Origin of the sequence: Macrococcus bovicus (assembly GCF_030376725.1) — a bacterium.
Taxonomy (GTDB): domain Bacteria; phylum Bacillota; class Bacilli; order Staphylococcales; family Staphylococcaceae; genus Macrococcus; species Macrococcus bovicus.
Genome location: NZ_CP128470.1, coordinates 1150506 through 1206115 on the forward strand (window position 1 = coordinate 1150506; position 55610 = coordinate 1206115).

General features: G+C 44.3%; 68 protein-coding genes (2 of these 68 cut by a window edge). 12 read left to right on the plus strand and 56 right to left on the minus strand.

Annotated features, from left to right (window positions below; translation table 11 throughout):
- The 3 genes in view from zwf to QSV55_RS06255 are tightly spaced (at most 46 nt apart) and all read left to right on the plus strand, a layout consistent with a single transcriptional unit that may run on beyond the window.
- Positions 1-1381, plus strand: the 3' portion of a protein-coding gene (gene zwf, locus QSV55_RS06245) for a glucose-6-phosphate dehydrogenase (protein ID WP_133450706.1). The gene continues 98 nt to the left of window position 1, outside the view; 1381 of the gene's 1479 nt are visible here — the last part of the coding sequence; its start codon lies beyond the left edge, outside the window; the stop codon is at positions 1379-1381.
- A gap of 46 nt (positions 1382-1427) precedes the next feature.
- Positions 1428-2030: a hypothetical protein gene (locus QSV55_RS06250; RefSeq protein WP_289649536.1), complete on the plus strand. Its 603-nt coding sequence runs from the start codon at positions 1428-1430 to the stop codon at positions 2028-2030.
- A gap of 18 nt (positions 2031-2048) precedes the next feature.
- On the plus strand, positions 2049-2882 hold the full coding sequence (locus QSV55_RS06255; protein WP_289649537.1) for a helix-turn-helix domain-containing protein: 834 nt from the start codon (positions 2049-2051) through the stop codon (positions 2880-2882).
- 41 nt (positions 2883-2923) lie between these two features.
- Here QSV55_RS06255 and gndA read toward each other — a convergent pair whose 3' ends face one another.
- Positions 2924-4327, minus strand: a complete 1404-nt coding sequence (gene gndA / locus QSV55_RS06260) for an NADP-dependent phosphogluconate dehydrogenase (RefSeq protein ID WP_289649538.1) — start codon at positions 4325-4327, stop codon at positions 2924-2926.
- Between the two features lie 149 nt (positions 4328-4476).
- On the opposite strand from gndA, the gene QSV55_RS06265 reads away from it, so the two are divergent.
- Complete coding sequence (locus QSV55_RS06265; RefSeq protein WP_133450710.1) at positions 4477-4671, plus strand: hypothetical protein; 195 nt, start codon at positions 4477-4479, stop codon at positions 4669-4671.
- Positions 4672-4689: 18 nt separating this feature from the next.
- Here the strand turns inward: QSV55_RS06265 and QSV55_RS06270 are convergent, their stop codons facing one another.
- From QSV55_RS06270 to QSV55_RS06285, 4 genes are all read right to left on the minus strand, one after another.
- Positions 4690-5799, minus strand: coding sequence for a M20/M25/M40 family metallo-hydrolase (locus QSV55_RS06270; RefSeq protein WP_133450711.1), 1110 nt, complete (start codon positions 5797-5799; stop codon positions 4690-4692).
- Positions 5800-5985: 186 nt separating this feature from the next.
- Complete coding sequence (locus QSV55_RS06275) at positions 5986-6951, minus strand: aromatic acid exporter family protein (protein ID WP_289651060.1); 966 nt, start codon at positions 6949-6951, stop codon at positions 5986-5988.
- A gap of 35 nt (positions 6952-6986) precedes the next feature.
- Positions 6987-7424: a BrxA/BrxB family bacilliredoxin gene (locus tag QSV55_RS06280; RefSeq protein WP_289649539.1), complete on the minus strand. Its 438-nt coding sequence runs from the start codon at positions 7422-7424 to the stop codon at positions 6987-6989.
- A gap of 70 nt (positions 7425-7494) precedes the next feature.
- Entirely contained in the window at positions 7495-8589 is a 1095-nt protein-coding gene (locus tag QSV55_RS06285) for a Glu/Leu/Phe/Val dehydrogenase dimerization domain-containing protein (RefSeq protein WP_133450713.1), read from the minus strand.
- 265 nt (positions 8590-8854) lie between these two features.
- On the opposite strand from QSV55_RS06285, the gene QSV55_RS06290 reads away from it, so the two are divergent.
- Positions 8855-9085, plus strand: a complete 231-nt coding sequence (locus tag QSV55_RS06290) for a DUF2627 domain-containing protein (protein ID WP_133429027.1) — start codon at positions 8855-8857, stop codon at positions 9083-9085.
- A 6-nt stretch (positions 9086-9091) separates the two neighbouring features.
- Here the strand turns inward: QSV55_RS06290 and QSV55_RS06295 are convergent, their stop codons facing one another.
- The 16 genes from QSV55_RS06295 to QSV55_RS06370 all read right to left on the minus strand — a co-directional run bounded on the left by QSV55_RS06295 (position 9092) and on the right by QSV55_RS06370 (position 23088).
- A complete protein-coding gene (locus tag QSV55_RS06295; protein ID WP_289649540.1) occupies positions 9092-9796 on the minus strand; it encodes a glycerophosphodiester phosphodiesterase family protein in 705 nt (234 codons plus the stop codon).
- 3 nt (positions 9797-9799) lie between these two features.
- Entirely contained in the window at positions 9800-10453 is a 654-nt protein-coding gene (locus tag QSV55_RS06300; protein ID WP_133450715.1) for a response regulator, read from the minus strand.
- A 17-nt stretch (positions 10454-10470) separates the two neighbouring features.
- Positions 10471-12138, minus strand: coding sequence for a DNA repair protein RecN (recN, locus tag QSV55_RS06305; protein ID WP_289649541.1), 1668 nt, complete (start codon positions 12136-12138; stop codon positions 10471-10473).
- Positions 12139-12153: 15 nt separating this feature from the next.
- Entirely contained in the window at positions 12154-12606 is a 453-nt protein-coding gene (gene ahrC, locus QSV55_RS06310) for a transcriptional regulator AhrC/ArgR (RefSeq protein ID WP_133450717.1), read from the minus strand.
- Between the two features lie 80 nt (positions 12607-12686).
- Complete coding sequence (locus QSV55_RS06315) at positions 12687-13484, minus strand: TlyA family RNA methyltransferase (protein WP_289649542.1); 798 nt, start codon at positions 13482-13484, stop codon at positions 12687-12689.
- Positions 13465-15351 carry a 1-deoxy-D-xylulose-5-phosphate synthase gene (gene dxs, locus QSV55_RS06320; protein ID WP_289649543.1) on the minus strand — a complete coding sequence of 629 codons (1887 nt, stop codon included), beginning with the start codon at positions 15349-15351 and terminating at the stop codon, positions 13465-13467. Before dxs ends, QSV55_RS06315 begins: the two co-directional genes overlap by 20 nt.
- Before the next feature lie 87 nt (positions 15352-15438).
- Entirely contained in the window at positions 15439-16293 is an 855-nt protein-coding gene (locus QSV55_RS06325; protein ID WP_289649544.1) for a polyprenyl synthetase family protein, read from the minus strand.
- Positions 16290-16484 carry an exodeoxyribonuclease VII small subunit gene (gene xseB / locus QSV55_RS06330; protein WP_133450721.1) on the minus strand — a complete coding sequence of 65 codons (195 nt, stop codon included), beginning with the start codon at positions 16482-16484 and terminating at the stop codon, positions 16290-16292. Before xseB ends, QSV55_RS06325 begins: the two co-directional genes overlap by 4 nt.
- Complete coding sequence (gene xseA / locus QSV55_RS06335) at positions 16477-17817, minus strand: exodeoxyribonuclease VII large subunit (protein ID WP_289649545.1); 1341 nt, start codon at positions 17815-17817, stop codon at positions 16477-16479. The genes xseB and xseA overlap by 8 nt, the downstream gene beginning before the upstream one ends.
- The gene (gene nusB, locus QSV55_RS06340) at positions 17814-18203 is read right to left on the minus strand and encodes a transcription antitermination factor NusB (RefSeq protein ID WP_289649546.1); all 390 of its coding nucleotides are present in this window, start codon (positions 18201-18203) and stop codon (positions 17814-17816) included. The genes xseA and nusB overlap by 4 nt, the downstream gene beginning before the upstream one ends.
- A gap of 41 nt (positions 18204-18244) precedes the next feature.
- Positions 18245-18577: an Asp23/Gls24 family envelope stress response protein gene (locus tag QSV55_RS06345; RefSeq protein ID WP_133450724.1), complete on the minus strand. Its 333-nt coding sequence runs from the start codon at positions 18575-18577 to the stop codon at positions 18245-18247.
- A gap of 97 nt (positions 18578-18674) precedes the next feature.
- Positions 18675-20024: an acetyl-CoA carboxylase biotin carboxylase subunit gene (gene accC, locus QSV55_RS06350; protein WP_133450725.1), complete on the minus strand. Its 1350-nt coding sequence runs from the start codon at positions 20022-20024 to the stop codon at positions 18675-18677.
- Positions 20024-20458, minus strand: a complete 435-nt coding sequence (gene accB / locus QSV55_RS06355; protein ID WP_289649547.1) for an acetyl-CoA carboxylase biotin carboxyl carrier protein — start codon at positions 20456-20458, stop codon at positions 20024-20026. Before accB ends, accC begins: the two co-directional genes overlap by 1 nt.
- Positions 20459-20567: 109 nt before the next feature.
- Complete coding sequence (gene efp / locus QSV55_RS06360; protein WP_133450727.1) at positions 20568-21125, minus strand: elongation factor P; 558 nt, start codon at positions 21123-21125, stop codon at positions 20568-20570.
- 24 nt (positions 21126-21149) lie between these two features.
- Positions 21150-22202 (minus strand): M24 family metallopeptidase, encoded by a 1053-nt coding sequence (locus QSV55_RS06365; RefSeq protein WP_289649548.1) that lies wholly within the window; start codon positions 22200-22202, stop codon positions 21150-21152.
- 55 nt (positions 22203-22257) lie between these two features.
- Positions 22258-23088 carry a lipoate--protein ligase family protein gene (locus tag QSV55_RS06370; RefSeq protein WP_133450729.1) on the minus strand — a complete coding sequence of 277 codons (831 nt, stop codon included), beginning with the start codon at positions 23086-23088 and terminating at the stop codon, positions 22258-22260.
- Positions 23089-23182: 94 nt separating this feature from the next.
- Between QSV55_RS06370 and QSV55_RS06375 the strand changes: the two genes are divergently transcribed.
- Positions 23183-23566, plus strand: a complete 384-nt coding sequence (locus QSV55_RS06375) for a rhodanese-like domain-containing protein (RefSeq protein WP_133450730.1) — start codon at positions 23183-23185, stop codon at positions 23564-23566.
- A 40-nt stretch (positions 23567-23606) separates the two neighbouring features.
- On the opposite strand, the gene gcvPB is transcribed toward QSV55_RS06375, so the two are convergent.
- From gcvPB to comGA, 11 genes are all read right to left on the minus strand, one after another.
- The gene (gcvPB, locus tag QSV55_RS06380) at positions 23607-25076 is read right to left on the minus strand and encodes an aminomethyl-transferring glycine dehydrogenase subunit GcvPB (protein ID WP_289649549.1); all 1470 of its coding nucleotides are present in this window, start codon (positions 25074-25076) and stop codon (positions 23607-23609) included.
- Positions 25069-26412 carry an aminomethyl-transferring glycine dehydrogenase subunit GcvPA gene (gcvPA, locus tag QSV55_RS06385; RefSeq protein WP_289649550.1) on the minus strand — a complete coding sequence of 448 codons (1344 nt, stop codon included), beginning with the start codon at positions 26410-26412 and terminating at the stop codon, positions 25069-25071. The genes gcvPB and gcvPA overlap by 8 nt, the downstream gene beginning before the upstream one ends.
- Positions 26413-26423: 11 nt before the next feature.
- The gene (gene gcvT / locus QSV55_RS06390) at positions 26424-27506 is read right to left on the minus strand and encodes a glycine cleavage system aminomethyltransferase GcvT (RefSeq protein WP_133450733.1); all 1083 of its coding nucleotides are present in this window, start codon (positions 27504-27506) and stop codon (positions 26424-26426) included.
- 72 nt (positions 27507-27578) lie between these two features.
- Positions 27579-28076, minus strand: a complete 498-nt coding sequence (locus QSV55_RS06395) for a shikimate kinase (RefSeq protein ID WP_289649551.1) — start codon at positions 28074-28076, stop codon at positions 27579-27581.
- Positions 28077-28253, minus strand: coding sequence for a hypothetical protein (locus QSV55_RS06400; protein ID WP_165983670.1), 177 nt, complete (start codon positions 28251-28253; stop codon positions 28077-28079).
- Entirely contained in the window at positions 28231-28689 is a 459-nt protein-coding gene (locus QSV55_RS06405; protein WP_289649552.1) for a competence type IV pilus minor pilin ComGF, read from the minus strand. The genes QSV55_RS06400 and QSV55_RS06405 overlap by 23 nt, the downstream gene beginning before the upstream one ends.
- Positions 28637-28870, minus strand: a complete 234-nt coding sequence (locus QSV55_RS06410; protein ID WP_133450736.1) for a type II secretion system protein — start codon at positions 28868-28870, stop codon at positions 28637-28639. The genes QSV55_RS06405 and QSV55_RS06410 overlap by 53 nt, the downstream gene beginning before the upstream one ends.
- Positions 28857-29282 carry a hypothetical protein gene (locus QSV55_RS06415; RefSeq protein ID WP_165983671.1) on the minus strand — a complete coding sequence of 142 codons (426 nt, stop codon included), beginning with the start codon at positions 29280-29282 and terminating at the stop codon, positions 28857-28859. The genes QSV55_RS06410 and QSV55_RS06415 overlap by 14 nt, the downstream gene beginning before the upstream one ends.
- Positions 29269-29583 (minus strand): competence type IV pilus major pilin ComGC, encoded by a 315-nt coding sequence (gene comGC, locus QSV55_RS06420; protein ID WP_424960674.1) that lies wholly within the window; start codon positions 29581-29583, stop codon positions 29269-29271. The genes QSV55_RS06415 and comGC overlap by 14 nt, the downstream gene beginning before the upstream one ends.
- A 43-nt stretch (positions 29584-29626) precedes the next feature.
- The gene (comGB, locus tag QSV55_RS06425) at positions 29627-30661 is read right to left on the minus strand and encodes a competence type IV pilus assembly protein ComGB (protein ID WP_289649553.1); all 1035 of its coding nucleotides are present in this window, start codon (positions 30659-30661) and stop codon (positions 29627-29629) included.
- Complete coding sequence (comGA, locus tag QSV55_RS06430) at positions 30630-31622, minus strand: competence type IV pilus ATPase ComGA (protein WP_133450740.1); 993 nt, start codon at positions 31620-31622, stop codon at positions 30630-30632. Before comGA ends, comGB begins: the two co-directional genes overlap by 32 nt.
- A gap of 200 nt (positions 31623-31822) precedes the next feature.
- On the opposite strand from comGA, the gene QSV55_RS06435 reads away from it, so the two are divergent.
- Positions 31823-32071: a DUF2626 domain-containing protein gene (locus tag QSV55_RS06435; protein WP_133432009.1), complete on the plus strand. Its 249-nt coding sequence runs from the start codon at positions 31823-31825 to the stop codon at positions 32069-32071.
- 33 nt (positions 32072-32104) lie between these two features.
- Here QSV55_RS06435 and QSV55_RS06440 read toward each other — a convergent pair whose 3' ends face one another.
- Positions 32105-32722, minus strand: a complete 618-nt coding sequence (locus QSV55_RS06440) for an MBL fold metallo-hydrolase (RefSeq protein WP_289649554.1) — start codon at positions 32720-32722, stop codon at positions 32105-32107.
- Between the two features lie 93 nt (positions 32723-32815).
- On the opposite strand from QSV55_RS06440, the gene QSV55_RS06445 reads away from it, so the two are divergent.
- Entirely contained in the window at positions 32816-33055 is a 240-nt protein-coding gene (locus tag QSV55_RS06445) for a DUF2759 domain-containing protein (protein WP_133450742.1), read from the plus strand.
- 25 nt (positions 33056-33080) lie between these two features.
- Here the strand turns inward: QSV55_RS06445 and QSV55_RS06450 are convergent, their stop codons facing one another.
- From QSV55_RS06450 to QSV55_RS06510, 13 genes are all read right to left on the minus strand, one after another.
- Positions 33081-33392 carry an MTH1187 family thiamine-binding protein gene (locus QSV55_RS06450; protein WP_289649555.1) on the minus strand — a complete coding sequence of 104 codons (312 nt, stop codon included), beginning with the start codon at positions 33390-33392 and terminating at the stop codon, positions 33081-33083.
- Positions 33393-33402: 10 nt separating this feature from the next.
- On the minus strand, positions 33403-34362 hold the full coding sequence (locus QSV55_RS06455) for an ROK family glucokinase (protein ID WP_289649556.1): 960 nt from the start codon (positions 34360-34362) through the stop codon (positions 33403-33405).
- A complete protein-coding gene (locus tag QSV55_RS06460; protein WP_133432014.1) occupies positions 34359-34550 on the minus strand; it encodes a YqgQ family protein in 192 nt (63 codons plus the stop codon). Before QSV55_RS06460 ends, QSV55_RS06455 begins: the two co-directional genes overlap by 4 nt.
- A 2-nt stretch (positions 34551-34552) precedes the next feature.
- On the minus strand, positions 34553-35953 hold the full coding sequence (locus QSV55_RS06465) for a rhomboid family intramembrane serine protease (RefSeq protein WP_289649557.1): 1401 nt from the start codon (positions 35951-35953) through the stop codon (positions 34553-34555).
- Entirely contained in the window at positions 35950-36510 is a 561-nt protein-coding gene (locus tag QSV55_RS06470) for a 5-formyltetrahydrofolate cyclo-ligase (protein ID WP_289649558.1), read from the minus strand. The genes QSV55_RS06465 and QSV55_RS06470 overlap by 4 nt, the downstream gene beginning before the upstream one ends.
- Positions 36511-36583: 73 nt before the next feature.
- Positions 36584-36733 (minus strand): 50S ribosomal protein L33, encoded by a 150-nt coding sequence (rpmG, locus tag QSV55_RS06475; protein WP_133428994.1) that lies wholly within the window; start codon positions 36731-36733, stop codon positions 36584-36586.
- 71 nt (positions 36734-36804) lie between these two features.
- The gene (gene phoU / locus QSV55_RS06480) at positions 36805-37446 is read right to left on the minus strand and encodes a phosphate signaling complex protein PhoU (protein ID WP_243721420.1); all 642 of its coding nucleotides are present in this window, start codon (positions 37444-37446) and stop codon (positions 36805-36807) included.
- Position 37447: 1 nt separating this feature from the next.
- Positions 37448-38305, minus strand: a complete 858-nt coding sequence (gene pstB, locus QSV55_RS06485) for a phosphate ABC transporter ATP-binding protein PstB (RefSeq protein ID WP_243721421.1) — start codon at positions 38303-38305, stop codon at positions 37448-37450.
- 21 nt (positions 38306-38326) lie between these two features.
- Positions 38327-39220, minus strand: coding sequence for a phosphate ABC transporter permease PstA (gene pstA / locus QSV55_RS06490; RefSeq protein WP_133450748.1), 894 nt, complete (start codon positions 39218-39220; stop codon positions 38327-38329).
- Position 39221: 1 nt separating this feature from the next.
- Positions 39222-40151, minus strand: coding sequence for a phosphate ABC transporter permease subunit PstC (gene pstC, locus QSV55_RS06495; RefSeq protein WP_133450749.1), 930 nt, complete (start codon positions 40149-40151; stop codon positions 39222-39224).
- A gap of 66 nt (positions 40152-40217) precedes the next feature.
- Positions 40218-41204, minus strand: coding sequence for a phosphate ABC transporter substrate-binding protein PstS family protein (locus QSV55_RS06500; protein WP_289649559.1), 987 nt, complete (start codon positions 41202-41204; stop codon positions 40218-40220).
- Between the two features lie 162 nt (positions 41205-41366).
- Positions 41367-43406 carry a peptidoglycan D,D-transpeptidase FtsI family protein gene (locus QSV55_RS06505; RefSeq protein WP_289651061.1) on the minus strand — a complete coding sequence of 680 codons (2040 nt, stop codon included), beginning with the start codon at positions 43404-43406 and terminating at the stop codon, positions 41367-41369.
- A 97-nt stretch (positions 43407-43503) separates the two neighbouring features.
- Positions 43504-44106, minus strand: a complete 603-nt coding sequence (locus QSV55_RS06510; RefSeq protein WP_133450752.1) for a superoxide dismutase — start codon at positions 44104-44106, stop codon at positions 43504-43506.
- Positions 44107-44240: 134 nt separating this feature from the next.
- On the opposite strand from QSV55_RS06510, the gene QSV55_RS06515 reads away from it, so the two are divergent.
- The 3 genes from QSV55_RS06515 to QSV55_RS06525 are packed head-to-tail and all read left to right on the plus strand — an operon-like array spanning position 44241 to position 46652.
- Positions 44241-44981, plus strand: coding sequence for a DUF1189 family protein (locus QSV55_RS06515; protein WP_289649560.1), 741 nt, complete (start codon positions 44241-44243; stop codon positions 44979-44981).
- Positions 44982-45004: 23 nt separating this feature from the next.
- Positions 45005-46102 carry a flavodoxin-dependent (E)-4-hydroxy-3-methylbut-2-enyl-diphosphate synthase gene (gene ispG, locus QSV55_RS06520; RefSeq protein WP_208001497.1) on the plus strand — a complete coding sequence of 366 codons (1098 nt, stop codon included), beginning with the start codon at positions 45005-45007 and terminating at the stop codon, positions 46100-46102.
- Positions 46089-46652, plus strand: a complete 564-nt coding sequence (locus tag QSV55_RS06525; protein WP_289649561.1) for a hypothetical protein — start codon at positions 46089-46091, stop codon at positions 46650-46652. The genes ispG and QSV55_RS06525 overlap by 14 nt, the downstream gene beginning before the upstream one ends.
- A 31-nt stretch (positions 46653-46683) precedes the next feature.
- Here QSV55_RS06525 and QSV55_RS06530 read toward each other — a convergent pair whose 3' ends face one another.
- The 5 genes from QSV55_RS06530 to QSV55_RS06550 form a co-directional block, all read right to left on the minus strand.
- Positions 46684-47091 (minus strand): Fur family transcriptional regulator, encoded by a 408-nt coding sequence (locus QSV55_RS06530; protein WP_289649562.1) that lies wholly within the window; start codon positions 47089-47091, stop codon positions 46684-46686.
- The gene (locus QSV55_RS06535) at positions 47081-47929 is read right to left on the minus strand and encodes a metal ABC transporter permease (protein WP_289649563.1); all 849 of its coding nucleotides are present in this window, start codon (positions 47927-47929) and stop codon (positions 47081-47083) included. Before QSV55_RS06535 ends, QSV55_RS06530 begins: the two co-directional genes overlap by 11 nt.
- Positions 47926-48690, minus strand: coding sequence for a metal ABC transporter ATP-binding protein (locus QSV55_RS06540; protein WP_133450758.1), 765 nt, complete (start codon positions 48688-48690; stop codon positions 47926-47928). Before QSV55_RS06540 ends, QSV55_RS06535 begins: the two co-directional genes overlap by 4 nt.
- Positions 48691-48778: 88 nt before the next feature.
- Complete coding sequence (locus QSV55_RS06545; RefSeq protein WP_289649564.1) at positions 48779-49669, minus strand: deoxyribonuclease IV; 891 nt, start codon at positions 49667-49669, stop codon at positions 48779-48781.
- Positions 49670-49680: 11 nt separating this feature from the next.
- Positions 49681-51009, minus strand: a complete 1329-nt coding sequence (locus QSV55_RS06550; protein ID WP_133450760.1) for a DEAD/DEAH box helicase — start codon at positions 51007-51009, stop codon at positions 49681-49683.
- 113 nt (positions 51010-51122) lie between these two features.
- Here QSV55_RS06550 and QSV55_RS06555 point away from each other — a divergent pair, with 113 nt between their 5' ends.
- Positions 51123-52088, plus strand: coding sequence for a 4-hydroxy-3-methylbut-2-enyl diphosphate reductase (locus QSV55_RS06555; RefSeq protein ID WP_133450761.1), 966 nt, complete (start codon positions 51123-51125; stop codon positions 52086-52088).
- Between the two features lie 28 nt (positions 52089-52116).
- Here QSV55_RS06555 and QSV55_RS06560 read toward each other — a convergent pair whose 3' ends face one another.
- The 5 genes from QSV55_RS06560 to dnaG all read right to left on the minus strand — a co-directional run.
- A complete protein-coding gene (locus QSV55_RS06560) occupies positions 52117-53202 on the minus strand; it encodes a Nif3-like dinuclear metal center hexameric protein (protein ID WP_289649565.1) in 1086 nt (361 codons plus the stop codon).
- Positions 53192-53869 carry a tRNA (adenine(22)-N(1))-methyltransferase gene (locus tag QSV55_RS06565; protein WP_289649566.1) on the minus strand — a complete coding sequence of 226 codons (678 nt, stop codon included), beginning with the start codon at positions 53867-53869 and terminating at the stop codon, positions 53192-53194. Before QSV55_RS06565 ends, QSV55_RS06560 begins: the two co-directional genes overlap by 11 nt.
- A 55-nt stretch (positions 53870-53924) precedes the next feature.
- Positions 53925-54284: a c-type cytochrome gene (locus QSV55_RS06570; RefSeq protein ID WP_289649567.1), complete on the minus strand. Its 360-nt coding sequence runs from the start codon at positions 54282-54284 to the stop codon at positions 53925-53927.
- An 82-nt stretch (positions 54285-54366) separates the two neighbouring features.
- Positions 54367-55458 (minus strand): RNA polymerase sigma factor RpoD, encoded by a 1092-nt coding sequence (gene rpoD / locus QSV55_RS06575; RefSeq protein WP_289649568.1) that lies wholly within the window; start codon positions 55456-55458, stop codon positions 54367-54369.
- A gap of 18 nt (positions 55459-55476) precedes the next feature.
- Positions 55477-55610, minus strand: partial view of a DNA primase gene (gene dnaG, locus QSV55_RS06580; protein WP_289649569.1) — the end only. Its footprint extends 1624 nt past the window's final position; only the last 134 of its 1758 coding nucleotides appear in the window; the start codon falls outside the window, past its right edge; the stop codon is at positions 55477-55479.

Sequence of the window (55610 nt, forward strand, 5' to 3'; positions counted from 1 at the left end):
CTTTCAGCAGGGGAATCTGAATGAGCATATTGCGGTCATCGGTATTGGCCGCAGAGACTGGGATAATACGAAGTTCAGAGAGGAAATCCGAGCCTCTATTAGAGAACACGTCAAAGATACGGAGCGGCTTGATGATTTTATGACACATGTGTACTATCAGTCTCACGATGTCAAGGATCCTGAAAGCTACAAGCAGCTGTTATCCCTCTCCCAAGAGCTTGATACGAAGTATGGCCTTGAAGGCAACAGATTATTCTACCTGGCGATGGCACCTGAATTCTTCGGTACTGTCACTGATGCCCTGAAAGAAAGTGGTCTGACAGATACAGAAGGCTTCACGCGTCTGATCATCGAGAAACCGTTCGGCACTGACCTGAAATCAGCTGAAGCACTGAATGCTCAGATCACACGTTCCTTCAAAGAAGAAGAGATCTATCGTATCGACCATTATCTCGGCAAGGATATGGTGCAGAATATCGAGATTCTGCGTTTCAGCAATGCGATGTTTGAACCGCTGTGGAACAATAAATACATTTCTAATATTCAGGTGACATCTTCAGAGACACTCGGCGTCGAAGACCGGGGTGGCTACTACGATAACAGCGGGGCTCTGAAGGATATGGTGCAGAACCATATGCTGCAGATTGTCTCACTCCTTGCGATGGAGCCTCCTATCTCGCTTGAGTCCGACGATATCAGGAATGAAAAGGTCAAAGCACTCCGCTCCATCAGACAAATCAAACCGTCAGAAGTACGTAGTTATTTCGTGCGTGGCCAGTATGATAAAGGAACCGTCAACGGCGAAGCTGTCCCTAAGTACCGCGATGAAGAGAACGTCAATCCAGAATCTAATACACCTACTTTCGTCGCAGCGAAAGTCATGATTGATAACTTCCGCTGGGCCGGTGTTCCTTTCTATATCCGTACAGGTAAACGCATGAAAAAGAAAGAAATACGCGTCGTGGTTGAATTCAAGGAAGTCCCGATGAATTTATACTACAAACGCGACCAGCATCTGGATTCAAATCTGCTCGTCATCAATATACAGCCGAATGAAGGGATTGAACTTCACCTGAATGCTCGCAAGTATATTGAAGGCATCGACACTGAACCTGTCAAATTATCGTACGCCTTAACCGCGCAGGATAAAATGAATACCGTCGATGCTTATGAGGGATTGATCTATGACTGCCTCAAAGGTGATGCGACCAACTTCACGCACTGGGAAGAACTGAAAGCAACATGGAGCTATGTTGATACGGTTGATCAGTACTGGCGCGAGCACCCGGCTCCCTTCCCTAACTATCAGGCAGGTTCAAACGGCCCTGTTAAGAGCGAGCTCCTGCTCACACGTGATCATCTGCACTGGTGGGATTTTTAATCAGCTTGAGACCCTAGTCTCAGGCTTTTTTTGAGGAGATGACAACATGTCAGATGAAGAACTGAATATCATGACGCATGACGGCGAGCGCCATTTCCCGGCACTCAGACATTATCATCGCTATGAGGCTACGGCCTATTCCGACCTTGTGCAACTGGCCGATTATTTACTGACAGTCGCAAAGAATGACCATTTCGTCGACTTCGGCTCCGGTCTAATGCGTGTCCCTATCGCCATCCATCATCTGCTTGGCATAAAAACGACAGGCATCGAGCTCAATAAGGCACTGTACCTGGCAAGCTGTCAGAATATCGAACAGTACCGTCAGACCTTTCACCCTGCAACAGATAAAGCTCACTTTCAGGTCCGGGCGATCAATTTAAATGTGCTCGACTATCAGTTTGACGGCAGCGAAAGCATGCTGTTCTTTTTCAATCCGTTTTCCGGTGAATTATTCAGGACGATCATTCATCGATTCTTATCGAGTTATCCGTACAAAAGACGTGCGTTTGTGATATTATATTATGCAAAGCATGAATATATTGACATATTGGAGCAGTTCGGATTATTTACAGAAATTCACCGGATTGAACTTGCCGGCATTAAGGACGACCCCGACGATGTCATCGTTATTTACCAGATTGGTTAAATCTAGAAATGAGGCACTATGGAACCGTTAAACATGATTCAGCAGACCATCGTTTACTTGGAAGATAATTTACTCAGGCAGGTTGAACTGGAGGAAGTAGCTCGTCATATCGGAGAAACTCCCTTTCATCTCAATCAGACGTTCACGATGATTACAGGCATGAATATCGAGGAATATATCAGGAACAGACGTCTGACTGAAGCGGCAAGAGAGCTTGTGGAGGGCCGCAGCAGTCTGCTCGAAATCGCAGAGCAGTATCAGTATCAGGATGCGGCTTCATTCAGTGAGGATTTCAGAGATTATCATGGCCTTTCACCCCTGCAGGCACGTTCACATCAAGAGCAGCTTAAACAGCTGAAACGTCTCTATGTCAAGTTCAGCGTCACAGAAAAGCCGCCTCTTCCCTATTTAATCCAATCACGTGATTTCGCGAGAATGATTGGTTACCGGGAGCAGATCCATAACCGGGATCTGTATCATCATTTTCTGCTGGCCGACTTGCTTTATAGCTACCAGCAGGACGGCAGACTGGAGCGCCTCACCTCCAACCATCGTGTCCCGCTATATATGGTCATCCATCCGCATGCTTACGGTCTGGAGGTCTTTCTCGGAATCGAGAGCAATGCCTCGACACAGCTTGAGACAGAACATCTGCATCATCAGAAGTTTGCGGTCTTCAAGGAAAGAGGCCATCTCGATTATATCTTCAATGAGATCTGGCAATCCATCGAGCAGCAAGTAGCCGTCATGCTGAGCTTCAGAAAAAATGACTACTATATCATCCAGCTGAATGAACCGCTGGATTTCGACAACGCCCATAATAAAGTTCTCTTCCACCTACCCATCGACTAAAATAACCCCTGCAGACTCATCTGCAGGGGTTATTTGCGGCCTTATTTCCACTCGGTGTGGAAGATGCCCTCTTTATCTTTACGTTCATAGGTATGTGCACCGAAATAGTCACGCTGTGCCTGAATCAGATTCGCCGGCAGATCCTCGGCACGGTAGCTGTCAAAGTAAGTGATCGCTGCTGCGAATGATGGGACCGGGATACCCGCTTCAATCGCTGTACCTGCTACGCGGCGCAGAGAGCCGTTATACTGGGAGACAATCCCGTTGAAATATGGATCAAGCAGCAGATTCTTGAGCTCCGCATTGTTGTCATAAGCATCCTTGATCTTCTGCAGGAACTGCGCCCGGATGATACAGCCTTCACGCCAGATCATCGCTAAGTCGCCTAAACGAAGGTTCCAGCTGTTCGTATCGCTCGCCACTTTCATCTGACTGAAGCCTTGGGCGTAACTACAGATTTTGCTCATATATAAAGCTTGTCTGATCTGTTCAAGAAACTCTGCTTTATCACCCTTGAAGTCATATTCATGCGCATCAAAAGCTTCTGAGGCAGCGACTCTCTCTTCTTTCTGAGATGAAATGAAACGTGCAAAGACAGATTCCGTGATAATCGTCAGCGGGATACCGAGATCAAGTGCATTGATAGATGTCCACTTACCTGTACCTTTCTGACCGGCCTTATCCATCACCTTCTCAACAAGCGGCGTGCCGTCTTCATCCAGTTTTCTGAAGATATCCGCTGTGATCTCAATCAGATAGGAGTCAAGTTCACCCTTGTTCCACTCAGTAAATGTGTCTGCAATCTCCTCGTGAGACATTTTCAGCACATTTTTCATCAAGTGATAGCTCTCAGCGATGAGCTGCATATCTGCATATTCAATACCGTTGTGCACCATCTTGACGTAATGACCTGCTCCGTCCGGTCCGATATAAGCGACACAAGGTTTACCGTCCTCCGCTTTTGCGGCGATATCCTCCAGAATAGGTCTGACAAGTTCGTAGGCTTCCTTCTGGCCGCCCGGCATGATGGATGGACCATGGAGCGCACCTTCTTCACCGCCTGAGACGCCCGTGCCGATGAAGTTAAGACCTTTTTCTGACAGATATTTATTCCGGCGGATGGTATCATTATAATTCGTATTACCTCCGTCTATCAGAATATCGCCTTTCTCTAAGTGGGGGATCAGACTTTCAATCGTATGGTCTGTTGCTTCCCCGGCTTTGACCATCATCAGAATCCGACGAGGTGTCTCAAGACTCTGGACAAATTCCTCCAGCGTATAGGTCGGGAAAATATTTTTTCCTTCAGATTCTGCTACCATCTCCTCCGTCTTCTGAGGGGAGCGGTTAAAGACAGAGACTGTATAGCCCCTAGATTCAATATTCCAAGCCAGATTCTTACCCATTACGGCAAGTCCGATGACACCTATTTGTTGTTTCGTCATGTAGATACCTCTTTCCTGTTCATTTTCCTCATTATTATAACATAGAGCGGATGACCGTACTAAGAAGAGAACTATATTCACAGCAGATTACTGGAATATAGCAGCTCTATGTTATAATAGTTTCAAATATTTGTATGGGAGGGAATGATATGGCCTTTGTTAATCTCTTTGCGATTTTCTTGTATCTGCTGCCCTTTATCATCATTATCCTATTAGTCTGGTGGGTGACATCCCTTGTCAATAAAAGCTATCAGCAGAAAGAGCGCCATTTCCAGGTTCTCACTGAACAGAACCAGCAGATGATTGCCGCACTTCAACGTCATCACGAAGAAAAACACCTGTAACAGGTGTTTTTCTTCGTTTTAGACAAGGCTGATGATTTCCAGCACCTGCTCATTTAATTTGACCAGTTCACTGATCGGCATTTTTTCCTGCTTCGTATGAATGTCCTGATAACCGACTGCAAGAACGAGTGTCGGCACCCCGAAACCATTGAAGATATTCGCATCGCTGCCACCGCCACTTTTCTTCAGGACAGGTGACAGACCCACATTCTCAGCTGCTTGTTTTGCAATCTGTACGACTTCACTGTCCTCTGCTACGTTAAAGGCAGGGTAGCTCGGCGTCACTTGGACCTCAGCGCTGCCGCCCATTTCAGCGGCTGTCTGTTCAAATGTTTCCTTCATATGCGCGACCTGCTGATCCAGCTTACCTTGATCCAAGCTGCGTGCTTCAGCTAGAATGAAGCAGCTGTCCGCAACGATATTGGTTACAGTGCCCCCTTCAAAGCGGCCGATATTCGCAGTCGTCTCTGCATCAATACGCCCAAGTGTCATCCGGCTGACTGCCTTAGCAGCAATATTAATGGCACTGATACCCTCTTCAGGTGCAAGACCTGCATGCGCGGTTTTACCGGTAATATGAACTTCGAGCTTAGCCTGGCTAGGAGCCGCGGTAACGATAGTCCCCACTTCATTGCCGGAATCGAGAGCATAACCGAATTCACTCGTCAGATATTCAGCATCAAAGGCCTTGGCACCCACCAGCTGACTTTCCTCACCCACTGAAATCACGATCTGCAGAGGCCCATGCGCCAGGTTCTCCTCTTTGATGACGGTCAATGTTTCCAGCAGCACTGCAACCCCAGCTTTGTCATCGGCACCGAGAATCGTCGTGCCATCCGAGTAGATGATATCATCTTTAATGACAGGCTTGACCCCCTGCCCCGGCGTCACCGTATCCATATGACAGGAGAAATAAATCGGTTTCCTGGATTCATCTCCCTCGATATTGATAATGAGATTACCCGCACCGAAGCCTGTATCTTTCTGACTGTCGTCTTCAATGACATGGTAACCCAGATCCGTCATCACCTGCGTCAGATGATCAGCTATTTCTCTTTCATGACCTGTTTCACTGTCAATCTGCACAAGTTCTAAAAATGTGTCTACTAACCGCTCTTTGTTTAACATATGAACGCTCCTCATCATCTCAATAATTTGTTATAATAAATAAAAAAAATAGAAAGGAATCCATCATGAATCATAATGCAAGAAGAATTCTGATCATTCTATTGTTGATCGCTGTCGTAGCAGCTCTCATCCTCTCCAGTATTCTACCCTTTTTAACGATGTAATCTACAGAAGTAGATTACTTTTTTATTTTCTTAAAGAACCGAATTTCGATTTAATCACCAAATAGGCCTCAAGCTCTCTCAGCAACTGAAAAGCAGATGCCCTTGAATGGAGGGCTTCATAATGATCAGGGAGAGGATGCTCTCTCATCTCCAGCTGGATGGCATAGAGGTCGTGCAATCGGATGGCCGTGTGATCATTGCTTGAAATATTCTGTCCCATCTCATGAATCAGTTCACTCAGCTGCAGATGAAGCTGCTCAGAACGGCTGACATCATTGATGAGGTCAACCATCCGGTGAAGAAGGATCGCCTGCTTGCCCCGCATATCAAAATAGTGATAATAAGAGTTCTGATTCCGTACAAAGTGATTCTCTACATCCATAAAGGCCACAGATTTAGCCTTCTCGATGGTCAGGAGCACCTGATCGATCAATTTATGGTCGAGGACAATATCCACATACTTAAGTGCTTCACTGAACTCAGAGAGAATGACCTGAAACTCCTGTTCAATCTTCACCTTGAACGTATCGAGCTCCTTTGTCCGGTTCGGCATATAAAGATTGAGCACCAAGGCGATGGATAGACCCACTATGATTAACAGCAGCTCATTCAGCATGAAGCCTATGCTGACGCCTTGTGAGTTGAAACAATGCAGAATAATGACACAGGCGGTCACCACGCCTTCCTGTGTCCCCAGCACGACAGTCGCGGGTATAAAAAGCAGGACAACCAGTCCGAGTACCAGCGGGTAATAACCCATCAGCTCAAATATGACGCTGGCAAATATAAGTCCCAGCACACATGAGACAAGACGTGCCCACGCTGCCTGCACAGATTTCATTTTGGTGTTTTTAATACATAATACGACTAGAATAGCAGCAGAGGAGAAATTGACAACGCCAAGATACTTGGCAATGATCACCGCGATAGCCATGCCAAAAGCGGTCTTCAGTGTGCGGTAACCGATACGGTAAGGATTCAGTTTCATGGTCTTCATGAAATAAAGCCAAGGTTTCCCTCGGCTTATCTTTCCTCCCCGTATTCCTCAAATAGGGCTTGAATATTCGTGATGACACTCATCGGATCATGTCCCTCGATTTCGTGACGCTCAATCATCGAGACGATCTTACCGTCTTTCAGTAACGCAAATGACGGGCTTGATGGTGGATACCCCTCAAAATAGTCACGAGCTGTCGCAGTTGCTTCTTTATCCTGTCCTGCGAAAACGGTGACAAGCTGATCAGGTAGTTTATCATAATGAAGCGCATGTGCAGCGGCAGGACGAGCGATACCGCCTGCGCAGCCACAGACAGAGTTAACCATGACAAATGTTGTCCCCGGTTTACTGAATGCTTCTTTTACTTCTTCTGATGTTTTCAGCTGCTGATAACCTGCATCCTCAATTTCCCGTCTTGCAGTATCAACGACTTCGTTCATATAGAGATTAAAATCCATTTCCATGCTAGCACCTCTTCAGTTTTTTGATACCCTTATCTTACCGAAACTTTGAAGAGATATCTACCATACCGGTTTATCTTCTTGAAATAAGTGAATGTTCATGACGGCTGAATGTACTTCTGACACGCATCATCTGATCGATGCGTTCTTCGGCCATCTTTTCAGCGGCTAATGCAGTCGAAATCTGATCACGTTTAGCTATTTCGAAGATTTTATCCATCTGATTGTATATTTCCTTCACCTTATCTGTCGCCCGTTTTTCGTTGTAGCCATGAAGCTCATCTGCTACATTGATCACACCGCCCGAATTAGCTACGAAGTCAGGGGCATAGATGATATTCCGCTCAGCGAGCTGGGCGCTATGCTTCTCCATGTCTTTCAGCTGGTTATTCGCGCTGCCGCAGACCGCTTTCACTTTCAGCTGAGGGATGGTCTCGTCATTCAGAATGCCGCCAAGCGCGCACGGGGCGAAAATATCCGCTTCCACACCGTAGATCGCGTCCGGTTCAACAGCAGTGGCACCGAAGGCATTGACAGCGCGGTCAATAGACTCCTGGAAGATATCTGTCACGATCAGTTCCGCACCTTCTTCATGCAGATATTCACAGAGCTTATAAGAGACGTTGCCGACGCCCTGCACTGATACTTTAAGGCCGTTCAGTGAATCCGTGCCGAATGCTTCTTTTGCGGTACGCTTCATCGCCTGGTAGACGCCGTACGCTGTCACCGGACTCGGATTGCCTGATGAACCATAGCTTTCAGAGAGGCCGACCACAAAATCAGTCTCCTCATGGATGGTGTCCATATCACTGACTGAAGTCCCCACATCTTCTGCTGTGATATAACGGCCATTCAAGCTTTCAATGTATCTGCCAAGTGCTCTGAAAAGCGCCTCAGACTTATCCTTTTTAGGGTCACCGATGATCACGGTCTTAGCGCCACCTAAGTTCAGACCAGCTGCTGCATTCTTATAGGTCATGCCGCGGGCTAAACGCAGTGCGTCTTCAATGGCTTCCTCTTCAGATTGATACGGCCACATACGGCAGCCCCCGAGTGCCGGTCCAAGCGTTGTATCATGAATAGCGATGATCGCTTTAAGTCCGCTCGCTTTATCCTGACAGAACACCACTTGCTCATAATCATACTGCTCCAAAGTCTCAAAAATCATTATTTTACCCCTTTTCGTGATTTTCTCAATTATTACAATAATATTATTGCATAAAAACTTTGATTTTTAAACCACAAATAAAAATTTAAAGAGAATCGCGTAAAAACACAATTTTGCTAATACTTTAAATCAATAAAGCGTTTACACCGATATCTATTAAAATCTTAACTTGAATTAACACTATATTAATATAGTATTTTAAAAATTAAATGTTAACTTATTTTTATTTCCCGGTCATTCAGTTATAATAGGGTCAGGTGATATTATGCAAAAAATCTTAGCACTTCTTGTGCTGATTATTCCTATTTATCTGGCCGGTCTGGGCATAAAATGGATGAGAGATGCCGTATTTGGTGTCCTTGTGCCGGAACTGCATTACATATGGCTCCAATTCCTGTTAGGGGCTGTCTTTTCAGTTCTCGGTATTGCATTTGTCGGCGGCTATATTCTGCATATGGAAAAACGAAATAACAGAGTACCTAAAAAAGAGAAGTAACCGACGTTACTTCTCTTTTTTCAGTTTTACTGCCGTTTCCACTTCATCCGTGATAATGGCAGCCACTTCTGACTCCAGCCAGTACTGCAGGTCGCGCTCTTTGTTGACGGTATAGATACGGACCGGAACATCGTGAGACTGGATTAATGCGGCGTATTCACGCGATGTATAATTTGTATCTGTATGTATGGCATCAAAGAGATAGCGCTCTTTTAACAGCCAGGGCTGATCAATATATTTAGTATAGAGAAGTGCCGTCTCTATGTCAGGGGCAAGCTGTTTCATCTTCAGAATGGATTCAGGATGAAAACTGGATATCACTATTTGAGAAGTGTCATAGTTCATGAGTAATTGAGCCAGTTTCTGCTCGAGCATTCCGTCAGTGACAGCCTTTATCTCTATGTTCAGGGACAACGAGGTATCTCTTAAAAGTTCCAGCACTTCAATCAGCCTCGGCACACTTTCTTTTCTGACAGTCTTTGAGAACAGCTTAATTTTACGGATCGCTTCATAATCCATCTCATGAATAAAGCCTGGATGCCCGGCCATGCGCTTGAACTGTTCATCGTGAAAGACCACAATCTCGCCATCCCGCGACAGATGGACATCCAGTTCAATCCCATCAGCCCCGTACTGGACAGCCTTCTTGAATGCAGTCATGGTATTCTCGGTATACTTTGCTCTGTATCCTCTATGTGCGATAATTTTCATGTTCTACCTCATCAGATATTCTAGTAGTTCCCCTGTCGTCGGCCGTACCATTTTACCTTCTGCCTGCCAGTGCTGTTCAAGACCATTTCTCCATGCTTTTTCGATCGCATGTCTGATTGCCCGTTCAATCGTCGCTTTGTTGACATCAAACTTACGCGCAATCTCAGGATAAAGTTCGCCTGTAAGATGATTGATTTTGGCTGGATGCTGCTCAAGAATGTTCAGTGCCTCATAAATATACTGAGTCCCTTTTAAACGCTGCGCGAAATAATCGTTCAGTAAATCCGAGTCCTTCTGTTCCGTCATACGCAGGATAGTCTGTGCAATGACTTCGAGCTTGACAGGTTTTAGGAGAAAGTAATCACCGCCAAGTGTCAAGGCTTCATGGAGAATCGACTCCTTGCCAAAGGCAGAGAAGCAGATCACTTTATAGGGACGGTCAGCCGGAATATCGTTTTTAAGAAGTGTCAGCCCGTCAATGTTCGGCAGTATGAGATCCAGCAGCAGAACATCAAAGTTGCCCCGCTGAATCAGTTCCTGGCCCCGCTGGCCGTCATTGGCTATATCAGTCACCATCATTCCTTGGGAAGAAAGATAGCGATGAATACCAGCAGCGAGTTCCTGTGAATCTTCTATTATTGCTACGCGGATTGCCATTTATCTCATCCTTTATCTTAATCTTTATTCTGGGAGATGAGTTCAGCTGCATGCTCCAGCGTCAGAGGTGTCACTTCAACTCCAGATATCATACGTGCGACCTCTTTTACTTTGTCATCTCCAGTCAGCTCCGTCACAGTGGTTATCGTCCGGTCGTCCCGCTCGTGCTTTTCGATGAAGAGATGATGATCACTGATGGCCGCTACTTGCGGCAAATGAGATATACAGATAACCTGTATATGCTGCGCGATCTGTTTCATCTTTTCAGCCATTTTCTGGGCGACACGACCAGAGACGCCAGTATCCACTTCATCAAAAAGAATGGCTGTCTGCCCTCTGTTTTCAGCAAAGATCGTCTTCAATGCCAGCATGATACGAGATAACTCACCGCCGGAGGCAATCTTATCCAGTCCTTTCAAAGGTTCGCCTTTATTCGGACTGATCATAAATTCAATCGTCTCAAGCCCTGCTAATGTAGGTTCAGTTTTAGAAAATGCGATTTCAAAGTTAGCACTCTTCATCTCCAGATGATGAATCTCATCAAGAATCTTGTGGCGCAAGTCAAGCGCATCCGTCCGACGTTCCTTGGATAACTGTGTCCCTTTTGCTATCACCTTCTGATACTGTAATTCTATTTCTTTTTTCAGCTGTGAGGTGCTCTCTTCAAGATTCTCGATCTGATTGATCTCGGTCTCGAGGTCATCAATAAGCAGTATCAGTTCGTCGTGATTTTTACCGTATTTCCGCTCAAACTGCTGAATCAGATTCATTCTTGCTTCCATGTCATTCAGAAGATTTTCATCATATTCATTGGACGTCAGTTCGTCATATAGCCGGTGCTTGGCATCTTCAAGCAAATAGTAGACACTATTTGTTTCTTCCAGCAGCGAGGCATATTCCCCTTTCAGAATCTCATCGATTTCCTTCAAGGACTCATTAAAATCGAATAACTTATCGATGATATTGTTCTCATCACTTAAGTAGTTAACCGTTTTCGTCAGCTCATGATTCAGCTTTTCAAAGTTTCGAAGGCGATTGATATCATCCTTAAGCTGATTGACCTCGCCCGCCACAAGTTTAGCCTGCGTCAGTTCATTGTGCTGGAACTTGATGAGATCAAGCCGCTGGAGCAATGATTCATCCTTCTGTTCCAGTTTTCTCAGTTCTTCCTTCTTCTCCTGATAGATTTTAAAGGCGTCTGTATATTCGTCTAAAATGGCCTGATAGCGGCCACCTGAAAACTCATCCAGCAAGCGGATATGATATTTCGACTTCAGCAGATGCTGCGTCTCGTGCTGACCATGAATGTCAAGCAGCTCCTGCATCACTTGTTTCAGTTCAGATAGTGTGACAGTCTGGCTGTTGATCTTACAGATGCTTTTACCTGTCTTCATGATCTCCCGTTTAACAATCATAAAGTCATCCTGATCAATGTCTTTTTCTTCAAGCAGCTGTCTGACATTCGGGTTATCATCAATATCGAAGACACCTTCAATGACAGCCTTATTTTCACCGTGGCGCACAAGGTTCTGGCTTGCTCTTGCACCGATCAGCATGGAAATGGCATCAATAATAATCGATTTGCCGGCGCCTGTTTCCCCGCTCAGGACTGTCAGACCTTCTTTGATTTCAATACTCAGTTCATCTATGATGGCGAACTGCCTGATGGATAATGTCTGTAGCATAAATTAATCCCCCAACTATAACATATTGAACAATCGTTCAGTGACTACTTGACCTGCTTTCTCATCCCGACAAATAATCAGACATGTATCATCCCCACAGATGGTACCGAGAATTTCCTCCCATTCAAGTTGATCCAGAATCGCGCCGATAGACTGCGCATTGCCAGGCAAAGTCTTTAAGACCAGAAGGTTTGAGGTGCCGTCCAGTTTAACGAAAGAATCCATTAAATAACGTCCCAGTTTATCTAATGGATGAAATTTGCGGTCTTTAGGCAGACTATAGACATATTGGCCACTTGGTGTAGGTATCTTGATCAACTGAAGTTCCTTGATATCACGTGAAATAGTGGCCTGCGTCACGTTCAGGTTGACTTCATTCAGTTTTTCAACCAGCTCTTCCTGCGTTTCGATCTGCTGGTTGGAGATAATTTCTCTGATTTTAATCTGACGCATTGTTTTATTCGCCATGATGGTCCTCCCTGTATATTTATACATTATGTTAGCATATAACTGACTTCTTGCCTATTAAAATAGCCGATTAAATAATTTTAATCGGCTGTCTTACAGGTTATATCCTCTATCAGTGCATCTTCTATGGCATGAGGCTTCTCTTCATGCACCAGATAGATCAAATATTCAATATTACCGTTCGCACCTTTAATAGGTGACACCGTCAGATTTTCAGCACTGAAGTGATGCTTCAACGCACAAGCCATGACTTCCTTCACCACTCTTTTGTGGACTCCTTTATCATGGACCACCCCTTTGTCACCTACTTCTTCTCTATGGGCTTCAAACTGCGGTTTGATCAAGGCGACCACTTCACCCCCAGGTTTCAGGATGTTATGAAGGGTCGGTAATATCAGCGATAACGATATGAAGCTGACATCTATCGACGCAAAGTCGGGCAGTTCAGGAAAGCTTTCCGCTGTCACGAAGCGGAAATTGGTCTGTTCCATTACCGTTACCCGTGGATCAATCCGCAGGCTGTAGGCAAGCTGGTTTGTCCCTACGTCAATAGCGTAGCTTCTGCTGACACCGTTCTGCAGCGCGCAATCGGTGAAGCCGCCGGTAGAAGAACCAATATCCACGTGGATACGGTCCTTCAGCTTGAGATTAAATTCCTTGATGGCTTTTTCCAGCTTCAGTCCTCCGCGACTGACGTATTTTTTGTCCAGTCCCTTGATCCTGATTTTAGCTTCGGCAGGATTGATTTTTTCAGCGCCCGAATGAATACGCTCATGTTCATTCAGTACTTTACCCGCCATAATAAACCGCCGAGCTTCATCCAGAGTCTCAAAATATTCACGTTCAACGAGCCAGTCATCAATTCTCTGTTTTTTCATTCTGTACCATCTGCTTGATTTCATCTACAAAATGAGCAGTGGTCAGCCCGATTTCCTGCAGCAGCTGGTCCACTTCACCCTGCTCAATATATTCATCCTGGATACCCAGTCTCTTGACAGGCACTGCAAAACCATTGTCATTGAAATAGCTGACCACAAGAGAGCCGAAACCGCCTGTCAGGATGGATTCCTCCACCGTCATCACAGGAATCTGCCGCTCATTTAACTGATCGAGATAGGCAGTATCCAGCGGCTTGATGAACCGTGCATTGACGACTTCAATGTTGATGCCCTCTTTCAGAAGTATCTCCTGTGCTGCCAGAAGCGGCTGAAGTGTCGGTCCAAACGACAGGACTACGGCATCCCGGCCTTCTCTCAGCACTTCCCACTTGCCATAAGGTACGCCGGTCGTTTTATCTGTGACTTCTACCCCGAGACCATTGCCACGAGGGTAACGGATAGCAAGCGGTCCGCTATAGTCATTGAACGCACTGTAGACCATCTTCGCCGCTTCATCCTCATCTTTCGGCATCATCACGGTCATGTTCGGCAGATGCGTCAGAAACGGAATGTCAAATACCCCTTGATGAGTCTCGCCGTCAGCGCCGACAAGTCCTGAGCGATCAATTCCGAAGACCACATGCAGATTCTGGCGGTCAATATCATGGAGCACCTGATCATAGGCACGCTGCATAAATGTCGAATAGATGGCGACGTAAGGCAGCATTCCATTCGCGGCAAGTCCGCCCGCCATTGTCACCGCATGCTGTTCAGCTATACCCACATCGAAGAACTGGTCAGGCAACTGCTGCTGGAATTTCGTCAGTTTACTGCCGACTGGCATCGCAGGCGTAATCGCCACAATTCTCTTATCCTTCTCTGCAAGCGCCATGACATTATCACTCATCAGCTGGCTCCAGCTCGGTGCAGTGGCACTGCCTTTAATCTGTTCTCCTGTATCCAGTTTATAAGGACCAAGTCCATGCCACGTGCCGATCTTATCATTCTCAGCATGCTCGTAGCCTTTTCCTTTCTTTGTGATCACATGAATCAGTACAGGACCATTGATCCGTTTAGAAGTCTCAATCGCTTCGCCAAGTTCCCGGAAGCTATGGCCATCGACCGGACCGATGTACTTGATGCCCAGCTCTTCAAAGAAAACACCGGCGACAACGAGATACTTCAGGCTGTCCTTAATACGGTCTGCTGAATCCCGTAGCTTATGACCGCCTGGCAGCTTGCTGAGAAAGCCGTCAATATCCACTTTTGCCCGGTTATAGTTCTGGTTGGTACGGAGCCGTCCGAACATATTGTGCATGGCGCCGACATTAGGCGCGATACTCATTTCATTATCATTCAGAATGATCGTCATATTGGTTTTGTCATGTCCGATATGGTTGAGTGCTTCAAGCGCCATCCCCCCGGTCAGTGCGCCGTCACCGATAATAGGCACGACATGATAGGATTCCCCCATAATATCACGTGCTTTAGCCATCCCCATGGCAGCAGACAGCGATGTTGAGCTATGGCCTGCTTCCCATACATCATGTTCACTTTCTGAGCGTTTAGGGAACCCGCTTAAGCCATTATGCTGTCTCAACCGATCAAACTGGTCGGCTCTGCCCGTCAATATTTTATGAATATAAGCCTGGTGACCGACGTCAAAAATAAGTTTGTCTTTTGGACTGTCAAAATGCTTATGCAGAGCAAGCGTCAGCTCAACTACGCCAAGATTCGCCCCGATATGTCCCCCGGTCACTGCACATTTCTCTATTAAAAACTTTCTGATTTCTTTACTTAACTGGATTAGCTCCTCATCTGACAGACCTTTAATATCTGATGGAGTCTTAATTTTGTCAACATCCATGCGTTTTCCACCTACAGTCTCAATTATTAATTAAGTTATATTATAGCACTGTGAGCCATAATGAACAAAAAAGCCATAACGGCTTTTTTAATTTTCACGTGATGTGATATAGGACAGCAGCTCAAGAAGTGATGCATCCCCACCAGACAACTCATGAATCATCTCTTCTGTTTCAGCGACCATCTCCTGCATGGCTTCTTTTGCCCCTGTCAAACCTAGTAATGAGACATAGGTGGATTTATCTTTTGAGACATCGCTGCCCGCAGATTTGCCCATCTTCTCAAAGCTGCCTTCAACGTCCAGAATATCATCTTTAATCTGAAAGATCAGACCGAAGTTCTCTCCTATCTTAACCAGTTGCCGGATAACAGCATCGGGCTGGTCAGCGATAATCCCTGCACATTCAAAGCAGGCACGGATAAGATCGCCTGTCTTATGACGATGAACGGTTCTCAGTTCATCTAATGTCAATTGTTTATCTTCTGAAGTCATATCGAGCATCTGGCCGCCGACCATTCCTCTGCTGCCTGCCGCACCGGAGATCACGGCGATCAGTCTGATGCGCTGCTCAGCTGTCAGATGGTCATCCTGACTGATCTGATTGAAACTATCTGTCAGCAGTCCATCGCCCGCTAGAATGGCAACCGCTTCGCCGAACACTTTATGATTCGTCAGCTTGCCTCTTCTGTAATCATCATCATCCATCGCCGGCAAGTCATCATGAATAAGAGAATATGTATGAATCATCTCAATGGCCGCTGCTGTTTTCAGTCCTTTGTCCGTCGAGACATTGAAGAGGTCAAGTGTCGAAAAGAGCAGGACCGGACGGATACGTTTGCCGCCAGCAAGCAGTGAATAAGTCATCGCCTCATCTAAAAGCGGGCTGACTGGCTGGTCATATAAATCTGACAGATACTGTTCTACCCTTTCTCTAGCTGTCATTCTGCTGCCTCTGAGGTACTTAACTGATTGATTTTCTTCTCCGCCTGTACCAGCTGTTCCTGACAGGCTTTTGATAATGCCACACCTTTTTCATACAGTTCAATTGATTCTTCAAGCGAGACTTGATCGTTGTCCAGTTTGTTGACGATGGTCTCAAGTTCCGTCATCATCGTTTCAAAATTTTTAGCCATGCGTATTCTCCTTTACTGAATTCACGGTTGCCTCAGCTGTACCATCTGACAGCTGAATAGAGATATCTTCGTTCGTTGAAAGCGCATCGATGTGGCTGACGATCCCCTTCTTGTTACGGACGATACTATAACCGCGTTCTAGTATGCCGGTCGGATTAAGACTGTTAAGTAAACGGGATTGTAAATCCAGCTGATGTGCTGCCTTATTCATTTTCCGGTCCAGCAGCTGCTTCATCTGCAGACTCATTTCTTTCTCGTCTGACCGGAACAACTGCAGCTTATGACTCAGCCGCTCGGGTGTCAGCCTGACCTCAAGACGTATGTATCGCTCTCTGTGAGTACTAAAGCGCTGCTTCAGCAGATACTGAAGCCTTTGCTCCGTCTCATCTATCCGCTGCTGTTTCTGCTCTATCATCATCAGCGGGTTTCTGAAAAAAGGATGCTGCTGATAACGGGACAGTTTTTCTTTTTGGTAACGAATGTGCTGGACGAGGCGCTGATTCAGGAATAACTCAGATGCCTTGAGCTGCTGCATCAATTCTACCTGATCAGGTGTCGCCATGACAGCAGCTCCTGTCGGTGTCGGCGCACGCATATCCGCAACATAGTCACTGAGCGTCGTATCTGTTTCATGGCCGACCGCTGATATTATCGGTGTTTCCGCCTGAAAAATCGCTTCAACGACTTCCCTTTCGTTGAATGCCCATAGATCTTCTATCGAACCGCCGCCACGTCCGACTATCATGACATCCACACCGAGTTCGTCCGCATATCTAATATTTCTGACGATATCACTTGCAGCACCATTGCCCTGAACAAGCGTTGAAATATAGTGCACTTTTGCAAGGGGATAACGTCTGTTAAGTGTTGTCTCGATATCTCGTATGGCTGCACCTGTCGATGCAGTCAGCACCGCAATAGCAGAAGGATATTTGGGGAGCTTCTTTTTGTGTTCTGCCGCAAAATATCCTTTCTGCTTAAATTCTTGTTTCAGCGCTTCCAGTTTCTCATAGAGCTGACCGACCCCGTCCAGTGACATACTGTCCGCATAGAGCTGATAGCTGCCCCTGTCTTCATATACTGAGACACGTCCTGTGATCAGAACCCCGTCTCCTTCTTTAGGCGTAAAATTCAGACGGGTCGCGTCACGCTTAAACATCATACCATTCATCACTGCATTGCCATCTTTCAAGGCAAAATACAGATGGCCGCTTGAATGTAGCTTGACATTGGACAGCTCACCTTTAATGTAGACCTTCTCCAGATAAGGGTCACGGTCAAACTTGGCTTTGATGTACTGCGTCAGCGCACCTATAGATAGATACTGGGTCATTGTTTCTGTTTGATGACTTCACTCAGAACACCGTTGATAAATTTATAGCTGTCATCATCCCCATATTCCTTGGATAAGTTAACTGCTTCATTGACCGCCACCTTATCCGGCACATCTGTATAAACCAGCTCATAGACAGCGAGACGCAGCAGAACGCGGTCAATTTTTGTCAAACGTTCTAACGTCCACTGCTTAAGATGCGGCTTAATCGCTTCATCGATTGCATCCTGATTCTTTTTCACACCTTCAATCAGCTCATCCATAAATGGATCCTGCTCGTTCGCTTCCAGTATAAAACGTTTGGCGTCAGACACATCTATCGGCTCTTTAGTCTCCATCTGAAATAATACCTTTAGTGCATGTTCTCTCGATTCTTTACGACTCATGATTAATCTCCTTCAAAAATTCAGAGGATGCAAGCATCCTCCTAGTCATTAAATTTTATATTGATGATATGAATATTGATCTCTTTAGGGGTTAACGCTGTCATATTGGTCAGCGCGTTCTTGATATTCTGCTGAACCTGTTTGGCAGTCGCAGAAATTTTAGTGCCGTAGTCAAAGATACAGTAGGCATCGATATAAATATCGCTTTCTTTGACTTCCACATTGACGCCTTTGGCATTTTTGACACCGAGCTTATCCAATGATTTATATTTCTGTGCAAGTGAGACACCTTTAACTTCACTGATCGCAATTTCTGTAATGACTTCAATGACATTAGGCGCGATTTCAACTGTTCCTAGATTCTGTTTAGCCATAGCTTATGCCTCCTATCATATAATATGTTTATCATACCATTATTCTGCCGTGATTTTAACTGAAAAAGCAAAGAAAGAAGCCCTCGGGCTTCTTTCTTTATTCGATATTCAGTTTATGTTCATTCAGGAAGTCAGTGCTGTATTCAGCACTTCTGAACACAGGATGCTTGAGCAGCGCCTGGTGGAAGGGAATCGTCGTATGAATGCCCATAATGATGTATTCATCCAGTGCCCGCAGTGCACATTGAATCGCTTCTTCACGCGTCGGCTGGTGAACGATGAGTTTTGCGACCATGGAATCGTAGTAAGGCGGTATCGTATAGCCGTTATAACAAGCAGAATCCACGCGCACGCCGTATCCGCCCGGTACTAAGTACTGTGTGATTTCGCCTGCAGATGGCATAAAGTTCTTCACCGGATTCTCCGCATTGATTCTAAGCTCAATGGCATGACCCGTGAACTGGACATCCTCCTGCTTGAGCGTCAGCGGCTCACCGGCGGCAATTCTGATCTGCCATTTCACTAAATCACAGCTTGTCACCATCTCTGTGACAGGATGTTCGACCTGGATACGTGTGTTCATTTCCATGAAGTAGAACTGCTGACTGTCGAGATCATAGATGAACTCGATAGTCCCTGCACTTTCATAGCCCACGACCTGTGCCGCTCTGACTGCCGCAGCTCCCATCTCAGCTCTTGTTTCACTTGTGATGGCTGGGCTAGGTGATTCTTCAACCAGTTTCTGCATCCGGCGCTGAATGGTACAGTCACGTTCACCCAGATGAATGGTGTGGCCGAAGCTGTCGGCCAGCACCTGAATTTCAATATGTCTGAAATTCTCAATGAACTTCTCTATGTAAAGGCCCTTGTTCCCGAACGAAACTTCCGCTTCCTGTTCTGTCATGCGAAAGCCCGTCTCAAGCTCCTCCTCGTTACGCGCCACCCGAATCCCTTTGCCGCCGCCGCCCGCAGTGGCCTTGATGATGACAGGATAACCGATACGCTCTGCTTCTGACTTCGCTTCCTCTACGGTGTCAACCAGCCCGTCACTGCCAGGCACCACCGGGACATTCGCTTTAATCATCTCTTTTTTGGCGATATCTTTAATCCCCATTTTGTTGATAGCTGCATGTCCGGGCCCGATGAACTTGATATTACATGCCTCGCACATCTCTGCAAAATCAGCATTCTCCGCCAGGAAGCCATAACCTGGGTGAATGCCGTCACAACCCGTCGAACTGGCGATGGATAATATGTTCGGGATGTTCAGATAAGAATCCTTGGAATACTTCGGTCCGACACAATAGGCTTCATCCGCCAGCTGAGCATGCAAGGCCTCGCGGTCCGCCTCTGAATAGATGGCGACAGATTGAATGCCCAGTTCCTTTAAAGCGCGGATAATTCTGACTGCGATTTCTCCTCTGTTGGCAATTAGTACTTTTCTCATTATTTCACCTTGAAGAGCGGCTGTCCATATTCCACCATCTGGCCGTCTTCAACCAGTACTTCCACAATCTCTCCGGCCACTTCAGCCTGAATCTCATTGAATAATTTCATGGCTTCAAGAATGCAGACAACAGAATCTGCGGTGACATGATCCCCTATCTGGACATAAGGTCCCTTGTCAGGTGACGGTGACTGATAGAAGGTGCCGACCATCGGGGCATTGATTGTTTGAGTCGCTTCTACTGCCGGCTTTGTCTCAGCTTGCGGCGCTTCTACAGCAATCTCCTGAACAGCCGGTGGAACCGGTGCATAAACCTCGCTGACTCTCGTTTCCTTAAAGAGCTTTACTTTCTGCTCATTATCTTCTATTTCAATTGATGTAAGTGTAGAGTCTTCCAGTACTTTTATCAGTTCTTTAATTTGTTCAAGATTCATAATGTTCTCCTTTGACAATCAAATTCATGTGCTAATCCCCATTTTACTTCAGTGGTCAGACCAATTCAAGAGAAAATAAAAAACCTCTCATGATGAGAGGTCTGAATCATTATCCACGAGAGACGTAAGAACCATCAGTCGTGTTGATCACTAATAAGTCGCCTTGGTTGACGAATAACGGCACGTTAAGTGTATAGCCCGTCTCAACTGTCGCCGCTTTAGTCGCACCTTGCGCTGTGTCACCTTTAATGCCTGGTTCTGTTTCAGTCACTTCAAGTGTCACTGTGTTAGGGAGTTCAACACCGAGCGTTTCCCCCTGATAGCTTTGGATATGAACTTCCATGTTCTCTTTAAGGAACTTCAGTTCATGTGACAGGTTTGCTTCAGGCAGTTCTGTCTGGTCATATGTTTCTGTATCCATGAAGACATGAGAATCCCCGCTTGCATAAAGATACTGCATTCTACGGTTATCGATCTGTGCTTTACCGACTTTTTCACCTGCACGGAATGTCTTCTCCTGGATCGCACCAGTACGTAAATTTCTCAGTTTAGAACGAACGAAGGCCGCACCTTTACCTGGTTTTACGTGCTGGAACTCAAGTACACGCCAGATACCGTTATCTACTTCGACTGTTAAACCTGTTTTAAAATCATTGACTGAAATCATGAGTCATCCTCCTAAATTTGCTTTCTATAAAATAATAAGGTCTTTTGAAGCATGTGTAAAGCGCTTTAGACCACTTTCAGTCACTAAAACATCATCTTCGATCCGAACGCCGCCTAAATTCTCAACATAGATGCCGGGCTCCAGTGTGACACACATATCAGGTACGAGCTGTACATCGGAAGCCACAGAGAGACCAGGTCCTTCATGGACTTCAAGCCCTATGCCGTGCCCCAGTGAATGACCGAATGCTTCACCATAACCTGCACCGGCGATAATGTCTCGTGCGATCTGATCGGCTTCACGCCCCGTCATTCCTGGTTTAATCGTCTTGAGCGCTGTCACCTGGGCATCCAGTACGATGTCATAGATTTTCCGCATCTCAGGCAGAGGTTCACCGACGGCAAGCGTGCGTGTGATGTCGGAAATATAGCCATTATATATGGCACCATAATCCAGTGTGATCATATCACCTTGTTCAATCACCTTGCCGGACGCCACACCGTGCGGCAGTGCACCTCTGACACCTGACGCTACAATCGTATCGAAGGAAGAACCACTTGCACCTAGCTGACGCATGAACATTTCAAGTTCATTGCTGACCTCAAGCTCTGTCTTACCGGCCTTAATAAAGGTCTGAATGTGCTCATATGCCTGATCCGCGATGTCTGCCGCCTGCTGAATGATCTCAATTTCAAAAGGTTCTTTGATCATGCGGATCTTTTCAATTTCCCCTGCGATATCTACAAGTTCCAGATTCTGCCCTAGCGCCTGATACTGCTGGAAGGTGATAAGATCTCCTTCGAAGCCCGCAGTCCTGATATTTCTTTCCTGCAGAACGGCCTTAACACTGTCGAGTAACCCGCCTGCCTGCTTGATGACAGTGAAATCAGTCGCCTGTTCAGCTGCCTGGCTGGTATAACGGAAATCGGTAATTAAAATATTCTCTTCTTTAGTGATGACGAGTGCACCGCTTGAGCCTGTGAATAAGGACAGGTAGCGTCTATTGTACGGTGAAAGAACGATGATCGCTTCTAAATTTCTGTCTGCCAGCAGCTGCTGTAATTTGTCAAACTTCATATTAATCCCCCCATGTCTGAAAATTCTGTCTCGTTATATGATACCATATTGAAGACTAGCGTCGATAGGTCCATTCATCACTCATATATTTATCAGCGATGCGGTAGACTTCTTCTAACTGCTCATTGCTAAGGTCATAGGGCACAAGTTCAATGTCAAGGGCTTTCTCAAAGCCATTATGAAAGGCCTCTTCCATCTCCTCTATTGTCACATGTCGGTCAGATAAATCGTTAATGGCAACCGCTTTATCACTGAAGGCATTCTGCATTTTTTCACGCATTCTCGGATTCTGATAGATAAAGAGATCGAATAGTTCATCGACATCAATGTCCTGTAAGATAGAACCGTGCTGCAGGATGACACCTTTTTGTCTCGTCTGGGCGCTTCCTGCGACCTTTCTGCCTTCGACGACCAGCTCATACCAGCTCGGTGCGTCAAAACAGACGGAACTTCTCGGATCCTTCAGCTTGGCACGCTGCTCTGCTGTTCTCGGGATGGCAAATTCAGCGTCAAAACCCAGCGCTCTGAATCCTTCCAGTAAGCCGCCTGAAATGACACGATAGGCTTCTGTCACCGTCTGCGGCATATCAGGATGAGATTCCGGCACCACGACCGAATAAGTCAGCTCTTTATCATGGAGAACGCCGCGTCCACCAGTCGTTCTTCTGACCAGTCCTATACCATTTTCCTTCACTTTTTGAATATCGATTTCTTTCTGCAGCTTCTGGAAGTAACCGATTGACAAGGTTTTCGGATTCCAGCCATAGAAGCGGATCACAGGCTGCATTTTCCCTTCTGATACCCAGTTCAGGAGTGCTTCATCTAAAGCCATATTGAAATAGGGATTCTGCTTTTTTGTATTAATAAACAACCACTTTTCAGTCATATAACCATCCTTAATATAAATAGAGTAAATTAACTTTGAAATACGTCTTATTAATCTTTATAATGATATTATGCTATTTAGAGGAGGAAACAGAATGACAGTATGGATTATTCTTGGAATCATCCTTCTTGCACTTATCATTTATATCGCAATCAGTTACAATATCAATCGTAAATCTGTTACAGAGCTAAGTCAAGATGACTTTCAGGCAGGTCTTCGCCGTGCGCAAGTGATTGATTTGCGTGAAAAAGCGGATTATGAATATGGTCACATTGTAGGTGCTAGAAATATTCCAATGAGCATTTTCCGGACACGTATGCTCGGACTGCGTAAAGATCAACCCATTTATTTCATCGATAAAAACGGTGTCTCAAGTTACCGTGCAGCCCGCATGCTGAAAAAGAACGGCTATGAGCATCTTTTCATGCTGAAAGGCGGCTACAAGGAATGGAAGGGCCGCATTAAATCGAAGAACTAAAAAAACTTCAATCCCTGTTTCAGGGATTGAAGTTTTTTTGTTATTTCTCGATTGTTCCTTCATAACGTAGAACCGGCTTACGGGCAGCTGTCGTTTCATCTAAGCGGCCGATCACTGTATGATGCGGCGCCTCTAAAACGATATCCGGATTCTCTTCTGCTTCTTTAGCGATCTGAATCATTGTATCGCAGAATTTATCCAATGTCTCTTTAGATTCTGTTTCAGTCGGTTCAATCATCATACATTCCTCAACGTTCAGCGGGAAGTAGATTGTAGGCGGATGGAAGTTAAAGTCAAGCAGTCTCTTCGCCATATCTAATGTACGTACGCCCAGTTTCTTCTGTCTGACACCGCTGATGACAAATTCATGTTTACAATGTCTGTCATACGGCAGTTCGAAATAAGGTTGAAGACGACGCATCATGTAGTTTGCATTCAGTACAGCAGTCTCTGATACTTCTTTCAAGCCATCCGGGCCCATTGTACGGATATAAGTGTAGGCACGTAAATAGATACCGAAGTTACCGTAGAAGGGTTTAACACGACCGATTGATTGCGGACGGTCATAGTCAAATTTAAAGGTATCATTTTCTTTGACGATATGTGGTTTCGGCAGGAATGGAATAAGATCTGCCTTTACACCAACAGGACCCGAACCAGGGCCGCCGCCACCGTGTGGACCCGTGAATGTTTTGTGTAAGTTTAAATGTACAGCATCAAAGCCCATATCGCCAGGACGCACTTTACTCATGATGGCATTTAAGTTCGCGCCATCATAGTATAATTTACCGCCGGCCGCATGCACGATTTCGCGGATTTCCAGAATATCTTCCTCAAAAAGACCTAATGTGTTCGGGTTTGTCAGCATGATAGCTGCTGTATCAGGCCCTACAACGCGTTTTAAGTCTTCAATATCCACTAAGCCCTGCTCATTTGATTTAACAGTCACTGTTTCGAAACCTGCAACTGTTGCTGACGCCGGATTTGTACCGTGAGCAGAGTCAGGGACGATGACTTTTGTCCGCTCGTGATCACCATTTGCTTCGTGGTAAGCTCTGATCATCATAAGGGCGGTCCACTCACCGTGGGCACCCGCAGCGGGTTGCAGTGTCACTTCATCCATCCCGGTGATTTCTTTTAAATGTTCCTGTAAGTCATAGATCACTTCAAGAGAACCTTGAATCGTTTTTTCGTCCTGTAAAGGATGTGCCTGCGCAAAACCAGCCATACGGGCCACACGTTCATTGATTTTTGGGTTGTATTTCATTGTACAAGAACCAAGTGGATAGAAACCTGTATCAACCCCGTGGTTTTTGTTGGAAAGCTCTGTGTAGTGACGCATTAAGTCAAGTTCAGCAATTTCAGGTAACATCGCTTTTTCCTTACGGATAAACTTGCTATCCAGAATATCCTCAACTTTTTTGCCTTCTACTTCAAGAGGGGGTAATGAATAAGCGAAACGATTTTCTTTAGAACGTTCGAAAATTAATGGAGTTGCTCCTTTAAGCATTATAGGCACCTACTTTCTCAATGAATGTATCGATTTCTTCTTTTGTACGAAGCTCTGTAACAGCGATCAGCATGTGTCCTTCGTATTTATCATCGATACGACCTAAGTCATAACCACCGATAAATCCTTCTTCAAGGAGCTGCTCATTGATTTCAGGAACCGGCTTGTTGAATTTAACTACGAACTCATTGAATGAAGTACCCGGTAAGACATTAAATCCAGCTTCAATCATTCTGTCTTTCATATAGTTCGCTTTATACAGGTTCTGCTCAGCCATTTCAACGACACCATTTTTACCTAATGCACTCATTGCTACAGAAGCTGCCAGGGCATTCAGTGCCTGGTTAGAACAGATATTTGAAGTCGCTTTATCACGACGGATATGCTGCTCACGTGCTTGCAGAGTTAAAACGAAACCACGTTGACCTTCGTCGTCGTGTGTCTGACCGACTAAACGGCCCGGCATTTTACGTGTTAACGCTTTTGTTGCAGCAAAGTAACCACAGTGTGGTCCACCTAACTGAGCAGGGATACCGAACACCTGTGCATCACCGACAACGATATCAGCACCAAATTCACCTGGAGGCGTTAATATACCAAGTGCCAAAGGATTACTTGATACTACAAATAATGCTTTAGTGCCTTCAGTAAATGACTTGATTGCTTCTAAGTCTTCAATACTGCCGAAGAAGTTCGGATACTGAACCATCACACATGCTGTATCAGCATCGATTGCAGCTTTAAGTGCATCTAGATCAGTCACAGTATCTTTAACATCGATTTCAACGACTTCTAAATTCTGACCTTTCGCATAGGTCTGAAGAACAGCGCGTGACTCATCATTTACCGCTTTAGATACAACGATTTTCTTTTTACGCGTATGACCGCAAGCAAGCATTGCCGCTTCAGCAAAAGAAGTTCCACCATCATACATGGAAGAGTTTGCTACGTCCATGCCAGTCAGTTCAGAGATCATTGTCTGGAATTCAAAGATCGCTTGTAGTTCACCTTGAGAAATCTCCGGCTGATAAGGTGTGTAAGCTGTGTAAAATTCTGAACGAGAAATGACATGGTCAACCACGATTGGCATGTAGTGATCATAAACACCTGCCCCTAAGAATGAAGCATGCGTTTCACTCGTCATATTTTTGTTGGCAAGGGCCGACAATTCTCTTAATAGAGCAGTCTCCGATTTTCTCTCTTTAATAGCAAGCGGACGATCAAAGCGAACTTTTTCAGGAATATCAGCAAACAACTCGTCAATCGACTGAATGCCAATTGTCTCTAGCATTTCCTGCTTATCAGTTTCAGTTAATGGAATATAACGATGGCTCATAATCTCTCTCCTTAGTTTTTATGGAATGGTGTTTTAACGACTTTAGCAGGTACTCTATTTTTTCTGACTTGCACATAAACTTCGTTACCGATTTCAGTTTCCTTGATATCGATTAACGCGAGTGCAATTGAACGGCCAGATGAAGGTGATTGTGTACCGCTCGTCACATAGCCGATTTTCTCATCATTTTTGTTGAAGACTTCATAGTCTGTACGTGCAATACCACGCTCTAATAATTCAAGACCTGCAGAACGACGTGCTGGACCCTCTTCTTTTTGTTTAGCGATGATGTCGCGGCCGATGAAGTCTCCTTTTTGCAACTTAACACTGAAGCCCATTTTTGCTTCAATCGGAGAAATGTCTGGCGTGATATCCTGGCCGTGTAACGGCAGCGCAGCTTCCAGGCGTAATGTGTCACGAGCGCCTAAACCGCAAGGCACTACTCCCGCTTCAAGCAATCCATTCCAGATATCTACTGTGTCTTGTGCATAACAATAGATTTCATAACCATGCTCACCCGTATAGCCAGATTGTGAAAGAATGATTGTTTTACCGAATAACTCAACGTCCTGGATAAAACCAAACATTTTAAGTTCACTGATGTCTACAGCAACCAATTTTTCCATTAATTCTTTAGCTTTAGGACCTTGTACAGCGATTTGTCCATATTCACTGGAGACGTTTTTAACTTCTACGCCGTCAATTTTGTGGTCTGTTAACCATTTATAGTCTATGTCTGTGTTACCTGCATTCACTACTAATAAATATTTATTATCTTCTAATTGATAAACAACAAGATCGTCAACGACGCCACCTTGTTCATTTGTCATCATTGCATAAATAGCTTGAGACTGAGTCACTTTTGAAATGTCGTTTGTGAGTACATATTGCAGGTAATCTAATGCTTTTTCACCTTCTACAATAATCTCACCCATATGGCTGACATCAAACATGCCGACATTTTCACGAACAGCTATGTGTTCTTCTTTAATACTGGAGAATTGAACAGGTAGTGCCCAGCCAGAAAAATCAATTACTTTAGCACCATCTTCAATATATTTGTCATACAAAGGGGTTTTCTTAAGTTCTGTCATTGTTTCTCCTCCACTAAATGAAATGATCTTATTATCAATAATAAGACATACAATTAAATTGTAGTAAAGCGGCTATAATGAGGTAAGTATTTTCATTATTTCTCTCACACAATCATCGACACTTTGACTAGAATCTACTTGCATGAATGCGATTTCATTATATCGTGAAACTCTGCTGTTGTACACCTCTTTAATTTGTAAAAATGTCTGTCCGCTGGCATTCGGCCGGCTTTCATCTCCCTTTATCCTTGAATACAATTCATCAATATCTGTGTCCAGCCAGATATTCAACTGATTTTCCTTCAGCATATGTATATTGTCACGCACTTCGACGATTCCGCCCCCCGTCGCCAGTACGATATCCTGACTCAGACATGCTTTTAATGCATGGGATTCAAGCTGTCTGAACTTCTCTTCGCCTTCTGATTCAAATATCTCAGTGATGGTCCGGCCATTTTTTTCAACGATATAACTGTCAAGATCGATAAAGGGCCTGCCTAAAACTTGAGCAAGCCTTCTGCCTATCGTCGTTTTACCTGCTCCCATGAAACCTACTAATACAATCGTCATTTATTCACTCCTGATTTCTGATATGATTTCCTGATAATAATAATCTTTCAGGTTATCCAGTGTATTTAATTTTACCGTATACCTGACGCTATAGGAACCTACATAAAATAAAACGACAGCGAGCAGAAGAAGTGCGAACGGAAACATCAGGCCGTCATTGGATTTGAAAGATTTCATGGTTCACTCTCCATCTGTCCTGATAAGTCATCTCCAGGTAGATAGAACTATCCTGCTGATAAAAGCGAGCTGACTTGATGCGTTCCATCAAAATGACATAACCTGATTGGTCAGCTTTCCGAATGATTCGTGATCCATCTACAGCGTAGCTATATGTTCTATTTGTGCCTTTTTCATGGGCAATCAATTCTTTATTGACCACTTCAAGACGCATATCTTTTGTGTCAGCAATTAAGTCCCGCAGACAAAGTTCGAGATTGATATCAAAATTATCTTGGGCAGTTGCCTTGAAAACACTGATATTGGTGATAATAAGAGGGAACAGGCTCATCAGCATGATAGCGATGGCTAAATTAAGAAGCATTTCAAGCAGTGTGAAGCCTTCATCGTTTGTTGATACAGTGATATTGGGTACAGATCTCGTTATTACGCTCATAAACACCTTCCCCTCTTCTGACTTCAATGTATACTTGCCGGTATATCTGCAGCTCTGTATAGGACGCTTGATAATGCTGACTCATAGTCTGCAGCATAGGGAGCAGCATCAAGCAAATCAGTGAGACGACAGCAAGACTGAGCAGCGCATCTATCAGCAGGAATCCTTTACTGGCTTTCAATACGAACTCTTCCCCTCACGAGCTGAATGATCAGCTGAAATCTCTGATTATTGACAAAATAAGTAATGGTGGCTCCTTTATTAGCCAGTTCTCCCTTAAAAGTGACAGTCGAGCTATTGCCGCTATAAATGTAGCCATTACGAATACGGTAACGTGTATTGATACCCAGTTGGGTTGATTTAATCAGGATATCCTTCTGCCCCGGCAGGAAAGTCAGGGTAATCGACTGGCCGGTTGAGACGGCTAATGTCTGATAGTAATTGATAACTGCCAAAAGCTCCTGATTTACTTCATCTATATCTGCTTTTTTTGCATCAAACAGATGATAGCTCATCATGTGAATCATGATGAGCATGATTAACATGACGAGCAACATCTCAATATAACTGAATGCCTGATTACGAGGATGCAACCGCTTCACCGTTTACAATGTTAATCGCCTTGCCATTCTTACATTGCGTCTGGTTTTCCTTCAGGAAATCAGGCACCAGATCCTGAACGCTCGTAGGTGTTTTTCCGGTCTGCAGTTTATACGCTTCCATCTGTCCTTGCACCATTTTAACCTGAGCTGTACAGCCAGTGGACTGGACATTATCAGATTGTTTAGCGATGTTCGGGATAATGACGATGATGAGAACTGAAATGACTAATAGAACTAACAGCATCTCTATAAGTGTGAAACCTTCATCCGTACGAAAACTCCGTTTGATCATTTCCTTAACTTTCAGTGCTACACTTTTCATTTTCTTCCTCCTGTTATTGGATGCCGCTCATCATTTGCAGCATCGGTAAAATGATGACCAAGTACAAGGTGACGATAAGAAGGGCGAGTAAGAGAAAGACAACAGGCTGTATCCACTTGATATATTGCATAATCTGACTTTCAAATTTTTTAAAGATATAGCCTGCATAGTATTTGAGCTCAATCTCCAGTTTGGAATTCTGCTCACCATGCTGGATGAAGTGAATAAGGGACGGTTCAAGCAAGTTGAGTCGACTGACTGCATCAGGCAGTGAGTAGCCGCTTAATAATGAGTCATCAATCTCTTCACCGATATATTTCAGAAGCAAGTCTTTATCCTGTCCTTTAAAAATCTCTATAATCTTCAACATGGCGATTCCATTCGATAAGAAGAAAGCAAGTTCGCTACTGACCCGGTATGTCAGTAATTTTCGATGCAGACTATTAATGACAGGGACTCTTTTTAAGAGCCATAATTTTCGTGCAATCTCTGCTTTCTTGAAGACAACGAAGTAGCCTGCCAGTAATAAGAAAGAGAATGCTAACAGAACAATCAGTAATTTAGGCAATAAAAATAGGATGGTGGTCATAAACAAGAGTTCCGGAGAAATAGCGATACCCATTGAATCGTACATATTCTTGAACTGCGGCAGCACAGTCTGATTGACGACCATGATAAGACCAAAGAAAATGGAGATGAGTATCAGGGGATACTGAATAGTCTTTAAAAACTGCTGCCTGCTTGTCTTCTGAGACTGATTATACTGATAACATTCCAGAAGCGATTGGTTGATGTTACCATACTGCTCCGCAAAATAAACCTGCAGCGTGATATGGTTCTTATAGTTCAGAGCAGAAAGGACATCACTGAGCGGCCGGCCGTCCTCCAGAAGCAGCAGGCTCTCTTCTTTAACTTCCTGCTTGATACCATCGTACTGACTGAATAAAAACTGCACTGCCGCATATAAAGTGAACCCATTGTCCAGTAATTCAGCTGTGCGCAGCAAAAAATCATCCTCATACTGTTTTAAGCGATTTGTGGACCACACGATGCTTCTCCAGTTCTGCTAAAGTGATCTGCTGTGAATGATAGAGTGTTTCCAGCTGTTCAGCGATAGGACTGAAATGAGTCACAGCTTTTTCCGACAGGTAATCTTCCACCTGCTGCTGGTTGAGCATTTCCAGCAGGAGTTCCCTGCCGCTGTGCATTTTGATCAGCCGTTGATTTGTGATAAGCTGGACTGCCTGCTTGATTTCTGATGGGTTGTTACCCATTTCAAGCAGACGCTCAACAGCACCTGTACAATTATTGGCATGCAGTGTTGACAGCACCAGGTGACCGCTCAGCGCCGCATTGATGACCTGTTTTGCAGTTTCCTCATCTCTGATTTCACCAATCATGATAATATCAGGATCACAGCGGAGTATGGCTTTAAATGAGCTGCGATAAGTAATACCCGCTTTTTCATTGACATTGACCTGTATAGTCTCATGCAGTGTCTGTTCAACCGGATCTTCAATCGTGATGATTTGTTTCTGCAGTTTATCACGTGCATAGGCAAGAAGATGATACATTAAAGTGCTCTTGCCGCTCCCAGTCGGACCTGTGATCAGTATAAGTCCATGCGAAAGCTTCATCATCTGAAACAGCAGTTCATTATCCAGCATAGGTCTTGCGGAGAACTCTGCCTTCAACAGTCGAAGTACAGTTGCTTCACTCCCTACCGACTGGGGTAGCGTCGATATCCGGATATGATAAAGTGTATCTTCATGCGTCACCTGCAGCATACCGCTCTGAGATGACTTTCTCTCACTGACATTCAGCTGAGAGACAAACTTCAAGTATGCCAATATCTTTTCGTATGTCGCGAGATCTAGCGTTGAAATGCTTTCCATCACGCCTTCAATCCGCATCTTTAAAAACACGCGTTCTGCAGATGGGACAAAGTGAATATCTGATGCTTGACTTTTGATACCTGCTGAAATAATTTCGTCTACTTTTTCCTTCATAAATCCCTCCTTACTTAATAATCGAATGAGTTGCCCCATTCTTTTCTTAATGAATAAAATATAGGCTGAATAAATTTTTTCACCCTTGATTAACGTCTTATTTACCTATATTTTGAAGTGAAAATTAGGTTTACATCTAAAGTGACAATCTTTATAATAATAAGTGACATGAACTGATTGATCAGAGAGGGGAGCACAAAATGGATAAAGTTTATAAAACTTTAGGATTCTGGACAGCTATCTTTGCAGTAATGTTCTACGTAGGCGGCATGGATATCGTTGCCTTTATTTTTGTAGCACAGACTGGCTTCTTCATTCTTCTTGGCTACTTAAACCTTACTGAAAGAATGTATATGTATATCTTTGCAGCTTACTTAGTCATCTGTTTCGTAGGATTCACTTATTATTCTACATTCCTACTGGAACCAGGTTTCGGTATGCATAAATAAAAAAGATCCTCAAGCTAACTTGAGGATCTTTTTTTATAGAAATGGATTATGGTCACTTTCGTATGCAAGAGTAGTCTTCGGACCGTGCCCCGGGTAAATCACTGTCTCTTCAGGCAATGTCATGAGTGCATCAATACTAGTCATCAGCGTCTGAAGATTGCCTTCTTTAAGGTCCGTTCTGCCGATACCTTCTTTAAACAGCGTATCTCCGACCACTGCAAAATCCTCGAAGATAAAGGTCAGACTGCCCGGAGAATGCCCAGGCGTGTGCATGATATCAAATTCGAAAGAACCCAGTGTCTTACGCCCGGGATGCAAAATCTCAGGCTTCGTCCTCACAACCACTTCCTCAAGACCATATGACTTGAATTTCTCGGAACCATTTGCTTCCGGATCTGACAGCCAGTATTTTTCCTCGTCTGCTACATAAACCTTAACGTCAAGAGCCGCGGCCAGCTCATCCACTGCACCGATATGATCAAAATGGGTATGTGTCAGCAGGATGGCCTCTACTTTTTTATTGAGTTGATTGATCAATGTGCTGATTTTCTCGAATTCAGCGCCGGGATCCACTATCAGCAGCGAGGTGTCACGCTCGATGATATAGCAGTTCGTCTGAATAGGTCCCAGGCTTAAAACATGTACTTTCATATCTTCCACTCCTTAAAATTACACTCGACAAAAGCTATCATTAATTATACAATAATTAGTGATAATAAATGAAATAATGTTGGGGGTTGTACTATGCCATTTATCGATTCAGGCAAACTGGGCAAACTTTTTGGTATCGATATTCATATCGGTGTTAATATTTTCGCTATTCTGATGTTCTTAGTTTTCTTATTGGCGCTCAAAGGACTTATGCATTCCTTTAAAACAAAAAACTTATTAGGTATCATCTTCGGCTTACTCGCCGCTGCATCTTTCGGTTTCTTCTCAATCGCGACTATGCTGACGTATGGTTATCCTATTTTACACCACTAAAAAAGACGATTTTCATCGTCTTTTTTTATTTGATATGTTTATTGACAGAATCCAGCTTGTCAGCCATTTTGCGTGAGATATCTCTTCTGTCATCTATACGGATATTAGTGCAGACCCGTTTCACCTCTTTATTAAAAGGCGCTTCATGGATCTCACCAATGACTTCAAGCAGAACAGATAGCTCCCCTTCAATCAGTGTACTCATCGGCGTTAACTGATAATCGATCAGGCCGGCTTCTTTTTTCTCCTTTAAAATCATCTGTATGTCTGCAATATACTGACTTACACTCACCGACTTCTCATCCAGTGGTATGACGACGACATCGACTATTGCCATATTCAATCCCTCATTTCACATATTGTTTAATCAGACCGGCTGCTCCGATAATACCGGCATCATTGCCCAGTTCAGCTGTCACGATCTTCGTACCCTCTAAAGCCGGCTTAAACGTCATTTTTTCATAGGCGGACTCAATCGGCTGAATCAGAATCTGTCCTGCTTTCGAGACACCGCCACCGATAATCACATATTTCGGGTTGGTCATGACGCTGATGACGCTGATAGCATAGGCCAGATGGTTCGCTACTTTGCGAATGATATAGGTGGCAAACTCATCGCCTTCTTTCGCTGCATCAAAGACCATCTTCGCCTGCACCTGTCTATTTTCAATCGCTTCCTGCAGCACCGTCTTAAACTGCAGCTCTTCATAGTAATAATAGGTCTGATTCACGACTCCTGTGGCACTGGCGACAGTCTCAAGACATCCTCTTCGCCCGCAGTTACACTGAAAGCGTTCCTTCGTGTCCACTTTGAAATGACCGATCTCACCGCCTGAGCCGTTATGACCATGGACAATTTCATTATTGGCGATGATGCCTCCTCCAACACCTGTCCCCAGTGTGATACAGACCACATCCGGTTCATTCTGACCTGCTCCTTTGAACTTCTCGCCTAGCGTGGCTGCATTCGCGTCATTATCGATATAGACGGGCTTGCCGGTCATCTTTTCAAATTCATCACGGACATGCTTGATGCCGTGCCAGTTCAGATTGATGGCACCGTTCACTGTCCCCTTGTCAAAGTCTACAGGTCCCGGTACACCTAAACCAATACCTTTAACATCCTCAAGCTGATAATCTTTCAGTCCTGCATTCTTCTTAAAGGACTCGTAGATATCATGAAGAATTCTATTGCCACCATCAGCTGTGTTTGTGGGTATCTCCCATTTATGCAGAATATCAAGCGCCTCGCTTAACACCCCTAACTTACATGTTGTCCCTCCGATATCTGCCGCCAATATAATCATAGTTTCCCCATCTTTCTCTGATTTAATATAAGCCGTGCCTGTATAAACTCTTCGTTTGATATCAATCCACTCTGATGGATATCCTTCAGCTCCTGATTCATCATCTCAATGGTATTATGTTCATCTTTAAAATAGATGATCAGTCCAAATTTCTTCAGCAACTGCTGTACATCATAAAATGATTTCATCTCTACTCACCAAATACTTTCAACTCATTTTTTAATGCCTGTGTGTCTTTCGAGGACATATAGCGTGCTGCTTTATCAAAGTACAGCTGCGCCTTCTTATAGTCATCATTCGCTCGCATGGCCAGTGCCATCTGATAATTAAGACTCGCCGATGCCGGATAACGTTTCAGTCCTGCCTGCCAGGTGGCGATGCCCTCTGCTAAAGACTGATTATTGGCGAGAACCAGACCATATAGACGATAAGTATCAGCATCTTCATAGCCTTTAGCAAAAATATCCTTAGCAAGTCTTTCCGCCGTCTTAAAGTCACCCTGCACCATGGCAGCCTGCACTTTATCATTATAGATGTTTTCTTCGTTGATACTAAAGGTATTCATCAACAGCAAGATGATAATGAGTGCCAGTCCTACCGTCATCATGTAGAGATAGAGCTTTGCCTGCTTAAACATCAGCGCCACAAAGAATCCGCCGAACAGCCCGCCAAAATGCGCCCAGTTATTGACACGTCCGAAAAGATTGCTCATCAGCAAAAAGATGATAAGGCCTGCAGCGGTCTGTAGCAGCAGTTTTCTATCGAACTTCCGGCTTAAAATCATATGAACAAATAGCGCGCCTAATAATCCGGTAATAGCTCCGCTTGCACCTGCCGATACAGACGAAGTGTCAAACGATAAGGAAAGCAGATTGCCTAACAGTCCACTGAGCAGATAGATCAGTAAAAATCTGCGTGGACCGAAGAAATACTCTGTCAGCTTACCGAAAATATAAAGAGATAGCATGTTCAGCAATAAATGTGAGAAATCCAGATGCAGAAACATGGCGGTCAGTACACGGTAATATTCGCCGTGGACAAAATTAAAGTGACTGAGTCCCCCTTTTTCTATCAGGCTGCCTGTCTCGGTACTGATAGTAATAACTGAATGGATAAGGAAAATAATGACATTCAGCATAATCAGCGTGGCAGTGACAGGGCTGAACTTCAGCATGGCTCGTTCAATATCATGATGAGTAGTGAGACGTTTCTCATAATAACGCTCTGATTGCCGCCCTTTTATACGGCTGAATATCTGATACTGTCGTGATATATCCAGATGTCTCAGATCGCTGTATCGTGAAAGACTATGGACTTTAATAATAGAACTGTTGAATTCAGCAGGAACCGACTGGTTGATTAAATAGATCGTGATACTGACAGGATTAGAGTGCAGTCTGTCTTTGATCTGATGATGTGTTTTTTGAATCAGAAAATCCAGTGACTGCACATTCTGCTTTTCTTTGACAAATCGGATCGCTTTCCTTGATTTCTGACTGACAAGCAGCAGCTCCTCTGAATTGACGAGCTTGTAATCAGAGTAGCGAGTAATTTTATATAGGGTCTCCAGAAGCTGCTTAGAAGTAATCATCGCCGGACTCCTGTAATGATACGTTTCTCGGTGATTATTTTATGGACAGGCTGGTCAAAATCATCAACCGGAATCTTCATAAGCTGTGCATCTAAAATAACGCTGACTGTCTGACCTTTAAAAGAGGAAAGAAAGCGGTCATAATATCCGCCGCCGTAACCTATACGATAGCCTTCTCTATTAAAGGCAAGTCCAGGTACGAGGAGTAAATCTATTTCATTATTCACTTCAGTCGGATGCTTCACTGCCAGAATACCTTTTTCATCTTTATAAAGGTCAGAAGGAGAATGGAATCTCACGAAATCCATTGTTTTATTCTTATAATCACATTTAGGCACATATACTTTTTTGTTTTCTATCAGCGCAAACCTGATTATATTTTCTGTACTGACCTCATGATCCATACTTAACGTCACGCCGATTGAATCAGCTTGCTGCCATTCCGTCGACTGAAATAACGACTTGAGGAGTTCTATTTCCGCTGAATATTTATCTGTTTCTTTTAAATATGAAATAACGTTTCTACGTATATCTTTTTTAATTTCTTTATTGGTCATTATGTCACCTCATCTATAATTATACATGAAATATTCAGCTAATAAAAAAAAACAGACACACAAGTGTCTGTTCTTATTTTGTTTCTCTGTGTAAAGTTTTTTTGTTATCACGTGAACAGAATTTGTTCATTTCGATACGCTCTGGGTTATTTCGTTTATTTTTCTTAGTGATGTAGTTTCTTTCACCACATTCTGTACATGCTAAAGTTACATTAACGCGCATTTTATTCCCTCCTTACTCTTTGTTACATACGACCTTTTTATAATAACACCTATTGATTCAATTTTCCAGTGTTATTTTTCGTATTGATCGAATTGTTCACCAGTAATGAAGTAATAAACATTTTCAGCAATATTGGTGATATGGTCACCGATACGTTCAAGATGGCGGCCTGCTAATTGCGCTTGACCCGCGACGAATGGGTCATTGTCAATTAAATAGGTTGTATTGACAATCTCTTTATAAAGGTCATTGATATCTGCATCGCGCTCAATGATTTCCTTCGTCAAACTGACATCCTTATTCTTATAAGCATTCTCAAGGTCGACCAGCATCAGCATGCTGAGTTTTCCCATTGTTTTGAGACGCGCCAGAATATATTCATCCTCAAATTTAACGCGGGTTCTGATTTTAGCGATACTACTTGCATTATCGGCAATACGTTCTAATTCAGAAGCAATTTTAACGCTTGCCATAATAACCCTTAAGTCAGTCGCAATAGGCTGCTGCTTTGTGATCAGACTGACGACCTGGTCATTGATATCGTGTTCAATTGCATTGATTTCCTGGTCATGTGCGATGATTGTTCTAGCTGCCGCAAGATCATCATTACCCAATACTTCCATAGCCTTCTTGATTGAATAATATGCTTCCTCAGCAAGCGTATGAACCGTTTCTTTTAAATGCTCTAAAGCTTCTTCGTATATCTCGCGCATATCAACCGAATCTCCCTGAAATATAGCGTTCTGTCTGTTCATCAGCAGGATTAGAGAATATTTTGTCCGTCGTATCAAACTCATTGACATAACCATTGAGGAAGAAGGCAGTTTTGTCAGAGATACGAGCTGCTTGTTGCATGTTATGGGTCACAATGATGATTGAATACTGATCCTTGATTTCCTGTACCAGTTCTTCTACTTTCAGCGTTGAGATCGGATCCAGTGCTGAAGTCGGTTCATCCATCAGGATGACATCCGGTTCAATCGCTAAACAGCGTGCGATACAGATACGTTGCTGCTGTCCGCCTGATAAGCCGTATGCATTTTGATTCAAACGGTCTTTTGTCTCATCCCAGATCGCTGCGCCCCGCAATGATTTTTCTACGATTTCATCCAGAATTTTCTTATCTGTGATACCGTGAATTCTTGGGCCGTAAGTGATGTTATCATAGATTGATTTCGGGAATGGGTTAGGTTTCTGGAAGACCATACCTACACGTGTTCTTAATTTTTCAACTTTGTAGTTTTTGTCGAAAATATTGTCGCCACGATAAAGTATCTCACCGGAAGTCTTAACGCTAGGAATCAGTTCAATCATGCGATTAAGCGTTTTAATGTATGTTGATTTCCCGCAACCAGACGGTCCGATGATAGCTGTGACTTCATTTTCCATAATATCTAAGTTGATGTTCTGAAGTGCGTGATGATCACCGTACCATAAATCCAGGTTATTTGTTTGATAAACGATGTTCTTTTGTGCCGGCTGAGCTGATGACTGATTACCAGCTGTCTCAGTTGAAGCTGATGGTGCAGTCACGACGATCTTTTCATTTGTTTTCAGTGTGTCTTGCGTCATATTAACGCTCCTCTCAAAGGATTAGTATTTTTTCTGATATTTATTACGGATATAGATAGCGATCGAGTTCATCGCGATTAAGATAATTAACAGGACAATGATCCCTGCAGATGATAAGTTCTGGAATTCTGCTTTAGGTAATTTCGCCCAAGTATAGATCTGCATCGGCAGTGCCTGAAAACGGTCCATAATACCGTCAGGTGTTTTCAGGAAGATAGTCGGGATACCGATGACTACCAGAGGTGCTGTCTCTCCCAGTGCACGGGATAATGCCAGGATTGTACCTGTCAGGATACCCGGGATAGATGCAGGAAGTACAACGTTAGTGATAGTCTGCCATTTTGTTCCTCCGAGGCCAAGACTTGCTTCACGAATTGCACCTGGCACTGCTCTGATTGCTTCCTGACTTGAGACGATAATAACTGGAAGAATCATTAACGACATTGTCAGTGCAGCTGCTAATACTGATTTGCCGAGTGACAAGCTTTCAATCCCTGCACCACGTACGAATAATGTCAAACCAAGCAGACCAAAGACGACGGAAGGAACACCGGCAAGGTTTGAGATATTGATGCGGATGAAACGGGTAAACCAGTTATCTTTTGAATATTCCTCCATATAAATCGCTGTGCCGACTCCTAAAATAACGGAGATAGGGGCGATGGTCATCATCAGCCATAAAGTACCGATCAAGGCACCTTTAATCCCTGCTTTAGCAGGTGTTGAAGAAGAAAAGTTCTGGAAGAATGCAGGCGTTAAATAACCTGCCCCCTTACGGATGATATCAAATAATAAAATAGCCAGAACAACCAAACCGATCAATGTACATAAAAGAAAGATGAACTTGATGATTCTGTTTTTGGAAAGTCTTCCAGAGAGTTTGCTGTCTACTTTCTGCTGATCAATTAACTGCATCCTAATACTCCTCTCTGAATCGGTTCGTTACCCATTGTGAAATAAAGTTCATCACAAGAGTAAAAAGGAATAAAGTGAAACCGACTGCATAAATACTGTAGTAAATATCTGTACCGAACGTTGCGTCACCTGTTGCTACCTGCACAATGAAACCCGTCATCGTCTGAATCGAACCTGTCAAGCTCCATGATGAGTCAGGAGAACTACCCGCTGCAAGCGATACAATCATGGTCTCACCGATAGCACGTGATATAGATAAGACGATCGATGCAAGAATACCTGATAATGCCGCCGGGAAGACGACTTTAAGAGCGACTTCCAGTTTAGTTGAGCCTAAACCGAGAGCCCCTTCACGAATCGCTTGTGGAACAGCGCTCATCGCATCCTCACTTAAACTTGCAATCATCGGAATAATCATAACCCCGATGACAAGACCCGGACTGATTGAGTTGAAGCTGCCTAAGTCCGGCCAGATTGAACGCAGTATTGGGGTCACGAATGTTAATGCAAAGAAACCATAGACAATTGTAGGAATACCTGCCAAAATCTCAAGAATCGGTTTGATGATTCTTCTCGCTGTATCGCTGGCGTATTCACTTAAGTAGAGTGCAGCACCAAGTCCGACAGGCACAGCAAAAAGAGTAGCGATAAAGGTTACTTTAAGCGTCCCTAGAATCAAGGCCCAGATACCGTATGTCGGATCACTACCGAATGCATTCCAGTCTTTTTCCGTTAAGAATTCTGTTAATGGAATTCGGGAAAAGAACGTAATGGTCTCAGTAAGCAGAGTAATCAGTATACCAATTGTTGTTAACACTGAAACAGATGCAATCAGCAGCAGAATAAAAGGAATGATCTTTTCTATGAATGCTTTTGATCCCTTACCTTTGTTCTGCTCAATCATCTGTTGAACTGAAAGTTTTTCTCTCATAGTTTTTTACTCCTTAATTTTAAAAAAGGAGCGAACGAGGTTCGCCCCTAAAAAATGTTGTTTAGATTATTTGACTTCGTCTAATTTTTTAAGGTCTGCTTCATAGTCTTTATCTTCAAGAGCTACGTAACCTGAATCAGTAGATGCTTGACCTGCTTTTTCAAGCGTGAATTTCATGAATTCTTTAAATGCTTCATTGTTTTTCAGTGATTCGTTTTTAGCGTAGATGTATAATGGACGGCTAAGTGCGTATGAACCATCTTTAACTGTTTCTTCAGTTGCTTCAACTGGTTCTTTTTCGTCTTTACCTTGGATCTTAACCGCTTTTAAGCTGTCTTTGTTTTCTTGATAGAAGTTGTAACCGAAGAAGCCGATACCATTTTTGTTATCTTTAACTGAAGAGACGATTACGTTTGTGTCCGCATTTTTCTCAGCCTTGATATCAGCTTTATCTAATACTTCTTCACTGAAGAAATCGTATGTACCGTGAGATTGGTCTGGAGAGAATGCTTTGATTTCTTCAGCCGGGAAATCAGCACGAACGTCTTTCCAAGTTTTAGCTTCACCTGAGTAGATTTTTTTCAGTTCATCAAAAGTCAGGTAATCAACGAAATCGTTATCTTTGTTAACAGCTACCGTTAAGCCGTCATTAGCGACTTTGAACTCAGTGTAATCGATTTTTTTGTCAGCTAAGGCTTTTTTCTCTTCGTCTTTGATGTCACGAGAAGCGTTAGAGAAATCTGTTTCTCCAGCGATGAATTTCTCGAATCCGCCACCAGTACCTGAAGTACCTACAGAAACTGTTACATCTGGATATTCTGTATTAAATTCTTCATTAATCTTTTCAACGATCGGTGCTACCGTTGTAGAACCATCACCTTTTACTTCGCCTTTAAGATCTTTAGATGCTGTATCAGCTGATTCAGTTGACTCAGTTGATTTAGAATCTTTGCTGCCACTGTCCTGAGACTTTTCAGCTGCACCGCCACAAGCTCCTAAAAATAATGCAGTACCTAATACAGTAGTAGAACCTACTAATTGCCATTTTTTCATTTCTAAGTTTCCTCCCAAATGTAGACAGAAAATATTTTTTTGTTTTTTATTACAACTTAACTCTACAATAGCTTTATTAATTAAAGATGAATCTAATGTAAAGATTATGTAAATAAAAAAGGTAACCCAGAAATCCTTCCGGGTTACCTTTACTTTTATTGTTTACTTTTTCGTCGAGAAGTAGCTGTTAATGATATCTTTACCCAGATCTCCGCCTGGTAACCATGGTGGTGGTACCGGCTGATTGGAATAAATGATCGAAAACGATATTTCGGGTTTATCCATCGGCGCATAACCAATGTAAGTAGCGTTTACCCGAGGCTCCCCGTTCTGGAAGACCTCCGCTGTTCCTGTTTTACCGGCCGATTTGACGATGGTATCGTGAAAACTGTTGTAGCCTGTTCCTTCTATTTGATTGAAGACCATGTTAAATCCAGACTTGACCTGTTTGATTTCAGCGGGTGTACTATTGATTTTATTAAGCACCTTTCCGTGGATCACTTCTTTGACAGGTCCGAGCGTCTGTGTTTTAGATGGCGTCCTGATTTCCTTGACGACATGGGGTGCAATACGGCTGCCGTCATTGGCGATCGTCGAAATGTATTGTGATAACTGAAGGGGTGTGTAGGTATCATATTGTCCGATAGCGAGATCCAGATAATTACCGGCATTATCTGTCAGCTTACCTGATTGTCCCACCACTTCATTCGGGAGGTCAATTCCTGTTTTAACGCCGAGCCCAAATTGATTCATGCCTGTTCTTAGGATCCGCCCCGCTGCTGAGATATCTTTTGGCAGTGTCATACCTTGAGAATAGTTCATGCCGGCGATTTTCAGCGCTGTTTTAAACATGTAGACGTTTGATGAATGCATCAATGCTTCCTTATCGTTGATTGTCACCTTACCGTCCTGGTTGAAATATGAACGTTTAGTCATCCCGCCGGCAAAGGACATCGGTTCATCTACCATTTCTTCATTCAGCTTGATCGCATGCTGATGATAGCCTGTCAGTAGAGTCGCCCCTTTAACAGAAGAGCCTACTGCATACTGTGACGTGAATGTGCCGTAGTGATAATCCGAGATTTTCCCGTTCGGCTCTATTTGGCGTCCAGCCAGGGCCAGAACATCACCATTATTCGGGTCCTGGACGACGACCAGAACTTTATCCATCGTCTTAGCACCTTCAGACCGCAGAATAGCAATATGCTTATCTATCATTTTCTCGATTTTCTGCTGAAGATCGATATCGATTGAAAGTACCAGATCATTTCCTCTGGAGCCTGGATCAATGATTTCTGAGTTCGTGATCTGGCCGGACTTATCAGTCACATATCGCATTTTTTTCTTCCGGCCGCGAAGCACATCTTCATATTCATATTCCAGATAACTCTGCCCTACCCGGTCATTCCGCGCATAACCTCGCGCCAGATAGTAATCCACATTATCTTTAGGCAGGCCTTCTTCCTTTGATGTTACTTTACCAAATAACGTTCTCAAGGTACTGCCATATAAATATTTACGATCCCAGTCCATCGTCGTATTCACGCCCGGTAACTGCGCCAGGTTCTGTGATACGAGCGCATATTCCTTTTCAGTGACATGGTCGTTTTTGATAGTCTGCGGCGTCAACTGGCTACCAGCAGACATCTCCCGATAAATGGCTGCGACTTCAAGCTCTTTACGGGACAGTTGGACACGCGGCGCAATCTTTTGATATAACAGCTTGTCATAGTGTTCCTGTGTGATTATCTCGTTCTGGAACTGTTCGGATTCTTTCGCCATCAACTTTCTTACTAGTTCCGGATGTGTCTGAATAAAATAGGTCTGCTTATCCATCTCCGTCAGTTTATCAGTCGGCATGTCGATAATCCTGGAGAGTTTCTTCGCTGTATCCAGAAGCTCACCAGTGGTGGTCATCCTACCGCGCGTATAGGTAATCGATTTTTTGGCTGTATTGTCGACCAGAAGCTTGCCGTTCCGGTCATATATCCGACCTCTCGGGACAGATTCATTGATGACGATGTTTTCGTTGCTCGCCACTGCTTTTTTATAATCCTCACTTTTGACAATCTGTAAATATCCCAGCCTGAGGATCAGCAGTGTCATCAGTGTCATTACCGCGATAAAGACCACATTCAGGCGGCGCTGCGTGATCCGCTTCTGTCTGAGCTCATTTGATTCCTTTTTCAATCTTCTCAAAATAAATCCCCGCTTCTCACTTTATCTTTTAATATTAAAACAAATAAGACGCGATTTCTATCATTAGACAAAAAAAAAGAGGCCGAAGCCCCTTTAATTATTATTTTGCTGCGTTGTATAATTCGTTCACTTTATCCCAGTTGACTACATTCCAGAAAGCTTTGATGTAGTCCGGACGTTTGTTCTGGTAGTTCAAGTAGTAGGCATGTTCCCAAACATCTAAGCCCAGGATAGGTGTTTTGCCTTCTTTTAATGGGTTATCCTGGTTTGGTGTAGAAGTGATTTCCAGTTCGCCATTATTGACAACAAGCCACGCCCAGCCTGAACCGAAACGTTTAGTTGCTGCTGCCGCAAATTCTTCCTGGAATTTCTCGAAAGAACCGAACTTAGCGTTGATTGCCTCTAAAACTTCACCTTTAGGTTCGCCGCCTTCTGCTGATAACAGTTGCCAGAATAAGGAGTGGTTATAATGTCCGCCCCCATTGTTTTGGACAGCTGTCTTAAGGTCAGCGGGTAATGAGTCGATGTTTTTATTCAACTCTTCGATTGACTGATCAGCATATTCTGTACCTTCTACTGCTGCGTTTAAGTTTGTGACGTATGTGTTATGATGCTTCGTATGGTGAATCTCCATTGTCTCTTTGTCGATGTGTGGTTCTAATGCATCATATGCATATGGTAATTGTGGTAATTCAAAAGCCATATTATTCATCCTCCTCTGTATTAAGTACATATTTATCATAGCAAGCTTTTATTTATGGCTCAACTACTTTGCTTCTGAAAACCAATAGCGCATTTGCACGTTATATGGTAAGTTTTCAAATGGAGGAGATGCTAATGAAATACCAGCTTGCACTTGCACGGTTATTCAAACCTAACAAATATGCCTTATATCGTACGACACCCCTCAGATATATATTCCTGCACCTGTTGATACTCAGCACGCTGCTGGCTGCGCCTGCAGCGAGTCAGTTCTTACAGTCGATGACTTCACTGTCCCAGCTCATCGCAGACAAGTCAGAAGATATTCCTGACTTCACGATCAAAAACGCGCAACTTCATCTGCCGAGCCACCAGGAAAAAGTCATTCATTTAACTAACGGCACTGTGACCTTTACGGAAAACGATGCGGGACTTGCGAGCGATCAGTTTACATTCAGCAAGCACCATATCATGATCAAAGGCATTGACCCTATATCCTATCACAATTTCAGCACGATAACAGATAGAGCTTCCATGCTGGATGCTTTGACCACCTTTTCTTCATCCATTTATTTTTATTTCGGCCTCATCGCGTTCGCACTGATGATGATTCAGTTCTTTATCATCCTCGTTAAGCTCGCCTCCGTCAGCTTAGCTGCTCATATAGCTGCAGTGGCCTTCCGTAGAAAATCACGGTATATGAACTGGCTTAAAATCACTACGTTCCTTTTAACGCCTGCCGTTCTCATGCAATATACAGGGTTATTGGTACCGAATACTTTAACCTATCCGCTGTCTTGGTGTATAATAATTTTACTTACGTGTCTGGCTATTTATCACTTGCCCGTGATTAAAAAAACACGTCAAACCAATTAAAAGGAGACATCATTATGTCTGAAATTACACATAGAAGTAAAACCCGTCCGGTCAAGGTAGGTAATCTCACTATCGGAGGCTCCAACGAACTGGTCATCCAGAGTATGACGACGACTAAGACACATGATGTTGAAGCAACTGTCGCTGAAATCAAGCGGCTGGAAGAAGCAGGCTGTCAGATTGTACGTGTCGCTTGTCCGAAGGAAGAGGATGCGTTAGCGATAGCTGAAATCAAAAAAAGAATCAATATCCCTCTGGTCGTTGATATTCATTTCGACTATAAGCTTGCACTTCTCGCGATTGAAGGAGGCGCTGATAAAATCCGTATTAATCCCGGCAATATCGGCCGCCGGGAAAAAGTGGAGGAAGTCGTCAAGGCCTGTAAGGCGAAGGGGATTCCTATCCGTATCGGTGTCAATGCCGGCTCCCTTGAGAAACATATCCTGAAGAAATACGGCTATCCGACTGCTGACGGGATGGTTGAAAGTGCGCTGCATCATATCAAGATTTTAGAGGACCTTGATTTCCATGATATCATCGTCTCCATGAAAGCAAGTGATGTCAGCCTTGCCATTGAAGCTTATACGAAGGCGGCTCAGGCTTTTGATTATCCACTTCATCTCGGCATCACTGAAAGCGGGACCTTATTCGCCGGCACAGTAAAATCTGCTGCAGGTCTTGGGGCTATTATGAGTCTTGGGATCGGTAACACATTACGTGTCTCATTATCAGCGGATCCTGTTGAAGAAGTAAAAGTGGCGAGAGAACTGCTTAAGTCATTCGGGCTTGCCAGCAATGCTGCGACTTTGATTTCCTGCCCGACTTGCGGCCGCATCGAAATCGATCTGATTTCCATCGCCAACGAAGTGGAAGAGTACATTTCAACGATTAAAGCCCCTCTGAAAGTCGCTGTCCTTGGCTGCGCCGTAAACGGTCCAGGTGAAGCACGTGAAGCAGATATCGGTATTGCCGGTGCACGAGGAGAAGGCCTGCTCTTTATGAAAGGGAAGACCGTCCGTAAAGTACCGGAAGAAACAATGGTGGAAGAACTCAAGAAAGAGATCGATAAACTTGCTGAGGAATATTTCAAGAAACAGGAAGAAGAACTTGCAAAAAATTAAACGACTAGGTATTGATATAGATGGAACAGTCACCTGCCCCACCGCCCTCGTGCCTTACTTGCAGCGCTCCTTCGGTTCCCATATCAAATATGAAGATATTACAGCTTATGATTTAGGCGTCGTTCTTAATAAATCAGCTGAAGAGATGTATGACTGGTTCATGGCTAACCAGGAGGAGATTTACATTCATTCCCCTGTCGCTGAGGGGGCCCTCCCCGTTCTGAAGGAATGGTCGGAACAATATGAGCTTTTCTACATCAGCGCTCGTTATGGTTATCTGGACCGCGTGACATCTGACTGGTTTGAAAAACACGGCGTCCCTTTTCATCATATCGAGCTGACAGGCAGCCACGACAAAATTGAAGCGGCAAGACAGCATCAGGTCGATGTCTTTTTCGAGGATAAGCTGGACAATGCCATAGCTATCAACCGTGAACTTGATATTCCTGTCGTTCTGTTCGATACCCCCTATAATCAGAGCGAACTTCCAGCAAATGTCCACCGCGTTTACACCTGGGAAGAAGCAAAAATTTTACTGAAGACATTATAAAAAGGAAGCTGTCAGATGACAGCTTCCTTTTTTAATGGCACTTTTCACATAATCCGTAGACTTCAATCTTATGGCTTTTAATTTCAACACCTGGCAGTTCTGATTTGAATGTATCCATCGGACAGTAGTCAATCACTTTTGTCTGGCCACAGGATTCACAGATAAAGTGATGATGATGGTGCTTTGTACATGATAGTCTGAACTGCTTTTCATTATTCCATTCTGTCGCTTCAACAATGCCCAGTTCCGCAAAAAGATGAAGGTTACGATAGACAGTATCAAATGAAATACCCGGATAAGTCCGATGCATCTCAAGCTGCACCTGCTTAGCTGTGATGTATTTGTCTGCCTCAGCAAAAATTGTAATCATATCACGTCTTTTATCTGTATACTTATAACCATTCTCTTTTAATATATGGATAGCTTCTTCAGTTTTCATCCAGCATTCCTCCTTGTTCTCGTTTTTTCTGATAAAGAATGGCACAAAGCAGGATGACGATGAGGAGTAAAACGATGACGCCTCCTGGTGAGATATTAAGGTAAAAAGCAAAAATCAAGCCTAAAATCACTGAGCCTTCTCCGAAAATGACACTCCATAACATCAGTTCCTTGTAGCCTCTCGCAAATCTCATCGCACTTGCAACGGGCAATGTGATCAGACTGCTGACCAGCAGAATGCCGACGATGCGCATAGAGGCCGAAATAACAAGGGCGACCATCAGCATGAAAAGAACATGCAGATATTTAGGAACACCGATAATCTGAGCATATTCCTCGTCGAACGAGAGCATAAACAGCTCTTTATATAGCAGGAAGATAAATAAGACGACGATAATGAATATAGCAACGATTGTTAACAGATCAGCAAGTGTGACTGCACTGATACTGCCGAATAAGTAGCCGAACAGGTCCTGGTTAAAGCCATCAGCAAGTGAAATAAAGACAACGCTGAGACCGATACCCAGTGACATAATGATCGGAATCGACAGTTCCTGGTAGTGCTTATAAACACTTCGCAGTCTTTCAATAAGCAGAGCGCCTGTCACTGAAAACAGGATGCCGAACCATATGGGACTGATGGCGATAGGTGCAAGCCACTTTGCGACCAGCATACCAAACGAAATACCGCCGAGCGTGACATGACTGAGCGCATCCGCAATCAGAGACAACCTTCTGACTACGATAAACGTCCCGATCAACGGCGCAAGAATACCGATCAGCATACCACAGAGAAATGAATAGCGCATAAAATCAAAGTGAAGAAGTGCATCGATCATAAACAACACTCCCTGTCATGACTATGGTCAACAAACTGAATCGGGTGGCCGTATATCTTAGAGATTTCCACCTCGTCCAGCGATTTAAACTGCTGGACTGTACCGTGAAAATGCAGATGCTGGTTTAAGCAGGCCACATTAGTTGCCGTATCAGCAACGACACCGATGTCGTGCGTAACCATCAGAATGGTGATTCCTTCAGACTTCAGTCGCGTCAGCAGCTGATAGAAATCTGCGACATGTTTGGCATCAATACCGACAGTGGGTTCATCCAGGATCAAGATGCTCGGGTTCGATATCAGCGCTCTTGCTATAAAGACGCGCTGCTGCTGACCGCCCGATAATTGTGAGATATTCTTTTCAGCCAGATGCCCGATATTTAAGCGCGTCATCATATCGTTGACCCGCTCACGGTCTTCTTTCTTAAAGCGCTGAAACAGTTTCTTCTCCTGAATCAAGCCGCTTAAGATGACTTCTCGCACAGACGCAGGAAATCCTGTATTGCCAGAATTCGCTTTCTGCGAGACATAGCCAATCCGCTCTGATTTCTGCTGGTTCAAGGGTTCTCCGTTAACAAGGATCTCACCTGTCTGGAGCTGCAGAATGCCAAGGATCAGCTTAAGCAGTGTCGACTTACCTGACCCGTTCGGTCCGACGATAGCCAGAAAATCTCCCGGGTAAATTTTCAGATTGATATCCTGAAGTGCTTTTTTGTCCGGATAACGATAATCCACATGTTTAACTTCAAATACAGGTTCCATTGGTCACCTCTCTATTTTCCAGTACCATCTATCTTAATGTAAATCGTAATGAAAACGCAAGGATGAAATCTCATCCTTGCGTAAAAATTTATTGCGCCATTATCTTCTCGAGTAACGACGGGTCGAAGTCACCACGCTTGATCATATCGATTTCAAAGCGATAAGGCGGCTTCTTATTTTTTTTATCTTCTCCGACATACGGGGTCTCGAGAATCTTCGGGATGCTGCTGAAAGCTTCATGTTTAACGATACGTTCTAATGCTTCAAAACCGATTTCACCGAAACCGAAGTTCGCGTGCCGGTCTTTACGTGCCCCGCGGACATTTTTACTGTCATTAACATGAACCACCTTGATACGCTCAAGCCCGACGATACGGTCGAACTCTGCTAAGACACCGTCAAAGTCATTCACGATATCATAACCTGCATCATGAACGTGACACGTATCGAAGCAGACCGATAATCTTTCATTATGATTGACGCCGTCTATTATCTGGGCCAGTTCTTCAAATGTCTTGCCGCATTCAGAGCCTTTGCCCGCCATCGTTTCAAGTGCGATACGTACATCATTCTGATTGGTCAGCACTTCGTTCAGGCCTTCGATAATTTTCTGGATGCCGGCCTCTTCACCCGCACCGACATGAGCCCCTGGATGCAGCACGATATCCTTGGCACCGAGCGCTTCTGTCCGTTCAATCTCCTTCTGCAGGAATTCGACGCCCAGTCCGAAGACTTCAGGTTTAACGGTGTTGGCAATGTTGATGATGTAAGGTGCGTGGACGACGATGTCGGACAGTCCATTTGCCTTCATATGTGTCAGACCTGCGTCAATATTCAAGTCCTCCACCGGTTTTCTTCTTGTGTTCTGCGGTGCCCCTGTATAGATCATAAAAGTGGAGGCACCGTATGATGCTGCTTCTTCCGCTGCCGCAAGCAGCATTTTTTTCCCACTCATCGACACATGTGAACCTATAAGCATCGACTATCCTCCTATTTCTTACGTGCTTCTTTATTACGTCGCTTTGCAAATGATTTCTTCTCATTACGTTTAAGCTGATCCAGCTCATAACGGAATTTCCGTTTATAACCCGGCTTCACCTTCTTTTTGCTTTTCACTTTATGTTTCAGCTTCTGTTCGATATTGTCTTCCTGTTTCTTACGTCCGGAACGCTGTGTGCGGTCCTTGATTTCCTTCAGTTCACCTGATTTTGTATCAGCATGGATGAAAGTGAATCCTTTTTTCTCAATCTGATTGATGAGATCTTCTTCTTCAGGTGTATAGAGTGTAATCGCAGTCCCTTTATAATTACCACGGCCTGTTCGTCCGACGCGGTGAGTAAAGAAATCAATGTCCTGCGAGATATCATAGTTGATGACATGGCTGACGCCTTCAATATCAATCCCACGTGAAGCAAGGTCTGACGCCACGACAAACTGGAAATCCAGCTGTTTGATACGTTTCATCTGCTGGACGCGTTCCCGAGGCGTTAATCCGCCGTGAATAATACCTGCCTTGATGCCCTGCTCTGCCAGATAATTCAGCACTTCATCAGCACGTTCCCGGCTGTTGGCAAAAATGATACAGAGATAAGGATTGATGGTCGACATCACTTCAACAAGTTTTTCTTTTTTATCGTTTGATTTAGTCGGAATAAGGAAAAACTCAATATTTTTATTCGTCTTCTCCATCGGGTCAATCTCGACGAATTCCGGCTGCGTCAAATATTTGTTCAGGAAAGGATGGAGTGCTTTCGGTATCGTTGCTGAGAAGACTGCGATCTGTGCATCTTCCCCGAGACGCGCGGCAATTGAGTCAACCATCGGCATGAAGCCAAGGTCAATCATTAAATCCGCTTCATCAATAACGATGGACTTGGCAAGGTGCAGTTTCAGGGCATACTCTTCTGCCATATCATTGATGCGGTTCGGCGTGCCGATGATCAGCTGAGGTTCAATTTTAGATTTCTGGATGTCTTTCTGTTTATCCGTGCCACCGATATAAAGCCCTGCTTTGATTTCTGCCTTAAAGCTCAGCAGATGCTGTGCTGCATCGTACAGCTGCTTCGCAAGTTCACGCGTAGGCGCGAGTATGATGACCTGCGGCTCATGCACAGACGGATCAATGCGGTCGATCAACGGCAGCAGGAACGCATGTGATTTTCCTGTCCCAGTCTGAGATTGTCCGATTAAGTTTATACCTCTTATCAGTTTCGGAATGACACGTCTCTGGATTTCAGTGGGCTGATCAAAATTAAGATCTTTCACCGCTTCTATCAATTCAGATGAAAGTTCAAAATTTTCAAATGGATGTTTAGCCATTGTTATCCTCCTTTATTTCTTCATCTTTAGTATTATAGCGGAAAGTAGAGGTTAAAGATAGTTTAATTGCCGGGTTGAAATTGCTATACTGAAGACATAAGGAGGTCATCCATATGGATATCGTTAAAATTACACCTCGTGGCTACTGTTACGGCGTTGTCGATGCGATGGTTATCGCCCGCAATGCGTCGCTCGACAAGAATCTGCCACGTCCTATATATATTCTCGGCATGATTGTACACAACAAACACGTCACGGATGCTTTTGAAAGTGATGGCATTATCACGCTGGACGGTCCGAACAGACTGGAAATTCTTGAGAAGATTGATTCGGGGACGGTCATCTTCACCGCGCATGGTGTCTCACCGGAAGTCAAGAAACGCGCAAAGGAAAAAGGGCTTGTCTGCATCGATGCCACCTGCCCGGATGTAGAGAATACACACGCCCTTATCCGCAGCAAAAAGGCGGACGGTTACCATGTCATCTATATCGGTAAAAAGGGGCACCCGGAACCTGAAGGTGCGGTCGGCGTCGCCCCTGATATTGTCCATCTCGTTGAGAATACGAATGATATTATGGCGCTTGATGATGCACTGAAAGACCATAAACTGATTGTAACGAATCAGACGACGATGTCACAATGGGATGTGTCCCATCTGATGGTCGAACTGCAGAAAAAATTTCCGCATATCGAAGTTCATAAAGAAATCTGTCTCGCGACACAGGTGCGTCAGGAAGCTGTAGCGAATCAGGCTGACCAGGCTGATATTCTGATCGTTGTCGGTGACCCGAAAAGCAATAACTCGAACCGCCTCGCTCAGGTCTCCCAGGAAATCGCGCATACAGAAGCCTACCGGATCTCTGACATCAGTGAGCTGAAATTAGAATGGCTCAGCGGCAAACAAACCGTTGCTGTGACTGCCGGCGCCTCGACACCGACGCCTATCGTCAAAGAGGTCATTGATTTCATCGCGGCCTACAATCCAGCGGAACCTGCTCCGCTGCCCGCTGCATCTGCAGTACCGACTGAGAAGATTCTGCCTAAAATCAAGAATCCGAAACCCGTGCAGACATTATAAAAAACATTCGTCAAATGACGAATGTTTTTTATATGGCCTTAAATGGATTAGTAGCATGTTCAGATGCCTCGACCTGCGTGCAGCCAAATGACTGCAGCAAGTCTCTTAGGCCTGCAATCATGACCTGCTCAGAATAATGCTCGATATCGGCGGTCAGAAGACCTGTCATCAATAAATCATGGGCCTCGTGGTATTTAATATCACCTGTCAGAAATAAGTCAACACCCGTCGCGGCCACTTCTTTCATATAACTGACACCTGCCCCGCTGATAATGCCGACGGTGCTAATCATTTTACTGCTGTCCCCGATGATTCTGAGCGTCTGGATACCAAGCTGCTCTTTAACGTGCAGCAGCCATTCCTCAGCCTTCATACCGCGCTCCAGTTCTCCGCGGATACCTGTACCGAACTGATCCGTCACCTTGAAGCGGTAAATATCATAGGCTGGCTCCTCGTAAGGATGTGCAGTATGAATGGTCGCTTCCACTTGCTGCTGCAGATGAGGTTCGAAGACACATTCAAGCTTGATCTCATCCACCACTTCAAGCTGATTGCTCGTGCCTATATAAGGCGAAGCTGATTCATTCGGTCTGAACTGGCCTTGTCCTTCCAGCTGGAAGAAGCAGTCGCTGTAATCACCGATCCGGCCGACACCAGCTTCTGCCAGTGCTCGTTTCAATGGCTCTGCATGTTCATGTGGCACAAAGATCTGCAGCTTAGCCATCTCCCGCTCAGCCGGCAGCAGAATCTGCTGCTTTGTCAGCCCGATTTTGTCAGCAATCATGGCGCTGACCCCTCTATTATATGCATCCAGATTCGTATGCATGGCAATCAGCTGAATATCGTTTTTAATCAGAGCATGGATCACAGCGCCGTAGCCTTTATTCTCAATTCTTTTGATGCCGGAGAAAATAAGCGGATGATGGGCGATGATGGTGTTACAGTGCTTCGCTACTGCTTCCTGCACGACTTCGAGTGTACAGTCGAGTGTCGTCAGGATACCTGTCACTTCACTCGACATATCACCGATTAAAAGTCCGACATTATCCCAGCTTTCTGCTTTACTGAAAGGAATCTCAGCATCAATCTTTCCTAAAAGCTCTCTAATCTGCAAAATGGATCACCTCCTGATAAAGTTGCAGCTGTCTTTCGATCTCCTCTTTTTTCTTATACTGTGCGGGTAGTTCTTTAATCGTCTCAAGAATAGCAGTGAGATGCCGGTATTCCTTCTGCCATTTTTCGTTGAACGTCTCTGACTGTTCCTGCAGCAGCAAGGGACCGAACTTCATTTCCGCTTCTGTCAGTGACATCACACCCTCCTCAGCAACAATGATCTCATAGATATGCTTTTTCTCCTTGAGGATATCTTCAGCGATAATCTTGTAGCCAAGCGTCTGCAAGGCCTGTCTGACCGCCTCTGAATGAATATTGCTCTGCAGAATCAGCCGGGGTCTCGAGGCAAGCTTTGCACGACCGCTCAGCAGAATATCACTGATTAAAGGGCCGCCCATCCCACAGATGGTGATGCAATCGACTTCACCGCTGTCGATGACTTCCAGTCCTGAGCCCAGACGCACCTGAATCTTGTCAGCGAGGCCTTCACTCCGGACATTGCGGACCGCCGCCTGAAACGGACCTTCGACCACCTCACCTGCTACTGCCCGCTCTATTCTCTGCTGCTCTACCAGATAGATGGGCAGATAGGCGTGATCTGAACCGATATCTGCCACTGACGTCCCTGTTACATAGTCTGCTACTTTCATAAGTCTTGTCCCAATCATAGAATACTCCTAACAAAAAAATCTTTTGCCGCGGCAAAAGATTTTTTTAGTTTTATTATTTTGCTTCTTTTAAGTACTTCACGAGTGTATCAAGGTCTTTATCAGCAATAACTGACTCATCATGAGCCGGCATTGCACCTTTACCTTCACGAATGATTTTTTTCATTTCTTCAGGTTTTTTGGTGTTGCCTGCTAATTTTGGACCCATTGCACCTTCAAGGTTCTGACCGTGACAAGAAGTACAGTTATCTTTAGCGAAAGCTGCTGCATCAAACTTCTGTTCAGTTTTTGCGCCACCTTCTCCACCTTCAGCATTTTCTTTTTCTTGATTAGCTGCTTGAGCTGACATGAAGAAAATTAAACCTACGCCCATAAGTAGGATTAAAATGAATGGAACAACTGGATTACGATTCATTAAATTTTACCTCCCTTTATAGTGACCATATACATATCTATTTTATATTAAAAATGCGCATTGTCAAAGTCTTTTCACAATTTTAATCCATAAAGTCTTTGAGCCGTTTACTTCTTGATGGATGGCGAAGTTTACGCAGTGCCTTCGCTTCAATCTGACGGATACGTTCACGTGTCACGCCAAAGACTTTCCCCACTTCTTCAAGCGTGCGCGTGCGTCCGTCATCAAGGCCGAAGCGTAGACGCAGCACGTTCTCCTCACGGTCAGTCAATGTGTCAAGCACATCCTCCAGCTGTTCTTTCAGCAGCTCATAGGCAGCGTGATCTGCCGGACTCTGAGCGTCCTGGTCTTCGATAAAATCACCTAAATGAGAGTCATCTTCTTCACCGATAGGCGTCTCCAGTGAGACAGGTTCCTGGGCAATCTTCAGAATTTCTCTGACTTTTTCAGGTGGCAGATCCATTTCCTCACCGATTTCTTCCGGTGAAGGATCGCGACCTAAATCCTGCAGTAACTGACGCTGTACACGGATGAGTTTATTGATGGTTTCCACCATATGAACAGGAATCCGAATGGTACGGGCCTGGTCGGCAATGGCACGCGTGATCGCCTGACGGATCCACCACGTCGCATAAGTGGAGAATTTGAATCCTTTAGTGAAGTCAAATTTCTCTACCGCTTTGATGAGACCCATATTACCTTCCTGAATTAAGTCAAGAAACAGCATGCCACGGCCGACATAACGTTTAGCGATGCTGACAACAAGACGTAAGTTCGCTTCAGCAAGCCGTGCTTTCGCTTCTTCATCACCTTGTTCAATTCTTTTAGCGAGTTCAATTTCTTCTGCTGCACTTAACAGGTTCACACGGCCGATCTCCTTTAAATACATACGGACCGGATCATTGATTTTCACCCCTGGCGGCGCTGATAAATCATTCAGGTTGAGTTTTTCATCTGTATCCTGGGCATCTTTTTCATTGATTAAAGTAATGTCATTTTCAGTGATAGTATCAAAGAACTCATCCATCATATCTGCATCCATGTCGAAGTTCTGCAGCTTATCTGCAATCTCCTCATGGCTGAGCTGACCATTCTTTTTACCCGTCTCTATTAACTGTGCCTTAATCTGCTCTAATGAAAGAGCAACATCTGCTACGGTTTTCTTAACTGCCATACACGTTGCCTCCTAATATCACGACTGCTTTTTCTGTCGGTTCAATATAATAATCTGCTGCATAAGACGATTTCTGTTGTCTATATCGCCTTCCGCTACAGCCTGTTTCAATGCTTGTTTCAGTTCCTGAAGCGTTCGACGTTCCTCCTGCT

Coding starts and splice junctions, on each gene's coding strand:
- xseB (WP_133450721.1), bottom strand. CDS start 16,484: ATGGCTAAAAATTTTGAAACGATGATGACGGAACTTGAGACCATCGTC.
- QSV55_RS06465 (WP_289649557.1), bottom strand. CDS start 35,953: ATGATTACTTCTAAGCAGCTTCTGGAGACCCTATATAAAATTACTCGC.
- QSV55_RS06275 (WP_289651060.1), bottom strand. CDS start 6,951: ATGAAACTGAATCCTTACCGTATCGGTTACCGCACACTGAAGACCGCT.
- QSV55_RS06285 (WP_133450713.1), bottom strand. CDS start 8,589: ATGATTTTTGAGACTTTGGAGCAGTATGATTATGAGCAAGTGGTGTTC.
- QSV55_RS06510 (WP_133450752.1), bottom strand. CDS start 44,106: ATGGCTTTTGAATTACCACAATTACCATATGCATATGATGCATTAGAA.
- QSV55_RS06280 (WP_289649539.1), bottom strand. CDS start 7,424: ATGGAAATGGATTTTAATCTCTATATGAACGAAGTCGTTGATACTGCA.
- QSV55_RS06550 (WP_133450760.1), bottom strand. CDS start 51,009: ATGGCTAAACATCCATTTGAAAATTTTGAACTTTCATCTGAATTGATA.
- QSV55_RS06315 (WP_289649542.1), bottom strand. CDS start 13,484: ATGAAAAAACAGAGAATTGATGACTGGCTCGTTGAACGTGAATATTTT.
- QSV55_RS06555 (WP_133450761.1), top strand. CDS start 51,123: ATGGATATCGTTAAAATTACACCTCGTGGCTACTGTTACGGCGTTGTC.
- accB (WP_289649547.1), bottom strand. CDS start 20,458: ATGAATCTTGAACAAATTAAAGAACTGATAAAAGTACTGGAAGACTCT.
- QSV55_RS06375 (WP_133450730.1), top strand. CDS start 23,183: ATGACAGTATGGATTATTCTTGGAATCATCCTTCTTGCACTTATCATT.
- QSV55_RS06535 (WP_289649563.1), bottom strand. CDS start 47,929: ATGATCGATGCACTTCTTCACTTTGATTTTATGCGCTATTCATTTCTC.
- QSV55_RS06250 (WP_289649536.1), top strand. CDS start 1,428: ATGTCAGATGAAGAACTGAATATCATGACGCATGACGGCGAGCGCCAT.
- QSV55_RS06365 (WP_289649548.1), bottom strand. CDS start 22,202: ATGAAGTTTGACAAATTACAGCAGCTGCTGGCAGACAGAAATTTAGAA.
- QSV55_RS06255 (WP_289649537.1), top strand. CDS start 2,049: ATGGAACCGTTAAACATGATTCAGCAGACCATCGTTTACTTGGAAGAT.
- pstC (WP_133450749.1), bottom strand. CDS start 40,151: ATGAGAGAAAAACTTTCAGTTCAACAGATGATTGAGCAGAACAAAGGT.
- dxs (WP_289649543.1), bottom strand. CDS start 15,351: ATGGATGTTGACAAAATTAAGACTCCATCAGATATTAAAGGTCTGTCA.
- QSV55_RS06345 (WP_133450724.1), bottom strand. CDS start 18,577: ATGGCTAAACAGAATCTAGGAACAGTTGAAATCGCGCCTAATGTCATT.
- QSV55_RS06500 (WP_289649559.1), bottom strand. CDS start 41,204: ATGAAAAAATGGCAATTAGTAGGTTCTACTACTGTATTAGGTACTGCA.
- QSV55_RS06470 (WP_289649558.1), bottom strand. CDS start 36,510: ATGACCAATAAAGAAATTAAAAAAGATATACGTAGAAACGTTATTTCA.
- rpmG (WP_133428994.1), bottom strand. CDS start 36,733: ATGCGCGTTAATGTAACTTTAGCATGTACAGAATGTGGTGAAAGAAAC.
- comGA (WP_133450740.1), bottom strand. CDS start 31,622: ATGAAGGAAAAAGTAGACGAAATTATTTCAGCAGGTATCAAAAGTCAA.
- QSV55_RS06540 (WP_133450758.1), bottom strand. CDS start 48,690: ATGGAACCTGTATTTGAAGTTAAACATGTGGATTATCGTTATCCGGAC.
- pstA (WP_133450748.1), bottom strand. CDS start 39,220: ATGCAGTTAATTGATCAGCAGAAAGTAGACAGCAAACTCTCTGGAAGA.
- rpoD (WP_289649568.1), bottom strand. CDS start 55,458: ATGGCAGTTAAGAAAACCGTAGCAGATGTTGCTCTTTCATTAGAGCAG.
- QSV55_RS06290 (WP_133429027.1), top strand. CDS start 8,855: ATGCAAAAAATCTTAGCACTTCTTGTGCTGATTATTCCTATTTATCTG.
- comGC (WP_424960674.1), bottom strand. CDS start 29,583: ATGATCAAACGGAGTTTTCGTACGGATGAAGGTTTCACACTTATAGAG.
- QSV55_RS06545 (WP_289649564.1), bottom strand. CDS start 49,669: ATGCTTATAGGTTCACATGTGTCGATGAGTGGGAAAAAAATGCTGCTT.
- QSV55_RS06395 (WP_289649551.1), bottom strand. CDS start 28,076: ATGACGATTGTATTAGTAGGTTTCATGGGAGCAGGTAAAACGACGATA.
- efp (WP_133450727.1), bottom strand. CDS start 21,125: ATGATTTCAGTCAATGATTTTAAAACAGGTTTAACAGTCGAAGTAGAT.
- QSV55_RS06265 (WP_133450710.1), top strand. CDS start 4,477: ATGGCCTTTGTTAATCTCTTTGCGATTTTCTTGTATCTGCTGCCCTTT.
- xseA (WP_289649545.1), bottom strand. CDS start 17,817: ATGACCCAGTATCTATCTATAGGTGCGCTGACGCAGTACATCAAAGCC.
- gcvPB (WP_289649549.1), bottom strand. CDS start 25,076: ATGCTTAAAGGAGCAACTCCATTAATTTTCGAACGTTCTAAAGAAAAT.
- QSV55_RS06400 (WP_165983670.1), bottom strand. CDS start 28,253: ATGAAATCTTTCAAATCCAATGACGGCCTGATGTTTCCGTTCGCACTT.
- QSV55_RS06515 (WP_289649560.1), top strand. CDS start 44,241: ATGAAATACCAGCTTGCACTTGCACGGTTATTCAAACCTAACAAATAT.
- nusB (WP_289649546.1), bottom strand. CDS start 18,203: ATGAGTCGTAAAGAATCGAGAGAACATGCACTAAAGGTATTATTTCAG.
- QSV55_RS06570 (WP_289649567.1), bottom strand. CDS start 54,284: ATGAATCGTAATCCAGTTGTTCCATTCATTTTAATCCTACTTATGGGC.
- QSV55_RS06440 (WP_289649554.1), bottom strand. CDS start 32,722: ATGAAAGTACATGTTTTAAGCCTGGGACCTATTCAGACGAACTGCTAT.
- QSV55_RS06270 (WP_133450711.1), bottom strand. CDS start 5,799: ATGTTAAACAAAGAGCGGTTAGTAGACACATTTTTAGAACTTGTGCAG.
- QSV55_RS06450 (WP_289649555.1), bottom strand. CDS start 33,392: ATGGCAATAGTCGATGTCGTCGTCATACCACTGGATGAGAAGTCGGTG.
- QSV55_RS06370 (WP_133450729.1), bottom strand. CDS start 23,088: ATGACTGAAAAGTGGTTGTTTATTAATACAAAAAAGCAGAATCCCTAT.
- QSV55_RS06455 (WP_289649556.1), bottom strand. CDS start 34,362: ATGATTATATTGGCGGCAGATATCGGAGGGACAACATGTAAGTTAGGG.
- ahrC (WP_133450717.1), bottom strand. CDS start 12,606: ATGGCGAATAAAACAATGCGTCAGATTAAAATCAGAGAAATTATCTCC.
- accC (WP_133450725.1), bottom strand. CDS start 20,024: ATGAGAAAAGTACTAATTGCCAACAGAGGAGAAATCGCAGTCAGAATT.
- pstB (WP_243721421.1), bottom strand. CDS start 38,305: ATGACGCAAGACACACTGAAAACAAATGAAAAGATCGTCGTGACTGCA.
- QSV55_RS06565 (WP_289649566.1), bottom strand. CDS start 53,869: ATGATTGGGACAAGACTTATGAAAGTAGCAGACTATGTAACAGGGACG.
- QSV55_RS06405 (WP_289649552.1), bottom strand. CDS start 28,689: ATGAGCGTAATAACGAGATCTGTACCCAATATCACTGTATCAACAAAC.
- QSV55_RS06530 (WP_289649562.1), bottom strand. CDS start 47,091: ATGAAAACTGAAGAAGCTATCCATATATTAAAAGAGAATGGTTATAAG.
- gndA (WP_289649538.1), bottom strand. CDS start 4,327: ATGACGAAACAACAAATAGGTGTCATCGGACTTGCCGTAATGGGTAAG.
- QSV55_RS06325 (WP_289649544.1), bottom strand. CDS start 16,293: ATGACAGCTAGAGAAAGGGTAGAACAGTATCTGTCAGATTTATATGAC.
- recN (WP_289649541.1), bottom strand. CDS start 12,138: ATGCTACAGACATTATCCATCAGGCAGTTCGCCATCATAGATGAACTG.
- QSV55_RS06435 (WP_133432009.1), top strand. CDS start 31,823: ATGGATAAAGTTTATAAAACTTTAGGATTCTGGACAGCTATCTTTGCA.
- QSV55_RS06460 (WP_133432014.1), bottom strand. CDS start 34,550: ATGAAATCATTTTATGATGTACAGCAGTTGCTGAAGAAATTTGGACTG.
- QSV55_RS06295 (WP_289649540.1), bottom strand. CDS start 9,796: ATGAAAATTATCGCACATAGAGGATACAGAGCAAAGTATACCGAGAAT.
- gcvT (WP_133450733.1), bottom strand. CDS start 27,506: ATGACAGAACTTAAGAAAACCCCTTTGTATGACAAATATATTGAAGAT.
- phoU (WP_243721420.1), bottom strand. CDS start 37,446: ATGCGCGAGATATACGAAGAAGCTTTAGAGCATTTAAAAGAAACGGTT.
- QSV55_RS06300 (WP_133450715.1), bottom strand. CDS start 10,453: ATGGCAATCCGCGTAGCAATAATAGAAGATTCACAGGAACTCGCTGCT.
- gcvPA (WP_289649550.1), bottom strand. CDS start 26,412: ATGAGCCATCGTTATATTCCATTAACTGAAACTGATAAGCAGGAAATG.
- QSV55_RS06445 (WP_133450742.1), top strand. CDS start 32,816: ATGCCATTTATCGATTCAGGCAAACTGGGCAAACTTTTTGGTATCGAT.